This is a genomic window from Gemmatimonadota bacterium (assembly GCA_022560615.1).
Classification (GTDB): domain Bacteria; phylum Gemmatimonadota; class Gemmatimonadetes; order Longimicrobiales; family Gaopeijiaceae; genus UBA1138.
On record JADFSR010000030.1, the window covers coordinates 1 to 54,102 of the forward strand.

The 54,102-nt window shown below is 64.9% G+C and carries 43 protein-coding genes and 2 pseudogenes; 17 read left to right on the plus strand and 28 right to left on the minus strand.

Annotated elements, in window-relative coordinates; translation table 11 throughout:
* Window positions 1-606: 606 nt before the first annotated feature.
* Window positions 607-1,392, plus strand: coding sequence for a PEP-CTERM sorting domain-containing protein (locus IIB36_14975; GenBank protein MCH7533040.1), 786 nt, complete (start codon window positions 607-609; stop codon window positions 1,390-1,392).
* A gap of 45 nt (window positions 1,393-1,437) precedes the next feature.
* Here IIB36_14975 and IIB36_14980 read toward each other — a convergent pair whose 3' ends face one another.
* From IIB36_14980 to IIB36_14995, 4 genes are all read right to left on the minus strand, one after another.
* Window positions 1,438-1,971 carry a hypothetical protein gene (locus IIB36_14980; GenBank protein ID MCH7533041.1) on the minus strand — a complete coding sequence of 178 codons (534 nt, stop codon included), beginning with the start codon at window positions 1,969-1,971 and terminating at the stop codon, window positions 1,438-1,440.
* A 131-nt stretch (window positions 1,972-2,102) separates the two neighbouring features.
* Entirely contained in the window at window positions 2,103-4,505 is a 2,403-nt protein-coding gene (locus IIB36_14985) for a S9 family peptidase (protein ID MCH7533042.1), read from the minus strand.
* Window positions 4,506-4,776: 271 nt separating this feature from the next.
* Window positions 4,777-6,483, minus strand: coding sequence for an NAD-binding protein (locus IIB36_14990; GenBank protein MCH7533043.1), 1,707 nt, complete (start codon window positions 6,481-6,483; stop codon window positions 4,777-4,779).
* 65 nt (window positions 6,484-6,548) lie between these two features.
* Window positions 6,549-8,633: a PQQ-binding-like beta-propeller repeat protein gene (locus IIB36_14995; protein MCH7533044.1), complete on the minus strand. Its 2,085-nt coding sequence runs from the start codon at window positions 8,631-8,633 to the stop codon at window positions 6,549-6,551.
* Window positions 8,634-8,996: 363 nt separating this feature from the next.
* Between IIB36_14995 and IIB36_15000 the strand changes: the two genes are divergently transcribed.
* From IIB36_15000 to IIB36_15025, 6 genes are all read left to right on the plus strand, one after another.
* On the plus strand, window positions 8,997-10,124 hold the full coding sequence (locus IIB36_15000) for a hypothetical protein (GenBank protein ID MCH7533045.1): 1,128 nt from the start codon (window positions 8,997-8,999) through the stop codon (window positions 10,122-10,124).
* 77 nt (window positions 10,125-10,201) lie between these two features.
* Window positions 10,202-12,217, plus strand: coding sequence for an NAD(P)-binding protein (locus IIB36_15005; protein MCH7533046.1), 2,016 nt, complete (start codon window positions 10,202-10,204; stop codon window positions 12,215-12,217).
* 8 nt (window positions 12,218-12,225) lie between these two features.
* Window positions 12,226-12,948 carry a spermidine synthase gene (locus tag IIB36_15010; GenBank protein ID MCH7533047.1) on the plus strand — a complete coding sequence of 241 codons (723 nt, stop codon included), beginning with the start codon at window positions 12,226-12,228 and terminating at the stop codon, window positions 12,946-12,948.
* A gap of 80 nt (window positions 12,949-13,028) precedes the next feature.
* Window positions 13,029-13,997 (plus strand): hypothetical protein, encoded by a 969-nt coding sequence (locus IIB36_15015; protein ID MCH7533048.1) that lies wholly within the window; start codon window positions 13,029-13,031, stop codon window positions 13,995-13,997.
* Between the two features lie 54 nt (window positions 13,998-14,051).
* On the plus strand, window positions 14,052-15,005 hold the full coding sequence (locus IIB36_15020; protein MCH7533049.1) for an integron integrase: 954 nt from the start codon (window positions 14,052-14,054) through the stop codon (window positions 15,003-15,005).
* A 183-nt stretch (window positions 15,006-15,188) separates the two neighbouring features.
* Window positions 15,189-16,361: a cyanophycinase gene (locus IIB36_15025; protein MCH7533050.1), complete on the plus strand. Its 1,173-nt coding sequence runs from the start codon at window positions 15,189-15,191 to the stop codon at window positions 16,359-16,361.
* An 845-nt stretch (window positions 16,362-17,206) separates the two neighbouring features.
* Here IIB36_15025 and IIB36_15030 read toward each other — a convergent pair.
* The gene (locus IIB36_15030; GenBank protein ID MCH7533051.1) at window positions 17,207-17,569 is read right to left on the minus strand and encodes a hypothetical protein; all 363 of its coding nucleotides are present in this window, start codon (window positions 17,567-17,569) and stop codon (window positions 17,207-17,209) included.
* 155 nt (window positions 17,570-17,724) lie between these two features.
* Here IIB36_15030 and IIB36_15035 point away from each other — a divergent pair, with 155 nt between their 5' ends.
* Both IIB36_15035 and IIB36_15040 read left to right on the plus strand, forming a co-directional pair.
* Entirely contained in the window at window positions 17,725-18,006 is a 282-nt protein-coding gene (locus IIB36_15035) for a type II toxin-antitoxin system Phd/YefM family antitoxin (protein MCH7533052.1), read from the plus strand.
* Between the two features lies 1 nt (window position 18,007).
* Window positions 18,008-18,313, plus strand: coding sequence for a type II toxin-antitoxin system RelE/ParE family toxin (locus IIB36_15040; protein MCH7533053.1), 306 nt, complete (start codon window positions 18,008-18,010; stop codon window positions 18,311-18,313).
* Between the two features lie 413 nt (window positions 18,314-18,726).
* On the opposite strand, the pseudogene IIB36_15045 reads toward IIB36_15040, so the two are convergent.
* The 4 genes and pseudogenes from IIB36_15045 to IIB36_15060 all read right to left on the minus strand — a co-directional run bounded on the left by IIB36_15045 (window position 18,727) and on the right by IIB36_15060 (window position 21,856).
* Window positions 18,727-19,385 (minus strand): annotated as a pseudogene (locus IIB36_15045) (transposase).
* Window positions 19,386-19,570: 185 nt separating this feature from the next.
* On the minus strand, window positions 19,571-20,122 hold the full coding sequence (locus IIB36_15050; protein ID MCH7533054.1) for a type II toxin-antitoxin system HicB family antitoxin: 552 nt from the start codon (window positions 20,120-20,122) through the stop codon (window positions 19,571-19,573).
* A gap of 1,093 nt (window positions 20,123-21,215) precedes the next feature.
* Window positions 21,216-21,629, minus strand: coding sequence for a PIN domain-containing protein (locus tag IIB36_15055; GenBank protein MCH7533055.1), 414 nt, complete (start codon window positions 21,627-21,629; stop codon window positions 21,216-21,218).
* Window positions 21,626-21,856, minus strand: coding sequence for a hypothetical protein (locus IIB36_15060; protein MCH7533056.1), 231 nt, complete (start codon window positions 21,854-21,856; stop codon window positions 21,626-21,628). The genes IIB36_15055 and IIB36_15060 overlap by 4 nt, the downstream gene beginning before the upstream one ends.
* Before the next feature lie 838 nt (window positions 21,857-22,694).
* Between IIB36_15060 and IIB36_15065 the strand changes: the two are divergent.
* Window positions 22,695-23,278: pseudogene (locus IIB36_15065) on the plus strand (hypothetical protein).
* A gap of 188 nt (window positions 23,279-23,466) precedes the next feature.
* Here IIB36_15065 and IIB36_15070 read toward each other — a convergent pair.
* The 4 genes from IIB36_15070 to IIB36_15085 are packed head-to-tail and all read right to left on the minus strand — an operon-like array spanning window position 23,467 to window position 29,359.
* Entirely contained in the window at window positions 23,467-24,387 is a 921-nt protein-coding gene (locus IIB36_15070; protein ID MCH7533057.1) for an MBL fold metallo-hydrolase, read from the minus strand.
* 53 nt (window positions 24,388-24,440) lie between these two features.
* Window positions 24,441-27,890 carry a UvrD-helicase domain-containing protein gene (locus tag IIB36_15075; protein ID MCH7533058.1) on the minus strand — a complete coding sequence of 1,150 codons (3,450 nt, stop codon included), beginning with the start codon at window positions 27,888-27,890 and terminating at the stop codon, window positions 24,441-24,443.
* Between the two features lie 43 nt (window positions 27,891-27,933).
* The gene (locus IIB36_15080) at window positions 27,934-28,998 is read right to left on the minus strand and encodes an aldo/keto reductase (protein ID MCH7533059.1); all 1,065 of its coding nucleotides are present in this window, start codon (window positions 28,996-28,998) and stop codon (window positions 27,934-27,936) included.
* Window positions 28,999-29,002: 4 nt separating this feature from the next.
* Window positions 29,003-29,359 (minus strand): TIGR04076 family protein, encoded by a 357-nt coding sequence (locus IIB36_15085; protein MCH7533060.1) that lies wholly within the window; start codon window positions 29,357-29,359, stop codon window positions 29,003-29,005.
* Window positions 29,360-29,467: 108 nt separating this feature from the next.
* Between IIB36_15085 and IIB36_15090 the strand changes: the two genes are divergently transcribed.
* Window positions 29,468-30,853 carry a hypothetical protein gene (locus tag IIB36_15090; GenBank protein ID MCH7533061.1) on the plus strand — a complete coding sequence of 462 codons (1,386 nt, stop codon included), beginning with the start codon at window positions 29,468-29,470 and terminating at the stop codon, window positions 30,851-30,853.
* Window positions 30,854-30,865: 12 nt separating this feature from the next.
* On the opposite strand, the gene IIB36_15095 is transcribed toward IIB36_15090, so the two are convergent.
* From IIB36_15095 to IIB36_15105, 3 genes are read right to left on the minus strand one after another with little or no spacing between them, the layout of a single operon-like run.
* Window positions 30,866-31,285: a DUF126 domain-containing protein gene (locus IIB36_15095; GenBank protein MCH7533062.1), complete on the minus strand. Its 420-nt coding sequence runs from the start codon at window positions 31,283-31,285 to the stop codon at window positions 30,866-30,868.
* Window positions 31,273-32,535: an aconitase X catalytic domain-containing protein gene (locus IIB36_15100; GenBank protein ID MCH7533063.1), complete on the minus strand. Its 1,263-nt coding sequence runs from the start codon at window positions 32,533-32,535 to the stop codon at window positions 31,273-31,275. Before IIB36_15100 ends, IIB36_15095 begins: the two co-directional genes overlap by 13 nt.
* Before the next feature lie 12 nt (window positions 32,536-32,547).
* Entirely contained in the window at window positions 32,548-33,720 is a 1,173-nt protein-coding gene (locus IIB36_15105) for a DUF819 family protein (GenBank protein ID MCH7533064.1), read from the minus strand.
* A gap of 135 nt (window positions 33,721-33,855) precedes the next feature.
* Here IIB36_15105 and IIB36_15110 point away from each other — a divergent pair, with 135 nt between their 5' ends.
* On the plus strand, window positions 33,856-34,974 hold the full coding sequence (locus IIB36_15110; protein MCH7533065.1) for a metal-dependent hydrolase: 1,119 nt from the start codon (window positions 33,856-33,858) through the stop codon (window positions 34,972-34,974).
* 7 nt (window positions 34,975-34,981) lie between these two features.
* A complete protein-coding gene (locus IIB36_15115; protein ID MCH7533066.1) occupies window positions 34,982-35,443 on the plus strand; it encodes an acyl-CoA thioesterase in 462 nt (153 codons plus the stop codon).
* Here IIB36_15115 and IIB36_15120 read toward each other — a convergent pair.
* Window positions 35,440-35,856, minus strand: a complete 417-nt coding sequence (locus IIB36_15120; protein ID MCH7533067.1) for a hypothetical protein — start codon at window positions 35,854-35,856, stop codon at window positions 35,440-35,442. The two genes, IIB36_15115 and IIB36_15120, sit on opposite strands and share 4 nt — an antisense overlap.
* 98 nt (window positions 35,857-35,954) lie before the next feature.
* Between IIB36_15120 and IIB36_15125 the strand changes: the two genes are divergently transcribed.
* Window positions 35,955-36,947: a threonine/serine dehydratase gene (locus IIB36_15125; protein ID MCH7533068.1), complete on the plus strand. Its 993-nt coding sequence runs from the start codon at window positions 35,955-35,957 to the stop codon at window positions 36,945-36,947.
* On the opposite strand, the gene IIB36_15130 is transcribed toward IIB36_15125, so the two are convergent.
* The 9 genes from IIB36_15130 to IIB36_15170 form a co-directional block, all read right to left on the minus strand.
* Window positions 36,944-40,075 (minus strand): PD-(D/E)XK nuclease family protein, encoded by a 3,132-nt coding sequence (locus tag IIB36_15130; protein ID MCH7533069.1) that lies wholly within the window; start codon window positions 40,073-40,075, stop codon window positions 36,944-36,946. The two genes, IIB36_15125 and IIB36_15130, sit on opposite strands and share 4 nt — an antisense overlap.
* Before the next feature lie 136 nt (window positions 40,076-40,211).
* A complete protein-coding gene (locus IIB36_15135; GenBank protein MCH7533070.1) occupies window positions 40,212-40,595 on the minus strand; it encodes a TfoX/Sxy family protein in 384 nt (127 codons plus the stop codon).
* Window positions 40,596-40,610: 15 nt separating this feature from the next.
* Entirely contained in the window at window positions 40,611-42,104 is a 1,494-nt protein-coding gene (locus IIB36_15140; protein ID MCH7533071.1) for a VCBS repeat-containing protein, read from the minus strand.
* Between the two features lie 75 nt (window positions 42,105-42,179).
* Window positions 42,180-42,740: a hypothetical protein gene (locus tag IIB36_15145; GenBank protein ID MCH7533072.1), complete on the minus strand. Its 561-nt coding sequence runs from the start codon at window positions 42,738-42,740 to the stop codon at window positions 42,180-42,182.
* A 90-nt stretch (window positions 42,741-42,830) separates the two neighbouring features.
* Window positions 42,831-44,045 (minus strand): metallophosphoesterase, encoded by a 1,215-nt coding sequence (locus IIB36_15150; protein MCH7533073.1) that lies wholly within the window; start codon window positions 44,043-44,045, stop codon window positions 42,831-42,833.
* 104 nt (window positions 44,046-44,149) lie between these two features.
* On the minus strand, window positions 44,150-44,662 hold the full coding sequence (locus IIB36_15155; GenBank protein ID MCH7533074.1) for a DinB family protein: 513 nt from the start codon (window positions 44,660-44,662) through the stop codon (window positions 44,150-44,152).
* Window positions 44,663-44,862: 200 nt separating this feature from the next.
* Window positions 44,863-45,405, minus strand: coding sequence for a histidine phosphatase family protein (locus tag IIB36_15160; protein ID MCH7533075.1), 543 nt, complete (start codon window positions 45,403-45,405; stop codon window positions 44,863-44,865).
* A gap of 175 nt (window positions 45,406-45,580) precedes the next feature.
* On the minus strand, window positions 45,581-46,555 hold the full coding sequence (locus IIB36_15165; GenBank protein ID MCH7533076.1) for a deoxyhypusine synthase family protein: 975 nt from the start codon (window positions 46,553-46,555) through the stop codon (window positions 45,581-45,583).
* Between the two features lie 13 nt (window positions 46,556-46,568).
* Complete coding sequence (locus tag IIB36_15170) at window positions 46,569-48,155, minus strand: amidohydrolase family protein (protein MCH7533077.1); 1,587 nt, start codon at window positions 48,153-48,155, stop codon at window positions 46,569-46,571.
* Between the two features lie 117 nt (window positions 48,156-48,272).
* Between IIB36_15170 and IIB36_15175 the strand changes: the two genes are divergently transcribed.
* Window positions 48,273-50,012, plus strand: a complete 1,740-nt coding sequence (locus IIB36_15175; GenBank protein MCH7533078.1) for an ABC-ATPase domain-containing protein — start codon at window positions 48,273-48,275, stop codon at window positions 50,010-50,012.
* A 250-nt stretch (window positions 50,013-50,262) separates the two neighbouring features.
* The gene (locus IIB36_15180; protein MCH7533079.1) at window positions 50,263-52,080 is read left to right on the plus strand and encodes a hypothetical protein; all 1,818 of its coding nucleotides are present in this window, start codon (window positions 50,263-50,265) and stop codon (window positions 52,078-52,080) included.
* Window positions 52,081-52,134: 54 nt separating this feature from the next.
* On the opposite strand, the gene IIB36_15185 is transcribed toward IIB36_15180, so the two are convergent.
* On the minus strand, window positions 52,135-52,326 hold the full coding sequence (locus IIB36_15185; GenBank protein ID MCH7533080.1) for a hypothetical protein: 192 nt from the start codon (window positions 52,324-52,326) through the stop codon (window positions 52,135-52,137).
* A 74-nt stretch (window positions 52,327-52,400) separates the two neighbouring features.
* Here IIB36_15185 and IIB36_15190 point away from each other — a divergent pair, with 74 nt between their 5' ends.
* Window positions 52,401-53,504, plus strand: a complete 1,104-nt coding sequence (locus IIB36_15190) for a hypothetical protein (protein MCH7533081.1) — start codon at window positions 52,401-52,403, stop codon at window positions 53,502-53,504.
* Here the strand turns inward: IIB36_15190 and apaG are convergent.
* A complete protein-coding gene (gene apaG, locus IIB36_15195) occupies window positions 53,501-53,935 on the minus strand; it encodes a Co2+/Mg2+ efflux protein ApaG (protein ID MCH7533082.1) in 435 nt (144 codons plus the stop codon). The two genes, IIB36_15190 and apaG, sit on opposite strands and share 4 nt — an antisense overlap.
* Window positions 53,936-54,102 lie beyond the last annotated feature (167 nt).

The following is a 54,102-nucleotide window of genomic DNA, read 5'->3' on the forward strand; positions in this document are numbered from 1 at the left end:
GTTGTCGCGCTTCGGCCTGGGGGCGGACGATAGGCCGCTGCTGGCCAGTTCCCGCCGACAGAGTAAAGAGTAAACGATGTGTGGAATCATAGGGACATAGGTCAGCGAGAGGCGATGCCCATCCTTGTCGACGGCCTGCGCCGACTCGAGGTTCTGTCGGCGAGGCATGTCCCGCAGGAACTCGTACACCGACGATGTCGGAAATATCATGAAGTGCAACTCGATCAGGTTGTCGAACCGCGATTGCCTCCACAACCACCGCACTCCTCCGCAACGGCTGTTTTGTTTGGTGCGCCGCCATCTAGCCCCATGAGGCCGAGGGACAACATACCGAGACCCGGCGTCCCCAAGGGGTGTTGCCACGATGCGCCGAGCGACCGGCTACCATGCCGCGCACGCCAATTGTCGGCTGACGCCTCCTGCGTCCCACATTTGTTGCATCGGGACATCGCTTTCGGCATCATATGAACAGTGATAACTCCCTGTATGACAACGGCTTATCATTGTTTGTCCAGGACGTTAAAACGGGTATGAATATTGCTAAAGTTATGGTCAGTGAGTCTGTATAGTGTGTCGTTTTTATCCAGTGGTGGTGGAGGTCAGACAATGGCAGTGAAGTCCGGAAGAATCCTGGCGGTGGCAGCGGTCATGACCGTTCTTGGAACAACGCAGGCGTGGGCCGACCCGGTGCCGTTTGTGACGTTCCGCGAGTATTGCACTACCGGCGCAATCAGGGCTTGCGCGAGCTTGGAAGTGTACACGCTCTTCGACGTGGCCACCGGGAAGACCTTGGTTCGGGTTCGCGTCGCGAACCTTCAGGGTTGGCACCCCGATGCGACGGTGGCGGCGGCGTTGTACGAGATCGAGCTCACAAAGGGCCGAACCGATCTCGACGACCCGGACCCCACAGAATTCATGGTGGCCGCGATTGACGGGGCAGGGAATGTCAACGATGCGGGCTCGCAGTGGGAGATCAGGCCAAAGGGTCACGAAATCGAGTTCAGGCTGACCGGCCGCGATAACGCGTCATCGGTGCGGGACAACCCCGAGGGAGCGCTATTCGGTTGTGATGTATCGGACCTGAACCCCAGCTCTTATTTCACGACCTGCGGCGGCGGTTGGATAGAGTTCTCGTTTGTGACTGAATACGAGTGGGACGAGAATATTTCGCTGGGGCTCGAGTGGGAAGTCGTGATGGACGGTAAGTATTACCAATGCGACACCGACGACGGTCCGGGCCAAAGCGACTACTGCATTTCGGTCCCGAATCCGGTCCCGTCGACCGTCAGTCCTGAGCCCGCGACGGTAATTCTGCTCGCTTCCGGACTGTTGGGACTCGGGGGTGTCGGGATGATTCGCCGACGGCGGGGTCTTACCGTCGAAAGCGAGTAGTCGGCCCGCCACTGGGGCCACCAGAAAAGAAGGGCTCCGGCAAGGTCACAGCCGCGTCTTGCGCCATAGATACGCCGAGAGCCAGCCGTAGAAGGCCATATAGACGGTGGCGAATACTACGGCCTTGGCGATGGCCTTCTTGATTATGGGTACGATGGCGGGGGCGACTCCTCCCAATGCGACCGCTACGTCCAACAGATAGATGGCGAAGATTCCTACGAGACCCAGCGTGATCAACGCAAAGAGCCCGGAAAGCACGCGGGTCGCCAATCGCCACCCCAGGCCCATGACAGCGACCGCCAATGTTACCAGACCGATGGTACCGAGTGGCATTCCGTCGTAATGAGCACTGATCGTCCCAAATTCCCACTCGGGGTTACCAAAATTCAACGGATACCAGAGGAGGGCCAGGTCAGTCCATCCGATCACGGCTATGGTAACACCCAGCCCGGCGAGGATCATCCAGAGCGTCGATGGCTCCGCCTCGAACCGAGCTGCCCGATGCTTGCTGTCGGCGAGGAGAATCTGCTTCCCTTGTCCACTCTGAGATGGGCTGTTCTTCAGGCTCGGTGCGGTCATGATCCATGGCCTCGTCGTTGAACAGGGGCGAGCGGCCGGATATGGTCGCTGGTCGAGTCCGGCGCACGTAGGCAGTATCGCGCCGGGGAGAGGCAAGAATCAAGCCCGCCACACGGCTGGCCGACTTTGGCCTAGAACGTGATCTTCCTCCCCGGCTTCACGTACGTGTCGAACCACTCGATCATCTCGGCAAGCGTGTGCAGGACCGACTCGCGACCGCGGTAGCCGTGAGACTCGTTCGGGAGCATCACGAGTCGGACGGTCGCTCCGTGCCCCTTGAGCGCGTGGTACATGCGCTCGGACTGGATCGGAAACGTGCCTGAGTTGTTGTCCGCGGTGCCGTGGATGAGGAGCAGCGGCTCGTTGATCTTGTCCGCGTTCATGAAGGGCGACATCTCGAAGTAGAGCTCGGGCGCCTCCCAGAAAGTGCGCTGCTCGCTCTGGAATCCAAACGGAGTGAGGGACCGGTTGTACGCACCGCTGCGAGCGATGCCGGCAGCGAACAGGTCGGAGTGCGCGAGCATGTTGGCGGTCATGAAGGCGCCGTAGCTGTGCCCACCGATGCCGATGCGATCGGCTTCGGAGATGCCGAGATCCACGAGCACATCGACGGCCGCTTGGCCGCCGGCCACGAGCTGTTCGACGTAGCTGTCGTTCGCCTCGTCCCCCCCGACGATCGGGATCGCGGCACCGTCCAGTACGGCGTAACCCTGCGTGAGGAAGAACAGGTGCGAGTAGCCGCTGATGCGCGTAAACCGGTACGGTGAGCCGCGCACCTGCCCCGCGAGGTCGTCGGTCTGGTACTCGCGCGGGTACGCCCACACGACGGACGGGACCTTGTCACCCTCTTCGTACCCGGGCGGCAAGTAGAGCGTGGCCGAGAGTTGCACGCCGTCCTCGCGCTCGTACGTAATGAAGCGCTTCTCCACCTCGCTGAGCTGGGGGTGCGGGTTCGCGAACGCCGTGATCTGGTCCCCGTTCCCAGTGCGTGTGTCGCGGATGAAGTAGTTCGGAAAGTCGCTCGTCGTCTCGTAGCGCGTGAGAATCCTGCGGCCTTCGTTGTCGAGCATCTCGATGATCGCCTCGTACGTCCCCGCGGCCGCCTGCCAAAGCCGCTCGGTCACCTTCGTGCGCACGTTGAAGCGATCGAGGAAGGGCCTGTCCCCGTCGTCCGAGCCACCTGGCCCGGACAGGAAGACCCAGTCACCGTCCTGGATCATCCGATAATCGCCCTGCGCGTCGGGCGCCATCATCGGTGTGCCCGGGTCGTTGTACCGATCCTCGGTGTTGACCTCGAACATGAGCTCGGGCTCGGAGCCGCCGGCCAGATCGATCCTCCACGTGCGCCGTGTGCGGCTGGGGCGTTCGGACTCGGTCAGGAACGCCATCGTCCCCTGGCCCCGTCGGAGCCCGGAATAGCGGAGGGTGGTGCGAGCGATTTCGGTGCCCGCCCCCGCGAAGGGAGCCTCGAGCCTCATCAGCTTGTCCCGCTCCGGAGCCGGCGCCCGCGTGTTGCCGCCGTCGAGCGCTTCGACGTAAACGACCGTATGCCGCTCTCCGTCCAGCCACCCGAAGTTGCGACGACCGGTTTGCACACCGCCGATCGGCACGGTCTCCCGCAGCGGCACGTCGGCGAGCGTGGCGACCACGTTTCCCTCCCCATCCCAGACCTCGACATCCATGGGGAAGGAGCGATCGGTGACCAGGTAGCTGAAGGGCTTCTTCCTGTGCTCGGCGAGGAAGTAGTCTCCGCTGGGGGACGCCACGAGCCCCGCATAGTTGCCCGAGACCCCGATCGGGCTCGTCGCACCGGTCTGGACATCCACCAGAATCGGCTGAGACGCCATGTAGTAGTCGTACAGCGCGATGTCGTGCTGGTCCTTGAGCAGGTCCTGATAGGTCCGAACCACCGCGACGACACCCAGGTTCTGCTGCATCACCGGAGCCGCAGGCACGGCGGGCTTCTCGGGCGCGCTTCCACGTCCGTCGATCACCTGATGACAGAGCAGGTGCTCCGAGTCCGGCATCCACTGACAAGCGCCGCCGCGCGCGGTGTTGAGGACCGGGCCCGGAATCCGCTCGGCCGTGGCGGCCTGGACGTCCCCGATCCAGAGCTCGACGCCGGAGTCGCTGTCCCTGGTCACAAAGAAGCGGGCGCCGTCGGGCGAGAAGCCCGGGGAGCTCCAGCCGTCCTCATGGGGCAGGTCGATCGCGCGCTCGCTCCCGTCCGACACTCGCATCACCGAGAAACCTGTGACCAGACTGGGGTTGAAGCGGCCGTTGGTCGCCGGGTTGATGCGCCGGCCACCGATGCGCAGCATCGGCTGGGACATGTCGGCCAGCGACGGCATGTTCTTGCGGTGCGTGAGGATCAGCCACTCGTTGTCAGGGCTCACACTCACCGACGGAGCGCCCGGTGCATCGAGGATCTCGACGACCTCCGGCGGCGGCAGACGGTAACCGTCCTGGGCAGCCAGAGGCGCAGCGACGAACGACGCGAACAGCAGGAACGCAAACAGACGACAGCGGCTCATGGTATCCCCCCGGGTCCGACGATCTGTGACCGACGTCAGTGTCCTGTGACTGGGCCGGACGGACATGATCGAGGACAAATCGCTGGGAGGCAATCCCCTACTCGGTTCTGAAGCTGCCGTCCCCTTCTTGTTCTTCGTCATCCGAGGTCACCGCGAAGTACGGCGCCGACGGCGTCCACATGGTCCGACCAACGCCGTGCCTGAGACTCGAGGCGCAGCGGCCGATCTTCCCACCCGGCCTCTCCCCCTGACTGCCGCCCTCGCCCTGTGGCTAGTCGTAGACGGAGCTAAAGCGCTCCTGCTGCTCCGCGCTGCCCAGGGCGACGAGCGTCGAGCCCTCAACCAGCCGCTGGTTGGGCGTCAGATTCGTGACGATATGCCCGTCCTTCTGGACGCCGATCACGTTCAGGCCGGTGCGCGCGCCGATCCCCGCCTCGGCGAGCGTCTTGTCCGCGAGCGACGGAGGGAGCGGCATGTAGAAGAGATCAACGCCCTCGCCCAGCACGACGAGCTCCCGTCCCTGCACGATCGAGTACACCGTCTGCACGCCTAAGGACGCGTAGCTCAAGACGAAGTCGGCGCCTGCGCGCTGGATGGCCTCGACGTTCCGCTGGTGCGTGACCCGGGTGATGATGCGCGCGTTGGGATTGAGCCGCCGGCAGTACACGGTCAGGTAGACGTTCATCGCATCGTCGTGCGTCGTGAGCAGGACGCACGGTGTCTCGGCGATCCCCGCTTCGTCGAGTAGGCGCCGGTCGGCGGCGTCGCCCAGAAACAACCGGTCCGGAATGCTCGCGATCCGCGGCTCCAGTTCCGGGTTGCGCTCCACCATATGCACGGGGATCTCCCGCCGTTTGAGGGCCGCAGCGGCGGCGCGCCCCACCTTGCCGCCGCCGACGATGAGCACCGGATTCGGATTGGGGTCGTAGATGACGAGCACTTCGTCCAGCTCCGAGATCTGCTCGGGTGTGCCGATCACGACCGGCACGCAGAGCGGTGAGAGCTCGAGATCCGGTCGCGAGGGCAGGAACCGCCCACCCTCCCATACGCCCACGATCGTGGCCCCGGTAAACTCGCGCAACCGTGTGTCGCGGATGGTCTGGCCCTGGAACGGCGTGTTGTGCACCGGGAACTCGGCGAGCAGCAGGTGATGGAACTTGCCGATCACGTTGGCTCGCGACGTCCCCGCGCTCACCCGGTTGGCGAGGTGCTCGCCGAGTTGGTGGATCAGCGGCAGCACGTGCGTGGCGCCGCTGAGCTCCAGCACGTCGATCGAGTCTTCCGCTTCGGCCAGCGCGACGATGGGCACCGAATCGGACAGCTCGCGCACGGTGAGGACGATGTTGGAGTTGATCGTGTCCGATGCGTTGGCCAGGACGAGGCGAGCCCGTGCCGCTCCGGCGGCTCGGTAGGTCTCGACGGAGTCGATCTCGCCAGTGACAACCGGCACGCCGACATCTTGCAAGTGCATCGCAAGGTCGGCGTCGGGCTCAATCACATAGACGGGCTCGTCCGCTAGTTGAAGGCGGCGGATGAGCCCGGGCGCAATGGGATCGTTGACGCAGATCAGCACGTGACCCGCGACGCCTTCCGGCACGGACTGGAGCTCGCGGATGCGGCGGCGGCTCCGCTGCTCGAGCCACGGGGCGTACACAACTCGGATGAAGAGGAACGGGAGGATGATGAGGAGCAGCACCATGCCGGTCAGCAGCACGAGGGTGCTGAACACACGGCCCAGGTCGCTCTCGAACGTGATATCACCGAAGCCGAGCGTGCTCATCACGGTGAGCGCCCAATAGACTCCCGTGAACCACGAGTGGTCCTGACCCTCCCGCGCCATGATCGCGTGGAACAGCCAAGCGTAGAGCGAAACGACCGCGACGAGGAGGACCACGTACTTTACGAACGGCGCGAGCTGCCGGCGCAGTTTGATTTCCCCCGCGAGCAGCGTGGCCAGATGGGAGCCGATGGTCTTCATGCAGATACGTTAATACGTGCTGGAAGCGTACGGTGGTGACCGCTGGGCCAGCTACCCACGGCGCGCTAGCCCCGCGGCAATCCCAGCGCCGCCAGCCCATCCGCGAGTTGGATGATTACGTACTGCCGCCCCTCATGCACCCAACTCGACATACCGTAGCGGGTGAAGCCAGGCAGTTCGAGCTCACCGACTCGCTCGCCGCTGGCCTTGTCGATGGCGAACAGAGTCGGCGTCCCGTCACTGGTCTGGCCTGAAGCCAACAGCAGCGTCGCCGTTGCAACCATGGCAGCGTGCCCGCTCCTGCCCTGGTTGGTCGGGACGCCAGCGACACCCTGAAGCAGCGGGTGATTCCGGATCAACTCCTGCTCGTCGTCCGGCGCATCACCGTTGGGGATGATCCAGAGGTACTCACCCGTGTTCAGATCGATCGCGCTGATCCGCCCGACGGGTCCCTTCCAGATCGAAAGCCCATCGATCCTGGCGGCCTCGAACCAACGTCGACCCCCTCCTCCCTGACCCTGGGCATTGGACCAGTCGGAGTGGGTCACGCCCGTCTGCTCGGGGCCGTCCAACGGGGACTCGACGCCGGGGGCGACCTGCAGCGGACCGCAGGCACTGTGTGACGAGATGAAGATCACGCCCGCCACCGGGTCAGCCACCGGCGCACCCGTGATGTTCACGCCGCCGGTGCCTCCCGGACAAATCATCCCGGGCCCCGCCGGATCGCCCACGTGCGTCGGCGGATTGAACATGGGTACGAACAGGTTGTTGTTTCGCGCGACTTCCAGCGCCCTCTGATAGATCTCGGGCGTGTAGTCGATGAGGTGGTCCTCGTTACGACCCTGGAGGTCGAAGGCAGCCGGCTTGGTCGGGAACGGCTGGGTGGGAGCCGACTGCTCGCCCGGCACCCTCGATTGCGGCACCGGCCGCTCCTCGATCGGCCAGATCGGCTCGCCCGTCTCCCTGTTCAGCGCGTAGAGGAACGCCTGCTTGGTGGCCTGGAACACGCCCGGGATCTCTTCGCCATCGACCGTTACGTCCATCAAGATCGGCGCGGCGGAGGTGTCGTAGTTCCAGATGTCGTGATGCACGAGCTGGAAGTGCCACGCTCGTTCACCGGTCGCGACGTCGAGCGCGATGATGCTCGTGCTGTAGAGGTTGTCCCCTGGATGGAAGCCGCCGTAGTAGTCGATGGTGACGGTGTTCGTCGGGATGTAGACGAGGCCGAGCTCCGGATCGGCGGCCATCGGCGCCCACGACGATACATCGCCCGTCCACTCCCACGCGTCGTTCTCCCACGTCTCGTGCCCGAACTCTCCGGGGCGCGGGACGACGTGGAACTTCCACAGGTATTCTCCGGTGCGAGCGTCGTACCCCATGATGTCGCCCGGCACCATCTCCTGACGCGTCTGGAGGTAACCCTGCTCGGCGGAGTTCCCGACGACCACCACGTCGTTGACCACGATGGGTGGCGACGAAGCAGTGATGAAGCCGATCTCGATCGGCATCCCCTGGTAGGGATCGTAGGGTTGGTTCAGCTTCTCCCACGGGCCCCAGTCTCGGATCAGATCCTCCACGAGGTCCACGGTGCCACCCGGGAACCCTTCGATCGGAACGGGCCTGCCCCAGCCCTCGAGCGGCCGACCGGTCTCGACGTCCAACGCATGCAGGAAGAAACCGGGGCTCGTGATATATACGACGCCTCTTCCGTCGATCTCGCCGTACGCTATTCCCTTCCCGTACGGAGATCGCATCGAGTATTCGGAGCGAAACGTGGTCGGCGGAACCCAACTCCAGAGCAGCTCCCCGGTCGCTGGATCGAGCGCGATCACGTTTCGATTGTAGCCGGTGACGGTGATCAGCTTGCCATCGACATACGTCGGCGTCGCGCGGGGCGTGCTCGGACCGAAGCTTGCTGCCTGGAACTGCCAGAGCACCTCGAGGTCCTCGAAATTCGATGCGTCGATTTGGGTCGCCGGGCTATAGCGCGTGTGCCACGCGTCCCCACCGAGGAAAGTCCACTGCCCGTTCTCGGTCCCCGGTCCCTGTGCCATCGCCCCCGTCGGTGCGGCAAACAACGAGCCGAGCGCCACGGTGAGCCAGGTGGAGGGGGACAGACGCTGAAACCGCCAGCACTTGCCGTTCGTCATGATCTTCGCTCCCGCGTTCGACCCGCTTGACTGCGGGCCACCGCACCCATCGTGATCTCTCGGTGCGCAGCGCGCAATCATGACACGAAATCAGACTCTCGGCGAGATGGAGCATCTCGTGCTTCTGGTCATCGTCCGGTTGGGTGACGAGGCCTACGGCATGCGCACCTCAGAAGAGTTGACGGAGCGAACGGGTCGCGACGTGGCAATCGGGTCCGTATCGTTCTTGCCGAGTGTACGATCACCGAGCTGGGGAAGCGGTGACCCTACCCGCGAAATCGCATACGTTTGCGTAGGATTCTCGGCTGAGGAGCCGCGCACCGTCAGGACATCACGAGACCAACATCACCAAGGCAGTCTGTCATGCGTACGCCCATCCGTGTCCTTCGTCTTGTCGCCTCGCTGGTTCTGCTGGCCGGGCCCGCTGCGGCTCAAGATCTCGGGCCCACGGGACCGAACCCGTACGACATCGTCGAGGGCTGGCCGACGCGGTTCGCGTCCGAGGGGTTCGCGTGGGGTGGAAACTCGGGGGTCTACGCCGAGTCCCCGGACCGGATCATCGTGCTCCAGCGGGGCGAGACCCGGCTACCCGACCCCGTTCCGGATGGCTTCGAGGGTTTTGTGGGCTCGATCGGAATCAATGCGCTCAGCGGCGAGGGCCGGACGTGGCAGAACTGCATCTACGTGGTCGACGGCGACGGCAACATCCTCGACGTCTGGGACCAGTGGGATTACCTGTTCGCAGGGACGGATGGACCCGGACCGCACAGGATTCGGGTCAGTCCGTACGACCCCGAGCGCCGCGTGTGGGTGATCCACGAGACCGGGCACCAGATTTTCGTGTTCTCGAACGATGGGCGGGAGCTCCTGATGACGCTCGGTGAGAAGAACGTCGCTGGTCAGGACGAGACCCACTTCGGCAAACCGCAGGACGTGGCGTTCCTTCCCGATGGCCGGATCCTGGTCGCCGACGGTTTCGACAACGGGCGCGTGATGGTCCTCGATTCCGATGGAAAGTACTTGACCGAGTTCGGCGAGAGAGGAGACGCGCTCGGTCAATTCAACGTCGTGCACGGAATCGCTGTCGGACCCGACGGCTCGATCTTCGTCGTCGACCGCGACAACAGCCGCGTCCAGGTGTTCCGCCAGTCCGACGAAGCCGCGGACTGGTACCATCCGGAGTTCGCGCCGGTCGCGGAGTGGACCGGGTTCGGGCTGCCGCTCGACATCATCGTCAGCGGCGACCGCGTCTGGGTAACCGACCTCCGCCCGGCGAAGATCGTCCAGCTCGACCTGGACGGGAATCGGCAGTACTCGTTCAACCTTCCGACGGAAGGACCACACCGATACCTCGAGATGCACTCGTTCGCCGTGGATTCCGACGGCAACCTCTACGGCGCGGACAACCAGCACGCGCGTATACAAAAGTTCGTGCCGAAGCCGGGTATCGACCGGAGCTTGTTGGTGGGGCAGCCGTACGTGCGGCGTTGAGCTGGGCTTCATCGAGCGTCGGTATGGGACCGCCCAAAGGGACCGCCCTAAAGGCACACGCGCGCGGGGGGACAACGATGTCGGAAGGCAATGACCGCGACCTGGGAATGGGCCAGGGTATTACCCGCCGCGATTTCCTCAACGGGGTCGCCGTGACCGTCGGCGGTTCGATGTTGCCCTCGCGGTGGCTCGAAGAGCAGGCCGGACCCCGGCTTGGATACGGCTGGCCTCAGGAGACGTATTACCCACCGGCGGCGACGGGCTTGCGGGGCAGCCACGCGGGCTCGTTCGAGGTCGCGCACGGCTTCCGCGACGGACGCACCTGGACCGGAGAGGATTCGGGCGAACGCTACGATATGGTCGTCGTGGGCGGGGGGCTGAGCGGGCTGTCCGCGGGCTTCTTCTTCCACGACAGCGCCGGGCCGGGATCTCGCGTTCTGATCCTCGACAACCACGACGACTTCGGAGGCCACGCCAAGCGCAACGAGTTCTCGTACGGGGGTCGCACGCTGTTGCTCAACGGCGGCACCTCGAACCTCGAGGCCACCCATCATTACTCGACCGTCGCCCGCACCTTACTGGCCGCAGTCGGACTGGATCTCGAGCGGGCAGAGGCGGCCGACGCCACGAGTCGAAGCTTTTACAGATCGTTGGGCCTGACGGGAAGCACGTTTTTCAGCCAAGAGGTCTTCGGGGACGATCGACTGGTGACCGGCTCGGCAGGCGGTTTCGCTTCGGACTCCGCCCGACGTGGTTGGCGAGAGTGGCTCGCGCAAACTCCGTTGTCCGACGGTGCGCAGCGAGACATCGTGAGGCTTCAGGAGGCCGGTGCACTGGCGGACGGCTGGTCAGGGCTCTCGGACGGAGAGCGGAAAATGAGGCTCGCGAAAATGAGCTACGCGACCTTCCTGCTCGACCACGGCCGGGTGCGGCCGGAGGCCCTGTTGCTCTACGACGACCGGCCGAAAGGCCTCTTCTGTGTCGGTATCGACGCGCTACCCGCGCTCTTCGCCTGGGCGATGGGTTATCCGGGATTCCAGCAGCTCGGCCTGCGGCCCTTCTCTCGGGTCGGGCCGCTCACGCACATCGGCGGAGGACAGCACGGTCGCGAACGGCAGTTCAGCGGTGGACCGACGATCGAGCTTCCCGACGGCAACGCGACGCTCGCTCGCCTCCTCGTGCGGGCGATGATTCCCGACGCGCTTCCAGGGTCGACGCTGGAGGACTCGATCATGGCTCGCCTCGACTATTCACGTCTCGACCGCGCGGGCTCGTCCGTGCGTATCAGGCTCAACAGCACCGTGGTCCGAGTGCGGCATCGGGGGCGCCCGGAGAATGCGTCGGAGGTCGAGATCACGTACGTGGGGCAGGACGGGAGCGCGAGGACCGTTCGCGCGAACCACGTCGTCATGGCGTGCCACAACGACATGATCCCCTATATCTGTCCTGAGATGTCTCCCGAGCAAAAAGCCGCGCTCGGTTATGGCGAGCGCATGCCGATCGTGTACACCAACGTCCTGATCCGCAACTGGACCGCGTTCGCGGATCTCGGGATCCGGAGCGTTACCTGCCCTGGCATGTATCACTCGAACTTCAGCCTGGGGCGCGCCATGGAGATCGGGGCGTACAACCCCCCACGGTCCCCGGAAGACCCGATGGTCCTCCACATGACGCGCACACCCTGTGCGCCCGGGTTCCCCAGGAAGGAGCAGCATCGGCGCGGTCGCCGCGACCTCCTGGAGACCACCTTCGAGACGTTCGAGCACAACATCAGGGACCAGATCGGGCGCGCTCTCTCCGGTGGAGGATTCGACCCCGCGCGGGACATCGCCGCGATCACGGTAAACCGCTGGCCGCACGGGTATGCCTACTCGTACGACACGCTCGACGACCCCATCGAGTGGGCGTTGTTCGAAGCGGACGACCGGCCATGCGTCATCGGCCGTCAACGTTTCGGCCGCATCTCGATCGCGAACTCCGACGCGGCCGCGACGCCCCACACGGACGCGGCGATCGATGAAGGATATCGCGCTGTCGGCGAGCAGCTCGTGGCAAGAAGTAAGGCTGGAGTCGCCGGGCTTCCTAGCATCTAGCAGTCCCGATGGTCCCCTCCAATCTCGAAATCCTCGCCTACGAGATGACGTCTCTCGGCGATCTATGCCTGCGCCGCCGGGAGCTCCTCTCCAGGCCCGGCACCGTGATCACCGAGATCACGCTCGATCACCAGCTGCTGATGAGCAGCTACAACACGGTATCCGAGCGCGCGCTGGCGGATGAAGCGCTCGCGCGCCACCCAGGGCACGACCTGTCCGTTCTCGTGTGCGGGCTGGGTCTCGGCTATACCGCGGCCGAGGTGCTACAGTCGGCGCGTGTACGGAGCGTCGAGGTGATCGAGCTCTTCGGGGCGGTCGTCGGTTTTCTGCGGGAAGGCCTGGTTCCGCTTTCCGCGGAGCTGCTCGCGGATCCGCGGTTCAGGGTCCGCGAAGGTGACGCCTACGCGACGCTCCGTGAACAGGCCGACGAACCCTGGGACCTCGTGCTCATCGACATCGACCACTCACCTGAGGATCATCTCGGGGGCGGCAACGAGTCGTTTTATACGGAGTCCGGGCTCGCCCGCGCGAAGCACCACTTGGCGCCGGGCGGAATCCTGGCCGTCTGGTCGTATGCGGAGAGCTCACCGTTCGTCGATGCACTGCGCGCCACGTTCGCAGTCGTCGAGATTGTGCCGGTGAGTTACGTGAACGACCTCGTCGACGAGCAGCATACGGACTGGCTCTTCCTCGCCCGAGACGAGCCGGCTACAAGCGGTGGCGTGACCTGATTGCCTTGCTGGCATGCGCTGCTCGCTCTACCGTGGCGGTCACCCATTGGGTCAGGCGGAGCTCTCCCGGGAGGAATGGAATGCGGTTCAGGCTCACGATCGGAATGGCGACTCTGGCACTCGTGGTCGGTCCGGTTTCCGGATACGCGCAGAGCGCGGAGCGGCTCAACCGGATGATCACCCTGCACCAGCAGAGCAAACCGGTGTTCGGGCTCTACGCGCCACGAGCGCGCACGGGACGCGGACGGGGCGGGGGGGCCGCCCCCACGGGCCCGGCGAAGACGCCCACGGAGCTCGCGAGCGAAACGCTTGCGTACGCCTCGAGCGATTTTGTCTTTGACGGGTCGATGGAGAGGGGTGTGGACCAGGCGCTCTCCGCATTCACGGGTTTCGTCGGCGCGATGCGGGCCGCTGGCGCCACCACGCGCTCGAACCCGCTCGTCGTAAAGATGCAGGAGATCGGCACCAACTATGACGGCGCACGAGAGGCGATCGCCAAGCAGCTCGACGCGGGCGTGAGCACGATCATGTTCGTGGGCGTCGAAAGCGCGGAGGAAGTCCGGCAAGGCCTCGCCGCGATGCGCTTCGCCTCGAACGGAGGGACTCGACCGGATCCGGTCGGTCAGGCACCTGCCTACTGGGGGGTGAGCGAAGCCGAGTATCGCCAGAAGGCCGACCTGTGGCCGCTGAACCCCGACGGCGAGCTGCTCAACTGGACGATCGTCGAGAGCCACGAGGGCCTGGAGCACGTCCGCGAGATCGCCGCCGTTGAAGGGATCGGTGTGCTCTGGCCCGGAGCCGGCACATTACGCGGGCTCTTCTCGACCACCGACGCCGCCGGTGAGCGGGTGCTCGACGCCGAAGGCTGGGAGAACGCGATCCAGACCGTCCTGGCCGCGTGTAAAGAATTCGACGTACTCTGCGGCTACCCAGCCAACGCGAGCGATATCGAGATGCGTATGGAGCAGGGCTTCAGCGTCTTCGTGATGGGTTGGGGTGAGGCAGGCTTCGCGACGGTCGATCTCGGGCGGAGGCTTTCCGGCCGATAGGTAAGGTCAGACAGACCTCGGGGTGAGTCAGGGAAGGCGCTAGGGCGTAGGCATCTGAGCAAGCGCACTGAGAAAACGTATGTGCGGTGGATTCGCCGCTACATGTCCTATCACGGCAGGACAGATCCCGCGGCGATGGGTAGCGAGGAGATCGACCAGTTCTTGTCCTACTTGGCCGAAGACCTCGAGCTGGGCGCCGACTCACAGAACCAGGCTGCGTCATCGATCGCGTTCCTGTACAGAGAGCTTTACGGGCGGGATTTGGCCGCGCGCGGTGGCATCACCCGGGCTAAGGAGCCCCACGTACTGCCCAGGTACGCACCCCCGGGGGACGTCGATCGTTTTCTGGCGGAGTTGCGAGGGCTGCCGCTCCTCGCGTCGATGATCATCTACGGCGCGGGGCCTCGGGTGAGCGAGGTCGTGGACATCCGTGTGAAGGACCTGAACCTGACACACAGGGAGTTGATGATCCGAGCGGGAAAGGGACAAAAAGATCGGATCACCGTTCTCCCGGACGCCGCCATCAGCTCAATCAGAGACCAGATCGAAGCCGTCGCCGACCAGCATGCGCTCGATCTGGAGGCCGGGCACGGCTGGGCCCACCTTCCGGGCGCCTTGCATCGGAAGGATCCCGAGGCCGGGTGGGATCTGGCATGGCAGTTCCTCCTTCCTTCCACGAAGCTCACCAAGGACGAAAAGACGAATCGATGGGGAAGGCGCCCCATCCACATCACGAGTATCCAACGCCCGATCAAGACCGCCTGGCGTCGGTCGGGCGTGGCTACTCCGATCACCGCGCACGTGCTCCGCCACTGCTTCGCTACTGAGATGGTTCGCACCGGTTGTGACGTGCGTACGCTTCAGCAGCTCATGGGTCACAACGATATCCGCACGACGATGCGGTATCTCCACTTCCTGCACCGACCCGGCCTGAACATCGAGAGCCCATTCGACCGACTCCCAAGCCAGCAGAGAAAACGGCTCGAGGGCGGATTGTCAGGTGGATGACCTTGCAACCCAATCGATTATCGCCGCCCCAGCCCCGTACCGAACGTCAGCACAGGCGCGGCTCCCCCGGACCCAGTTGCGCTCGAGCCGCCATATCTCCCATCCTGAAGCACAGGACGCAATCCAATCATTAGTTAGGTGGCCCTGGTAACGATCACCACGAGCTTGTCCGCAGAGACCATCATGCCCAAGTCGATCAGTGCTCCTCGTGTCCTTCTGGCCCTGATCGCGCTCCATGCGTGTACGACGGGGGCCATCCAGGATGGCGACGTGGGTCCTGGCGAGCCCGGTCGCTTGGTCATCATTGGAGGCGCGCTCCAAGCGGACAACGCGACCGTGTACCAGGCCATTGTGGAGGCTCGGGCGGGGGGCGGCCCGCTATGCGTGGTTCCGACTGCCAGCTCTGACCCCGAAGAGTCGATGGCCGGTGCGGTGCAGAGGTTGGCTGAGTACGCCGGAGTTGGTTCGGTAAAGGGTATCCTCATTTCGACTGAGGACCCCGCTCGGGCTCAGGATCCGTCCGTTGTCGCCGAACTGGCGGCCTGCTCCGGCTTCTACTTCACAGGCGGATCCCAAAGCCGAATCGTCGATGTATTCCTTCCGGCGGGGGATACCACGGAGGCGTATCGCGCGGTAAAGCAGCGGTGGCTGGAGGGTGCTGTTGTCGCGGGCTCCAGCGCCGGGGCGGCCATGATGAGCCGTGTGATGATCTCCGGCGGGAGCTCTGCTGAGGCCGTTTCCGACGGGGTCGCGGCTGATCAGGACGCTGACGGTGTCCAGATCCGCCAAGGCATGGGTTTCTTCGAGCCGTTGCTGGACCAGCATTTCCTGGCGCGAGGCCGGATCGGGCGACTCCTCATTTCTGTCATCCAGACGGACTTGCCCCAGGTCGGGTTCGGGATCGACGAGAACACGGCTCTCATCGTTGAGGGCGACTCCGCGGTAGTTGTCGGCGCTTCCGGCGTCATTGTGGTTGACGGCCGCACGGCGAGGCGGACCGCAGCGCACCGCGCGTCGGAGTTGACGGTGAGTCTGGCTGGGGCGGGGGATGTCATCGACCTGCGGACACTTGAGATAAGGGTGCGAAGCGACAAGAGGGCGGTGCCCATTGTTGACGCGTCCGTTGAGCTGCCTGAAGACCCGTTTGCACGATGGGCCTTCCTTCATTTGGTGGCGGGACTGGCTCGCAGCTCGGCTCGGGAGGCCACCTTCGACTTGTCGGACGCGACTCTACGGGTCGTCAAAGATGCTGGCTTCTCCGCGTCCATGGTGGAGTCCACCGGTGGGGTCGAGATGACTCCGATGGGCCTGTCGGCGGGGCCCTTCAGAGTGGACCTGCTGCCATCGGGTTCTTGACCCCCCCCGTTTGGGCCGTTTTCGGGTCAGAAACGCAGTAGCCCATCTGACAAGCGCGTCGTGGATCCTCTTTTAAGCGCCAAATGACGTAGGCATTGTCACCAGCCGCCGGGGCAAAGAAACCGCCCGCTGAGGATCACGCCCTGATCCTGATCCGAAGTAAGAACGCCGGGATGTCGGCCTCCGGTTTTCAGGGTCGTGCTTCGCTCGCTCCGTTACCCCCAGGAGTTTCGGGGACATGAGGACCCTCGGTCTGTGCCCAGGCTCATGTTTCCCTCCCGAGGTTCTGCCTCAACACTGGCCGCCTTTGCTCCGCTGGGTCCGGGTGCCGAACCCGTTCCCCACCATCATCGCTCGTATGCAGCCATCCGACTCCCCATGCCGCGTCAGCATGCCTCCGGTCTGCCCTCGGCTATGCCTTACCAGTCGCGCAAGCGTTGGTTCTGTGCGCCACGACTCTCGTCGTGAGGCCGGCCGTCGGTCCGCTTGCAGCCGACGGCGCGTCGGAGTGGGTCACCGGTTCTCCGTCGCCCGGATCCTACGACTGGACGGTCAGGGGTCTCCCAGGTTACCGGGCCGTCTTCTTCGGCCGTGCCACAGTCGTCCACCCCGCCGGTCCCCCTTCGGCTCGCCTTTAACGCCTCCGGGGATGCTGCTTTCATGGTTGCTGAGCCCCTGAGCATCCGGGATGAGCATTTCGAGGCTGCATATCCTGCGGCCCAACTCGCTCGCCTGACTACGCATCAACCGCCCCCTTACGGAGACGACTGCAAGTCTAGCTACCAGCCTGCTGGCTATGCTTTGACTGGGTGGGGATCGCACCCACTAGACAGCTCTTCAAAGTTTCAGTCTACATCCGCTGACCTCCTCTCCGACCGGCATTGCCTGGTCGCTTCCAGCAATCGCTCCGACAGATGGTCGGCATCAATCCGGTCCCCCTTGTTGCCCGATCGCTTCTCGCCTCTCAGGTCGCACACGATCACCCGGCCCACCCGAGGACGCAGCAGGTCGTACAGCCACTGTGCCTGCGTGCCCTCTTCGAACGCTACGTGCACCGTCCCGGCCAGCGCGTCGAAGAACTCTGTGATCGAGCGCTCGCTCGTCTCGATCACGCTGCGCGCGATCACCCGCCCTCCTTCCGTCCGCACCGTCACCGCTGTCATTGCCTGATGTACGTCGAGCCCAACATACTTGTTGTTCCGTTTCATGAGAGCCGCCCTCTGTTTCGGTCCATGGTCGTTTCGTAACTCCACGGTACCCACAGGGGGCGTGCTTTCAAGTTGTGTTAGAAAGAGCTGGAGCTGTCCGGGCCGTACAACATGTGTAGTACCTTGTATGGTACCAAGTGACGTTCAGAGGAGCCATGTCGAGTCTAAGGCCGAGTCAAGATATTCAGCCCCTGTCCGCCTTCCGGGCGAATGCTGCCGGCTTCCTGAAAAGTGTCCGCGAGTCGCAACGACCGCTCATTCTTACTCAGCACGGGAAAAGTGCTGCGGTCGTTCTCGATGTCGAGCACTACGAAGCCCTTATCGAGGAGCTGGAGGTGATCCGGGATATCAGGCAGGCGCGGGCGGAGCTCGAAAGCGGCGAGGGGATTCCTCACGAGACGGCGATGGCAGAACTCCGGGCAAGAGTCAGTCTTTGAATTGAAGGTTGTCTGGTCGCCGCTTGCTCTACGCCGGGCCGCCGACATCGTCGATTTCATCGGGAAGGACCGTCCGCAAGGTGCGCTGGACTGGATCGAGGGGCTCGAAGAGCGCTTGACGGCGCTCCCTGGGTTGCCGGAGCAGGGCCGCGTCGTGCCCGAATGGTACGAGCGGACGGTTCGTGAGCTGATCTACCACCGGCATCGCGTCATCTACGAGGTCCACCAAGACCATGTGGAAATCCTCACCATCCGCCACAGTCGGGCAGCAGCTTGGCGAATTGGGGGACGAGTAATCGGGCGGTGAGCGGTAACCCTGATGGGTAACACTTACTGAGTACTGATGGGTAACAGTTCTCGTTCTAAGCTGCTTGTGTAATTATTTAGTTTTACCTCCTGGCCAGGGAGTCCGCAGCGCGAAGCGCGGAGGAACCCCGAAGGGGAGCGAGCCCCTCGAGGGTAGCGGTTTTGCGAGTGTGCTGAAGCGGCGGGGAGGTCACGCGGTTCTCAGCACCGAGGGTTTCGAGACGAGTGGCCGTCATGATCGAGGATGGCCGGTTCGCGGACGTGAAGCCAGCCGAGCGAGACGGGGCCGAAGTAGACGGCCCAGATGTCGTTGTCGATCTGCTCGAGCCCGATGTACTCACCGCCGAGCAGATGGGAGACGTTGACCCATTCGGAGTGCCATCGGATGCCTCCGTTGGTGGAGACCTCCCGTGCTCACGTGCGTGCATAGAAGCGTTCGATATCGAAGTCCTCGCTGTTCTTGAGCATGAAGTAGGTGGCACGACCGAGGCGTGCGGCGAGAACACTGAGCGCTTTCCCTTTGCCGTGGCGGCGCTCGAGCTTCTTGAGATGAGCCTGGCCGCGGGTGTTGTCCTTGAGGAAGAGCACGGCGGCCTCGCTGAAGGCCTATTTGCGATGGGCGTTACCGATCTTGGCTGCCGACGCCGGAGCAGATCGCGCGTCGCGCGCATGTCACGCGGATAGACGCAGGCCAGAGGGAACGCACCACCACGCAGCAGCACCGCCGTCTTGTGGGAGTCGATCTTGTCGTTCTTGGCCTTGGCACTGTGGATCGCTTTCATGTAGAGCGCGTGACCGAGCACGAAGGCGATCCCCTCACGGGCACAGAGATCGGCGAGCCAATACCAGCAGAAGATGCACTCGCTGCCCATGACGAGATCCGAACGGTAGGGCTCAAGCGCGCGAAGCAAGGCCTCGGGCTCACAGCGCAGCCTTTTGTGCAGACGCACTTCGCCTTGGGAATCCAAGACGCACAGGTAGAGCGTGCGAGCATGAAGGTCGATGCCACAGTAGTATAGATGCTGGCCCTTGAATTGAAGAAACGCATGGTTCCCCTCCTGGGAAAGATGGATTGAGCTTGCGCTCTGATCCTTCCGCCCTCTCGGCGAGAGGTCCAGGAGGGGGCCTGCATGAGTATCAAGCGATTGCTACAGTCGCGGTGGAGCGTCGCGGCTCGCGATCTGCGTCGGCATCGTGGTCCCGCAGCAGAATTCCAAAGACGTTAGAGAGCGGCTCGTCCACCAATAGGATCAGGCGATCAGCGAGCCTTGGTAGCCGGCTTCCGGCTTGCTGATGTTTTCGCCTTACGCGCTCTAGCCGTCGCTGACGCAGCCTTGGCCGGTGCCTTCGCTGCCGCCGCTTTCGCCGCCCGCGGCTTCGGGACCTTCCGCCGAGGGGCAGGAGACTTGGACTTCGTTGAGCTGGCTCCCTTGGACTTCGTCTTTCTAGAGTCGTCGAGCACCAAGACCTCAGCCGCTCGGTCTATGGCTGATAATCCAGACTCCAGCAGTCCACCGATCCACTCATTCATGGAGAGTCCTGCCGCTGCGGCCGCCGCCGCGATCTGTCGATGTGTGGTGGGGCCGACCCTCACGTTGAATCGTCCCGAGAACGGCTTCTCCGGCTTCTCGCCCCGGATCTTGCACACCTCGAGGTATTGATCCACAGCGCGACGCATCGACTCGGATAGCTCCTCTACAGACTCGCCTTCGAAATAGAGCTCGTCGCGTAGATCCACTACGTGTCCGGCGAACAGCGCGAGTTCCGCGTCGAACTCGAACACACCTGTATACCCCTGATATTCAATCATTATGACGCGCCTCCCTTTCGGTTCTAGCCGAAGTCCGCGTACCGATGAAGCGCTCGACTTCCCTCATAGCCGACCCGCTGCGTCCAAAAAAGACCGAAGGCGCTTCACCAACCCCTTTCCACACTCTCGCCGTGAATGGGGCCGATCCACGGTGAGTTTTCGTTCCCCGATGACGAAAGTGACTGTCGACCCTGAACCTTCATACACCTCCGCTTCCAAGTGCTTGAGGAGGGCCTCTGCCTTCTTCCAATCCAGACCGCCATTCAGGCGCCGAATCTGTTCGACGGTCTTATCGTGCTTCCCCATGGTGTCATATGATGGCGCCACCCGGAACGTGGTGTCAACATGTGACACCACGGGCCGCTGCTCTCTAACACGGAATTGCTGCTGTCCGGGTAGGCTGCTGGGTCTGAAGCACCCGCCTTGCAACTCGCGTCTCAGGTCGGCATCGTGGTCCGGCAGCAGAATTCCAAAGACGTTAGAAAGCACACCACCTTGGCGACTGTCTGAATCAGGGCGAAACGCTTGGCACGAGACGATTTCACCAAGAAGACGGCCCGTCTACTGGCGGATAGGGTTGGGAGGTTCCTCACAACCCTCAGCGAATAGTGTCGGCGCCACCGGCACTTGCCGCTCGCGGACCGACACGCCGCGCTCAGCAGGCGATTGCGCGGACATTTCCAGTACTTCGGCGTGAACGGCAACGGCCGGAGACCTCAGCAAGTGCACCTCCAAGCCACAAGGATGTGGTTCAAGTGGCTCCAGCGCCGAAGCCAACGCGGAAACCGCCTGATCTGGGAGCGGTTCGGTGCCTATATATCTCAAGGCTCACCCGCTTCCTCCACCCCGGATCTGTGTCCAGATCTGGGCCCGAGCTCCGTGAGACTCCTCGGCGGAAGAGCCGAGTGGTGGAAATCTCCTCGCTCGGTTCTGGGAGGGCCCAGGTGGGCAACCACCCGGGCTACTCGACCAGTCGCGGAAGGAGTTAGTGGGTCTGAATGTTAGTGGGTCCGAAGCACTCGCCTTGCGGCTCGCACTTCGGATCGGCATGCTGGCCGCGCAGCATCGCGAGCCGTTATGAAGCCCGGTCTGACTACGCGATGAGGGCAAGCAGTTCGGGTGGGGTGACGGTCTTCACCGGGGACTTCTTGAAGCCTCTCTTATCGCGTGTGACGAGATAGTCAGCCTCGGCCTTCTCGGCGCACGCCGCCTGAGCCGCATCCTCGAAGTCCGTCCAGTCCAGAGCCAGAGCATGGCGAATGCGGTCTTCGTCCACGGGCACTACTCGGACCACATGGAGCAGATCCGTGAGGACTCTCCGGGCCTTCGCTTTCCCCATGTGCTTCGAGAGGAGAAAGTGCAGGGTCGTGATCGTGTGGGCGGCGACCAGCCCTTCGACGGCCCGAGCCTCGACGTGCCGAAGTACGGCCTCGGCATCATCGGCGAACGGCTCTCTACTAGCCAGGACGTCGAGCACGACGTTGATGTCGAGAAGGACCCTCGTCACTTGTGCTTGGCCTCAAGGTGAGCGCGGTACTCCTCCCGTGACGCAGAGGAGGGAAGGACGCCTCGAAGGCGCGTGACTACTGGAGTCGCGGTCCCCCCCTCGTCTTCAAGCGAGCCGAGAAACGAAGAGACGAGCTGGGAGACAGAAGTGTCGTTGAGTCGCGAGAAGCGCTTGGCGCGCTCAACGACGGCCGAGTCGACCGAAAGTGTGAGTTTCGTCTTAGGCATGAGTCCGCTCCTGGTATACGTACTATCAATATCAATATATACGTACGATGGTTCTGGGAGCAATGCGGCGAACTTCATAACGAGTATCAGGCCCTCGGAGTCAAAAGCGCGCAGGTTCCCCTACCCGCCGGGGCGCGGCGGTCGAAAGTAAGGCGTCGGTCGTCGTGGTCTCTGACTTCATTTCAGCAGCTGGAGCAGAGCTTGAGTCTCTGCACCAAACACATATCGAGGTTCACCCGCGGGTCCCCCTGAGGCGAGCTCGGCAGGGGCGGGAGCAGAAGCCGCGTGGGCTCCTGCGACCTAGAAATTCAACTGTGCCCTCGTACCGTCCGACTACGATTCAAGGCGAGCAGGCTCAGGGCCGTGAGGCCGGTGGCCAGTTAGCTCCGGGCTCGGGTGAGGGGCAGAGACCAAGTTCGAGCGATTGTGATGTAAGTAGGGAGCGGGAGGCGGCGTCCAATCAAGCGAAGCGGCTGCCGGGCGTCGTCCGGTGTGCGCCGCAGCTCGAGGTAGCAGTCACGGCTCGGCCAACCTCCCCTCCGTCCTCAGTGAACTCCTAGGGCGTGCTGAGTTCCCCGGAAGCGTACGGGTGCATGAGATCGCTTCGGACTTTGTCCCCGGAGTCGAGCGAGACGAGTTCGATGTCCCCTACGTCGTGCGTTTCCCCCTACATGATCCTGAACTGATCTTGCCGGGCTGAGATCTCGTCGTCCGGGTGTCGCTCCTTAAAAGCGATTGCTGTTGCTGCGGGAGAACGGGAGGGTCGCGCGCTTCGCGCTCGGCCGCCATTCTTGTCGCGCAAAAGAATCGCAGACCGTCAGGAGGCTCGAGGGAGAAAGTGTCGGAGTGGCAAGCAGATATCGACACAATTCTCGGGCACCGGCACGACAACGGTGCGGACCACTGGGCGACCCCTGACGGACGGATCTACGTCGGCAACCCGTACAGCACGATCGCGTCGCTATGCATGCTTCACGAACTCGGCGTGGAGCAGGATCACGAGGCTGTAGCGGGTGGCGTCACAGCGATCATTAATGCCAGTCGGCTCGACGGTCGAATTCGCGTCGCCCCGAAGGCTCCCCTCTATCCATGCTACACGGCCGAAGCCACTGGGTGACACGCCGACCTATCGGTCCGTGCCACTGGGGAATCGGCGGACTCTTCATGCAGGTCGAGTACCCGTTCCTTCGCTACAACCTGTTCTACTATGTGTACGTCCTGTCGTTCTTCGGGCTGGCACAGCAAGACGAACGGTTCCGCTGTGCGGTAGCCGTGCTCGAATCCAAGCTTGACGGTGATGGTCAGCTCGTGGTGGAGCGGCCGCATCGCGGACTGAAGGAGCTCACGTTCTGCGCGAAAGGGAAGCCGTCTCTTCTAGCCGCAGCACGGTATCGGGAGATCGGGCAGAACCTATCCCGGTGACTCCAATGCGATGGGCCTCTCAACACGGGTTTGCTGCTGTCCGCGTAAGCTGTGTGGGTTCGGAAGCGCTCGCCTTGCAGCTCGCGCTTCTGTCTTCTGTGTCCGAGATCGAGAAGCAGTGGGTTGGTCCAGCGTATCGCTTTCCGGCCACCATTCACGCCCCGGCAGACGTATGCTAGAGCTAGTTGCTAGTAGACATCGAGGTCCTTCCCCGACACGAGCGGTCCGGAGTAGCCGGCGGCCCGGATTTCCCGGATCAGACCCTCGTCGTCAGTGCCCCACATAAGGTGGTGGTATAGGACCAGCAGCCCCGGTCGTGCGCGGTTCGCGATGTCCGCGAGCTCCACGGTGGACGTGTGGAAACTGGTGTGGTAGCGCTGCCAAGCAGGAGGGCGCGTGGGAAGTCGCTCGGCACTGTAGACCTCGTGCACCAGGATGTCGCACCCGCCGCATGCCTCCACGATCGATGCGCTCGGCGCCGCGTCACCGCTGATGACGATGGTCCGGTCCGGACCCTCGAAGCGGTATCCCACCGGTTGTTCCCAACCACCGTGGTCCACGAGGATCGCGTAGACCTTCACGAGATCGTCCTCGTACACGAGCCCGGGCTCGATCTCCGTGGTCAGCGCGCGGTAGGCGTCACGGTTGGCGTCGCGCGGCTCAGGGCCATCGATGCGCACGGTGATATCCGCCGACCACGCCTCGACGATCCCGTCCATCATCTTCTTCGTGCCGGGCGGACCGTAGACGTTGAGCGGCACGGGGCGATCCAGAACCCATGGACTGAGTAGCAGGTCCGGCAATCCGACCGTGTGGTCGGAGTGCAGATGCGTGAGGAACACGTGGTGGAGCCGCGCCACTCGCAGAGCAGGGATTCCCCGGTCGCGAGCCGCCATAGCGGCGCGCCGCACGATGCCGGGACCAGCGTCGATGAGGTAGGCTCGGTCGTCTACCACGATCGCGGTGGCCGGACCCGAGCGCTCGGGGTCTGCGTTGGGCGTCCCGGTGCCGAGCAGCACCAGCCGTGTGCGAGGCGTCTCCTGAGCCTTGGCCTCAACGCTCACCAACCCGCCGATGAGGAAGTGACAGAGGAGTGCGAGCTGGCGCATACGCAGGAGGAGAATGTCATTCATGGACCGCGACCTCAGAGGAAAGAATTGCGTTACCAGGACTCCACGCGTCCCTGTGCCGTGAAGAAAAGGACGCGCTCCTTCACCGGCTCACCCGTGAGCCGGGCCCACGCCTCCGCGTACAAGTCGACTTGCCGCCGATAGGCGTCCAGCCGCGTTCCGAAGTCTGGGTCGGTCCCCAGGTCGGTCTTGTAGTCGGCGATCACCCAACCGTCCGCCTCCAAGAACGCCAGGTCGATCACGCCTTCGAGGACCTGGTGGGCTCCAGAAGGCTCTTCGGGCGCCGGCTCGCTCTCGCTTTCCTGGATCGCATCTAGAGAGAAGAGGTCGAGCTGCTTGCGCGGCCTCTCATCGGGACCGCGCGCGTCGCGCGGCGGGCCCGCGGCCGGCGCGTCGTCGACGCCTAGGTCGGTGGGCTGCGACGCGGCAAAGGGCACTTCGGAGAGCACGCGTTCGGCCCGGTGCGCTCTCTGCCACAGATCCGACGCAAGCACGGATTCCACGACGCCGAGCAGTTCGTCCAATTCGGTCGGATCCCCGTGGTCATCCAACGGTCTCTCGTACTCGACGAGCAAATCACGGCACGCGGCACGCAGCGCTTCCGGTGTAGTACCTTTCCCGGCTGCGGCGAGCGCCCCATGAACCGCGCTTCCCCACGAAAAGCCACGGAAGGCCTGCCTGTCGCCCTGGTCGCCGTCCGCCGGAGCACCCGTCGGAGCCGGTTCGCCCCGCTTCGAGAGCTCGGTCACCGAACGGTACACGAACGAGGGTGTGCTGAGCGCCTCGAGCCGGTCCGCGGCCTCGCGTCGCATTTTCTCCACGGCCTCAGGGGTCAGCTCCAGTTGCTCCCGCGGCTCGGGCTCGCTCGCCTCCAGCTCGAGTTCCTCCGCGTGTTCGTCCAACCACGGGTCGAGGGCCCGCCAGGGCGACCGGTCGTTTCCATCCGGCCAACGCGCGACCACCAGCTCCTTCTTCGCACGGGTCACCGCAACGTAGAGCAGCCGCACCTCCTCAGCCGCTTGGAAGCGACTCTCCGTGGACTCGTGATCCGCCCAGCCCTCGGGTCGCGCCAGGACCTGATCTCCGCGGAAACCATCTCGGAACTCCGTGACGCGCAGATACCCGACCGCGGTGCCGTCGTCCGTCCGGTGCATGTGAATCTCGGGGATTCTGGCCCTCGAACCAGTCGGGTCCGCCAGGATCACGACCTCGGCCTCGAGACCCTTCGCCTGATGCAGGTTCATGAGACGCACGACATCCGGGCGCCCGGGCTCCAGAGGAGCCTCGGCTTCCGCGAGCTCGAGCGCCGCCTGGAGCGCCTCGAGCGCTCCCGGCAATGAAGCGTCACCCGCGAGTGCCGCAGCGCGAACCGCGTCCAATGCGTATACGAGCGCACCTGCTCGGAGCGTCCCTAGCTCACCGGCGGCGGCGAACGGCAGCAGGCCGAGCTCGCTCGTGAGTCTCGAGACGAAGATGTCCGCCGGTTGCACCGTCGAGACTCGCCACCATTCGTTCAGGGTTTGCAACGCTTGCGCTACGTCGGCTTGCCCGCGCTCCCGCGGCCGGATGACGTCGAAGGCACCTCCGTCGAGACGGTGCTGAACCAGTCGCTCGTAGTCGATGCCGAAGAAGAGCCCGACCAAAACCGCGACGACCTTCACTGGATTGGTCGGGTCGATCAGGCACGCCAGGACCGCTTGCAGCTCACGTAGCTCGCTCTCGACGCCGACACCCGCACCGGTGACCTGGACCGGCAGGCTGAAGGCCTCCAAAGCTCGTGCGTAGCTGTCGAGGTGGGACCGCGTCCTCGTGAGGATCATGAAGTCTCCGCTCGACCGTTCTCCGGAGGCGACCCGGCTCGCGATCCAGCTCGCGATACGCGCGGCATCGTCGTCTGCCGCCGCGGAACCTCGGGCAGCGTCGGGGGCCACGGCGTACCAGAAGACGCCCTCGCGCGAGGTCGGCTCTCCTGGCCGCGTGTTCAGCGGCTCGAAGCCCGCCTGCTCCGGAGTCGCCGACGTGGGGAAGAATCCCTCGGCATCGAACAGCTCATTGACCAGATCCCCGATCGGCGGACGCGAGCGGAAGTTGGTCGTGAGTTCGAGCACGGCTCCGAAGTCGCGGAAACGGTCCTTGACGAATCCGTAAAGCTGGATGTCCGCGCGCCGGAACCGATAAATACTCTGCTTCGGGTCCCCGACCACGAAGAGCGCTCCGTCTCTGGGGACCGCGGAGCGCCAGTCCGCCCCCTCAGCCGGACCGTCTCCCTCGTGCGATGCGTCCTCGTCGTCGACGTCGGGATCCGAAGAAAGCAGCAGCATGATCTCCGCCTGCAGCGGATCGGTGTCCTGGAACTCGTCCACCAGAAGGCGTCGGTACCGCCGCCCCAGCTGTCGGCGAACGTGTGGGTTCGACCTGAGCAACTCGGCGGTCAGCAGCAGCAGGTCCTGGAAATCGAGCCGTGCGGTCCGTTTCCGGTGCTCGGCAAACTCGAGCGCGGCGTGTCGTGCCAGGCGAACCGCGAGCGCGTAGCGATGCGCGTACCATCGGTTCACCAGATCGCGGGCCGCCGTGTCTCCGACGCCGAACTCGTCGACCCGACGGCACAGCGCCTTCGCCATCGATCCGTCCCTCCACCGGTTCTGCGTAATCGAATGGCCCCGTGGGCCCCGCTTGCAGAGACGTGACAGCGCGTCGAAGAAGTCGGCCGGCTCTTTCCACCCTGTGACGTCGCGGGTGAAGTGGAGCGTCCTCAGTTTCTTCTGGAGCGGATCCCAGCCGCGGTTCGGTTCATGATCCGGCATGAGCTCCCACGCGCGATCAACGAGGTCGACCAAGACCGCTCGGACCTCGCTGAGCTCCGCGGCTGAAGGAGGTTGAGTGTCGTCCGTCGGAAAGTGCACGTCCGGATTCTCGACCAGATGGCCGAACAAACCTCGCAGCCGCGAGGGGCGCAGCCCTGCGTCCGACAGCTCTTCCAGAATCGGGTCCGCGTCGCGGGTGAGTCGTTCGAGATACGCCTCCCAAAAGTGTCGACGTAGCCGCAAGCGTTCCTCGATGGCGAGCTCTTCGAACGCCGGATCGAGGCCGACCTCCAAGGGCCGTTCACGCAACAGTCGGGAGCAAAACGCGTGGATCGTGCCAACGAAAACCCGGTCGATGTCGTCCAGCGCCGTAGAGAGCCGCTCTCGCACCAGGTCGTCGCCCTCCGGCTCACTAAGTTCACCGACGCGTTCCTCGAGATACATCTGGAAGCGCTCACGCAGCGCGGCAGCGGCCTTGCGCGTGAACGTCACGGCGGCGATCTCGTCGACGGTTGCCACCCCCGAAGCCACGAGGGCCACCATGCGCGCTACGAGCTCGGTGGTCTTCCCCGACCCGGCACCGGCTTCTACGAGCAAGTTCGTGTCGAGGTCGTCGCCAATGCGCGCGCGCTCCTGCGCGTCCGGAAACGGGAGGGTGATCACCGCGGGGTCATTCATCGCGCCAATTTGGGCAGGGTCGGCGGCCGGCGGAAGGCGAGGCTCAGGAAGCTTCGCTGTTGAGGTCGTACCGCATGATGCGGCCGTGCGGCCCGTCTCGATCGCGCTCCAAGCCGAACACTTCACCCAAGGGCCCAGGCGCGGCGTCCACGTGCCGGCGGATGCGAGCATGGTCGGTGGCGGACAGAGTGAAAGCCAGCGCACGGACGTTGCGTTCCATCTGCCCGACCTTCGTCGCGCCTACGATCACGGCGGCAACGTGAGGCTGATCGAGCACGAAACGTAGGGCGACCGTGGCCAGATCCACGCCACACTCTCGCGCGATCTCCCCGAGTTCGCCGAGCAGCCGCTGGAATGGGGCCCAACCGCCGAATTCATCGATGATGAGCCGATACTTCACCAACGAACGGTTCGCGAGGTCCGATGGTTCGTTGCTCTCCAACCAACGGTCGGTGAGGAAGCCGCCCGCCAGTGTGCCGTAGCTGAGCAATCGCATTCCGGTGGAAGATGCGTGCTCGGCCAGGCCCGCCTCGGGCCGACGATCGAGCGCCGAGTACTGCACCTGGTCTGCGACAATGCGGATCCCCGCGTCCTCGATCCTACGCAGACGGTCGACGCTCATGTTCGTTGCGGCGACGTGGCGAATCTTGCCCGCCGCCTGGAGATCGCCGAGCCAGCCCACGGCCTCCTCCATGCCCGGGACATCGTCGCGCCACCAGTAGTACTGAACGAGGTCCAGCCGGTCGACGCCGAGGCGTGAGAGCGACCGGTTGACGCTGCGCTCGACGTACGCGCGATCCACGCGGTCCAATGTGGAGTAGTCAGGCACGAACTTCGTGTGGATCTGGAGCGGCGCAGCGTGCGACGTGCTCTTCCAACGTGTGATGAACCGCCCGTACAGCTCTTCCACGCCTGAGTAGATATCCGCGCAGTCAAACGTGGTTAAACCGAGATCGGCCGACCGTACCAGCACCTCGAGCGCGTCATCCAGGCCCTCCGCGGTGAGCCGATGCCCACTGGAGAACTGCCACCCCCCCTGAATGATTCGGGAGATCGAGTAGTCGCCGGCGAGCACGTACCTCCCGAGGTCTCCGGAGCCGCTCGTCACCTGCTCACGTCCCGTCAACGCCCTCCAGCGGGACGCGGGTGACCTCGGAGTGCCGGAACGTCGTGGTTCCCGTGCGCGTGATCCGGAATCGGGCGCCGCACAGCGGATCCGGGCACGCCACCTCCGTGTCGGTCGTCATCCAATCGTTTGGGTCCGTCTTGCGCTGCTTTGCCGGCAGCAGAGGGAGCAGCGCCGCCAGCGAGTAGATCGGGAACGTCTGGCCCGGAGGGATAGTGAGGTTCTCACCGGACAGCTCGAAGTAGTCTCCGACCTTGTGGTTGCAGACCATGGGTCGGTCACCCATTACGACCTCGACGCGAAGGTCGTAGAGCGTGAACTCATCGTGTGCGGACAACGGCAGATTCCTTTCAGAGGTGCTTGTCGGAACGTAGGATTCCGCCGGCCCGGACACGACCCCTGCGGACACGACCCTGGCCACGCGCGACTCTGCCACACATGACCCTAGACGGTGATCCTATTGCACCAGGCTTCGCCACCTGCACCGCTCTCCTTCCATGGGGGTGTCGCGGGGGCGCTCGCGCCGTTCGTGCTCTTCCTGGCGGGTGTCTCTTGGCTCGGCCTCTCAGGCGCACCCGACGAGACGGGCTTCTGGCCGGTGCTCTTGATCGCCATCGCTCTCGGGCTCTTCCTCGCCACCGACAAGTCGGCGTACTCCGAAGCCGTGATCGACGGAATGAGCCGACGGATCGTCATGATCATGCTGCTCGCGTGGCTGCTGGCTGCCGTGCTCGGTGTGCTGCTTCGGGAAAGCGGCCTCGTCGGAGCACTCGTGTGGGCGACGAGCGCCGCTGGAGTGAGCGGCGGCGGCTTCGTCGCGGTGAGCTTCCTCGTGTGCGTCGTCTTTTCGACCGCTACGGGCACCAGCCTCGGCACCATCCTCGTGTGCGCGCCACTGCTGTACCCCGCAGGCGCCCCACTCGCGGCGGACCCGGCCTTCTTGATCGGGGCGATCATCGCTGGAGCCACGTTCGGCGACAACGTCTCTCCCATCTCCGACACCACGATCGCGTCGGCGACCACGCAGGGCGCAAAGCTGGGCGACGTGGTCCGATCGAGGCTCAAGTACGCGCTACCGGCCGCGGCGGTCGCGCTACTCGTGTTCGTGTTGTTCGGCGGGTCCGGTGCCGCCGCGGATGGCCTACAGACCGAGCCCGACGCCCTCGGGCTGCTCATGCTGGCAGTGCCGGCACTCGTGCTTACCGTACTGATCCGTCAGCGGCACCTGATGGAGGGGCTCATCTACGGAATCGTGAGCGCCACGCTGCTCGGTCTGGCCCTGGGGCGGTTCGCCGTCGCCGATCTGCTCTCGATCGACCGGGACAACTTCATCGCGACCGGCATGATTCTCGACGGCATGCGCCGAGCGATCGGCGTGTCGATCTTCACCGTGCTGCTCATGGGACTCGTCGGTGGGCTCGAGGGCGCCGGCCTGCTCGGCCGCCTGACGCGCTGGGTACGGGCGCGCGCCACCTCAGCGAAGAGGGCGGAGTGGTGGATCTTCGGGACAGTGTCTGGCGCCACTGTGCTGACCACGCACTCGACGGTCGCGATCGTCACGGTCGGTGATCTGGCGAGGGACATCGGCGAGGCGTCGGGAGTCGGGGCGAACCGCAGGGCGAACATTCTCGACATCGCGGTCTGCACGTATCCGTTCTTGCTGCCGGTCTTCATACCCACCGTTCTCACGGCCTCAATGACCGCCGACGTGACGGGAATGCCACGGCTATCACCCTGGGAGGTCGGGCTGCACAACGTTCACTCGTGGGCACTGCTGGCGGTGCTCGTCTTCGCGATCGCCACCGGCTGGGGTCGGACCGCTCAGGACCCTGCCTGAGTCACAAGCCCCTCACGAGCCTGCCTGAGTCACGATCCCCTTGGGCGTCACGTGGAGCATCACGCCCTGTTCGAAGCTCGCGAGTTCGGAGACCGGCACTTCCAAGACGGGGATGCCCGCGTACCCGAGCTCCTGGCCAACGATTACGCCCAGCGGCAGGATCGCGTCGGCTTTTCCCAGAAGAATCGCCGCCGGCGCCGTGCCCTCGCGCAGCAGCTCCAGCATGATCGCGCTCGACGAGCTCGAGCCCACCGAGGATGAGATCGCGAGGACCGTCCCGGAAATCGACGCACCGTAGTTCGCGTGTCTCGGATCAGCAATCGTACCTGAAACGGGATCGACCCCACCCCAAAAACTGATCGCCTGATCGAGCCTCAAGAACGGTCCCTCGCCCTCGCCCGCCACCAGGACGCGGCCCACTACCACGCCCATACCTCTTCGCTGCTCAGGGCGCGACCCGCCACAGCCGAATCGACACAGTCCTCGAGGCTCCCGTACAAGACTTCGTACCCGGTATTCGACGGGCCGTAGTGGGCGAACTTCCCCGAGTTGGTCATGAGCACGCCGCCCGATGCCGGCAGGATAGGCGTCACGACCACGCAGGTGTCCACGATGATCTCGACGCCCGCTTCCCGCAGAATCTCAGCGTCGCCCCGCTCCTCCAGAGCGAGCAGGGTCCCGCGAGCCGTGCACGCGTAGAACGGCACTGCCAACCGTCGACCGCTCACCAACCGCTTCAGGTGCTCGAACTCCTCGGCCGAGAAGTGCGGGCTTCCGACGGCGACGGCGTCGACTCGACCAGCCTCGTCGGCGGTCGACAGTCTCGCCAGAGAGCCACGCAGCATGTCCGCAGTTAGGGTGATCGTTCGTGCCGGAAGCTGCCCGCGCGTCGCAGCGTCGAGCGTCGGCGCCTCGGGCGTCACTCCAACAACGTGGAAGAGCGCGACCGCGCCCGTCGACGACGCCGCCGCCCCAAGCGCCTTCAACTGGTCGCGTGTGACGGTGGCAGGCAGGCCAACGATCGCCGCTATGTCTCGACCCACCTCAAGTCCGAGCCAGGTACCGAGCACCGGGTAGAAGACGTCCCGCGCCTTGAGCGCCGTCGGAACGAGCGAAGCGTCCACTACGACCGTGGCCGCACGGTTCTCATCCTGGTGCAGCCCGTGCAGCGGCGCGCGGCCGGTGAGCGCGCAGCATGCGTCGAGGAAGTCCCCGTATCGCTCGGTCCGCGCGCCCAGTACGGAATTCACGAACGCGATCGCGTTGGACTCCCCCCAAGCGACCTGCTCGCCTAGGCGCGGCAGATGACCGATCTGATAGGGAGCACAAGTGAAAGTCGGCTCGGCGCCCATGCGGACGTACGCCTCCATCTGACGCCGCGCCATCTCGGTCTTGTGCGCCCCGGCACGGACCTTGTCCGGGTGCAGAAGGTCCAGAGCGCCCACATTGAGCGTGGTGTCTACGGCCACACGCCCGCCGCCGTCTGCCAGGCGTTCGGCGAACTCCACGCCACCGTCGCCGTGATGAAGACATCCATCGATGTGCGCGGAGCGGATCTCGACGAGCTGGCCGGCCCCCACCAGCTCGGCGGCGGACACGAGAATGCGCATCGCCATGGCGGTGGCGTCGCCTCGGGCACCGCCGAGCAGCGCGCGTTCGTGTGTGGTGAGCTCGAGCGTCATCGCCTATCCACCCTACACCCCGCGCATGAGCGCGGCAATCGCTAGCCCGGCATAGTTGCCCACAGCGTATCCGAGAAGGCCAACGGCCATTCCAGGCAACAATCGGTCGGTGTAGCCACGCGCGGTGGCCAACGCCATCGCGGAAGCCGGCCCACCCACGTTGGCCTGTGAGGCCACGGCGAGCGTCTTGAGGTCGAGGCCGAACATGCGACCGACCCCAAAGATCACGAGTCCGTGGATCGCGACTGTAATGCTCGCGAAGTACACCACCGGCAGGCCGACCACGAAGATATTCGCTACCACGGAGCGCGCGCCGTTGCTGGCTAGAAAGAGCAAAACGAGGTAGTTGCCGATTACGCCGGCTCCGCGAAGCCTCCGGACCGCCGGGATCTGTGCGAGCAGAAGCGCGATCGTCGTAAGCCACAACACGCCCGGAATCGATGCCAACACGTCCCCGAGCACGTCCGACGCCCACAGCGTCCCCAATACGATCGCGGCGAGCGCAGCCAGGTCGACGAGCCCGACGTCCCCCAGGCTCGTGAACAGCATGCGCTCGGCTCCGGGCTTCGCGGCATGCTGGGTCTCTTCGTCGAGCGAGCTCGTGCCCGACGGGTCCGCCACCGCGAATCCTGCCGATTTCGCCGCCAAGCGACTCCCGAGCAACATCGGCACCGCGAGACACGCGGCCATCCAAATCGCGGTGAGGATCACATCCGCGGCGATGGCGGCCGCGAAGAGCTCCCCGCTGGTCTCCAGCTCCGCGCCCACCGCCGCGAAGTTCGCGCCCCCTCCGGTATAAGTAGCGGTGTACTGACCGGCGAGCTTCCACGTCTCCGGACCGATGCTGTCCGCGAGCAAATAACCGGCGACTGAAGCCCCGAGGGCCGAGCCGACGGCGCCCACCGCGAACGCGGCCAGCATCGTGGGGCCGGCCTTGATCACGGTTCGCACGTCCACCCCGAGAAGGATCAGGGCGATGCCCGCGCTGACAGCAGGCCCACTCAGAAATACGTACGCGGATGACTCTCCGGGGATGATCCCCGTGTTGGAGAGCACCATGGCGAACAGGATCCCGAGCAACGCAGACCCGAGGGACCTGAATAGATGGTGACGGGCCTCGAGCGCGACCGCGACGGCCACGACCGCTGCCAACACGAATAAGACTGCGGTCGGGTCGTTGATCATCGGTGCTTCGCGTGTTCTCGGCTCCGAAGGGCAATCTAACTGCGCCGCCAACGTCGGTCCTGTGTCGGGCTCGCGCCACCACGACGAGGACGGTAGCATGGGCGCGCCCACCAAGTCTACGAAGCTTCCTAGGAGATCCGGCTGGACAATCTGACGCACGGCCTGGTAGGCGCCGCGATCGGGAAGTGCGGGGCGGAACGCGTGACCCCACTCGCGACGGTTACCCTCGTGCTCGCGGCGAACGCCCCCGACATCGATGTCTTCAGCTACGTACGCGGCGAGTACTTCGCGCTCTCGTTCCGCCGCGGCATCACCCACGGGTGGCCCGCGCTCCTCGTCCTCCCGTTCGTGGTTACCGGTCTAGTGCTGCTGTACGACCGTGCGGTGCGCCGACGACGGAACGCGGGGGCGGAGCCCGCCCGTGCCCGTCCCCTGCTCGCCCTATCCATGGTGGGTGTGCTGACGCACCCCGCGCTCGACTGGATGAACACGTATGGCATGCGCTGGGGACTCCCCTTCAGCGAAGCTTGGACGTACGGGGACTCGCTCTTCATCATCGATCCCTGGATCTGGCTCGTTTTGGGCGGAGCCGTTTTCCTCGCGTCTTCGCCATCCGTCGCCGCCCTCGCCGCGTGGGCGCTCATGGGCGCGCTCGCGTCACTGGTGGTCCTGGCGCTTCCGCTCGGCATTCTCGCCAGGTCGATCTGGGTCGGCGGACTCGTCACGATCGCCGTGCTGCGATTCCGCCGTGGCACTCCGCCCGCCCTGCACCGCCTGCCCACCGCATCGCTCGCGATCGTTGCCGTCTACATCGTGACCATGATGGGTGCCGACCTCGCGGCGCGGCGCCAGGTTCGGGTAGCCGCCGAGTCGGCTGGCCTTCGGTTCCGGGACGTCATGGTGGCCCCCTTGCCTGCCAACCCCTTCAGCGCGGAAGTCGAGGTCATCACCGGCGTCGGTTTCGTGCCGGGCCTCCACCGGTGGTTCGGGAGTCCACGCGTAGAGCTCTACCCGGAGGACATCGTACCGCTGCTCGAGGGCCCAGTCGGGGTGCCGGTCGCAGAATTGGAGCGCATCGCGGCGCTGGCTCGGCTCGAGCCGGACGTCGCTCGCTATCTTGTATGGTCTCGATACCCCTACGTGCGGATCGAAGCGGAAGGTACGGGCTGGTGGGTCCACTTTAGCGACGCACGCTACGATGGGCGGGCAGGAAGCGGGGGGCTGAGTGGCCTGAGAGTGCGGATCCTCGACTGAGCATGTCATGGAAACGAAGCTATTCACCGTCGACGAGCGGGTTCGATGGTCCGCGGTCGACAAGGCGGGCATCATCTTCTACGGTGCCTACGTGCGCTTCTTCGAACTCGCTGAGATGGAGCTCTTTCGGGCGGCCGGCGTGCCGTACGGCGAGGTCTTCGATCGCTTCGGAATCTGGCTGCCACGCGCCCACCTACAGTCTGATTTCCACTACCCCTCCCGGCTCGACGACAATCTCCGGGTGGCTGCGTATTTCACCCGTTTCGGCACGAGCTCGTTGCAGATCAACTTCGACGTGATGCACATCGAGACCGGTACACTCGCCGTGAGCGGGCATGAAGTCCTGGTGTGTACGACGCAGGATACGCTGCGACCTCGGCGCCTACCGGACGAACTCAGGGCCCTTCTCTCGCCGTACCTGATGTCCGTGGAGGAAGCGCGGGCGCAACTGGGCTGCGACGCTCCCTAGCTGATCCTCTGACCCCGGACGCGCGCGGTGCAGCCCTCGCTCAGGTCCGTGTAACCCAACGCCATATTGTCGTTGTCGAGAAAAATTCCCTCCATCCAACGCACCTCGGAGATTAAGTCGAACCTGACCTCCCCGGTATCCCGCTTCAACTCGCCTACGAGGTCTCCCGAAAAGGTGTCGCCAAGCACTTGCCACGAGCCGAACAGTCGAATGTTCTCCCGCAGTGCGCCACCGTCACCGAATTGAGCGAAGCTCAACTCCATTCCTTGGAGTAAACACGTCGTGCTCGAGAAGGTCAGCAAGAATCGACCGTGAAGCGCCGCAGCGTTGATCGCATCCAACTCCGTGGGGCTTTCGGCGTTGCAGCCGACGGCGGTAATGCAAAAGAGCAAAAAAATGGTCTTGCTCCTCACGACTCCCGATCCACCTGTCTCTGGTTCCATCGATTACACACGAGCGCCTCGCGGTCGCCGAAGCTAGCCGGAGACGCCCGGGTGAGCCATCGTCTTGCATGCAGCCGATCGCACCGATTCCGGTGGAGGCCATCGAAGCCGCGCGAGACCGAATCGCCGGTGCGGCGATACGCACCCCCTTGCTTCCCCTGGAGGCGCCGGACGCGCCTTGCGAGGTGTGGCTAAAGCTCGAATGCCTGCAGCCGATCGGATCGTTCAAGATCCGGGGCGCGACGAACGCCATGCTGCTCGCCGATCCCAAAGAGCTCGCTCGAGGTGTGTACACGGGCAGCGCCGGCAACATGGCGCAGGGCGTCGCGTTCGCCGCACTGCGCCTGGGAATCGAGGCTCGCGTGATCGTCCCGGACACCGCGCCTCGCACGAAGCTCGATGCCATCGTCCGTCTTGGAGGCACCCCCGTGCCAGTGCCGTTCGACGAGTGGTGGTCGGTGATCCGAGACCACGGCCACCCGCAGGAGGACGGGTTCTTCGTGCACCCGGTGAGCGATCCAGCGGTGATCGCGGGCAACGGGACGATCGGGCTCGAGATTCTCGAGCAGCTACCGGGCGTCTCGGCCGTCGTCGTACCGTACGGCGGCGGAGGCCTCTCGTGCGGGATCGCGTCCGCCATCAAGGCGAAGCGCGATGACGTTGCCGTCTATGCGGCGGAAGTGGACACCGCGGCGCCTCTCTCGGCGTCGATCGATGCCGGCAAGCCCGTCGATGTCGACCGGATAGCGACGTTCGTCGACGGCATCGGCGGCAAAGGCCTGCTGCCCGAGATGTGGCCGCTCGCTTCGTCGCTACTGGACGGGTCGCTGGTCGTTTCGATCGAACAGATCTGCGACGCGATCCGCACTCTGGCGACCCGCGCCCACATCGTGGCCGAGGGCGCGGGCGGCGCCTCGGTGGCGGCCGCGCTCAGCGGCCGTGCCGGGGGCGGCAAGGTTGTCGCGGTTGTCTCGGGCGGAAATCTGGACGCGTCGGACCTGGCAGCGATCCTGAGAGGCCGGACGCCCGCGACGCGGCCGCGCGAGCCTCTGCTGCGCTAGTCCTCGAAGGTTCGCACGCGCTTCAACTGAGCGAACGCCGGCCACAGTCCGGTATTCAGGTGCTGCTCGGACCACTCGGCGAGCGGGGATATCATTTTCCCGAACCGTGCCTGCCGGGCACGGCACACGTCGGCGTAGTCGCAGAAGCGGCAGTCGTCCGCCCGCTCGGTCGGCACGAAGCTGCCGGAGGCGACGGTGTCCAACATCAGGTCCAGCAGTGGGCCGACGCCAGCTAGCCGCACGCGATCGAATACGAACGCCTGATTCTCGCCACGTCGCGTCGGGAAGTGGTACTCGCCCGAGACGACCGTACCGCCGAGCCGTTGTTCCGCAGCGTGCGCGTACAGTGCGTGCTGTAGACGACGGCCGCCGTCGAACGTGCCGCTGCCGCCCTCCAGGCTCCTGGGCACGCCCGTCTTGTAGTCGACCACGTGCACGCCTTGAAGGTCCTCGTCCACGCGGTCGATCGCGCCACGCAGGCGAAGCTGTCCGTGCTCGAGGTCGAGAACGACCGGTTCGTCGTCGCCAATGCCGAAGTCGAGCTCGAGCGCCACCCATGGAGCCCCCTGCTGGCGGACCATGCGCACGAAGGAACGCACGTCCTCTTCGAGCGCAACCAACTCCCTCCTGAGCGCACCCTCCCCGGGAACCGGCACCTCGGCCCTCAGCCGCTCGGCGCAAATCTCCAGGGTCTTCACCGCGAGTGTTTCGAAGCCCGGCTCCTCCATATCGAGCTTCCGCGTACGGGCCTCGCGCAGCGACGTCTCGAACACTTGGTGTAGAAGACCCCCGCGGCGCAGAGGGTTGAGCCACCGATCGGGATCCAGCTCCGGGTCGTCGGGCGCGTAGATACGCAGCACCGAACGGTGGAGGTACCGAAGCGGACAGGCGCCCAGGTCCTCGAGTCTGCTCGCCGACACGACCAGCGACGGATTCTTCCGGGGATCGAGCTCCTGTGGCCTCGCTTCGATCACGCCGTGCGCGGGGCCTGGTACGCCGTCACTGCGTTCGAGCAGCAGCGACAGTCCCGCGTCGAGCCCGGGGAACGCCGCCCGCACGCGATCGACGCCGTGCCGCATCACCTCCCCCGAGCCGAGGCCCGCCATCCAGATGTCATCTCCGTCCAGCGGGGGGCGGTCCGCGTGGGGCACGCGGCACACCACACGGCCCAGCGTCTCGTACAGGTCTCGAAACGTCAGATGCGGATCTCGCCGCTGGAGGCGAAGCGCCGCCAGCAATACCGGCGATGGTCCGATCGAACGCGCCTCTGTCGCATCCCACGCACGATAGCTGAGCGTGACGCGGGCACCGCGCAGGCGGGCAAAGAACGCCGCGAACCGGAAGGTCCGCTCTCGCAGCAGTTCAGACGATGTGGGCAGACCCTCCCCGAGCACGCGCCGATCGCTGTCGAGCAGCACGGGGTCTTGCGTGCCCGGACCCGGTAGGTGCTCCGCGTCCGCTCCCACGACGAAGACCGCGGGACGCCCCGTATATCCTCCGTGCTCCATGTCGGACAGATGCAGCTGTCCCCCCTCGGACGACCACGGCGCACCGGCGTCGTCGACGCCGGTGTCGGGTCCCGGTGCACGCACGCTTATCTTCAGGTCTCGCCGGAGAACGGTCGCCGCCGCGCGGAAGTCCGTGCGGCGCCGGAGTGTGGCCTCCACCCGCTCGAGCACGTGGTTGATACGTTCTCGCGCGCTCAGATCCGCGCCGTCGCCTCGAGGAACGCGCCGGAGAAAAGCACGTAGTCCCCGCGCTAGCTCGGCTGGGGAGACCGGCGCGCCGCCCTCTCCCATGCGGTCCGGGATCGCCGGCGTCGCCTTCAAGGTCGGAAAGAGGATCGAGCGCAACGCCCTCAACTCGCCTTCCGCCTGCGCACGCCTTCGCTCGAACGTCTCGGCCCGCTCCCACTTCCTCGGCCCGAGTTCCTCGAGTCCGGCGAGGGCCGTGCGGATCTGGCTGCGGTATCGCTTACGACCCCAACCGATGCGGAGGCTGCGGAACCGACGCGCCAACTCGGCCGGCGCGTGGTAACGGCGCGTGCGACCAGGCCGCAGATCGCCGGCCTCGAGCAGCCTTCGGATCGGGCTGGCCTGAAAGCCTCCCTCGATCCAGTCCAGGTAGGCGCGTACCACTCGGCCCGGCCGCGTGCGCTCGACGGGAAGGCCTACGGCGTACGTGACCGGAATGCCGAGCTGCGCAGAGAGCGCATGGAGCGCCGACCCGTAGGCGGCGGGATCCGGTGTGACGATCTCGACCTGGTCCCATGCAAGACCGCGCTCGATCACACGCCGAACGACTTCGCGCAGCTCGTCGGTGATGGAGGCCGCGTGGAAGAGTTCGAGCTCGGAAGACGGCGGGTCGCCGGCCATCTGCTCGGGAGCGAATAGATAGGAGTACGCGGATCCATCGGAGTGACGGTTCCAGAGCACGGAGTCCGGCACATCGAGCCCCACCACTGGGTCCGTCTCGAGCACCTTGGCACCCCGCGCTTGAAGCGCGCTGAGCAGCTGCCCGCTCAGCCCACGGGTGCTGACCCCAGGCACGATTACGACGACCTCGGCACCCAGGGTGTCCGGCATGCGATGACCGTCGTTCTCCAGCGATGCGAGCGCAAGCCGGAGTACGGAGGCGGTGTCAGCGAGCCGTCGTTGGCCCAAGAGCCGTTCGTAGCGCTGTAACAGGCGCAGCAGGAAGAGCCGCTTCGAGGAGTCCGCAAGCCGCGCTCGATCGAGCTCCTTGGGACCGATACCAGAGAGCCGCAACGCCGTGACCGCACTGTGCACGCGCTCACGGAAGCCGACGCCTTCAGCGAGATCCCCGAGGCCCCGTCCCTCGGCGAGGAGAGCAGCGTCGAGACACTCATCGAGAAGTGCTCTTTCGTCGAATGCGTCCATCGCGCGCATCGACGCTCGCTCCATCCCATCGCGCGCGAGTCGAAGCGCCAACGGCGCTTGGGTCACGACCTCGAAGCCGATCCACCCGGGGCCCTCGAGAGAGAGCCGCCTCAACAGTTCGCGCCCAACGCCGAATGTCTGTGAGATGACGAGCTTACGGCCGACAGGGTGACGTCGCGCGATGCGGGCGAGCGCGTCGACGAGGTGAGGGGCCGAGGAGGTCGTCATGCTCTCCGGTCAGGGAGCGGTCGTGGAGGACGACGCCAAGATAGACCCGGACACCACGGGAGGGGAGCCCGCAGCGTGCGGCGGCGCCTACCCCCCGGGTCGCCATGTGCCGATCGAGCCCGACGGTGTAGCATCTTCAGTCGATCCGAGGCCTCGAGGCCCAAGAGCTCTTGATAGAACTCCGCCGAACGACATACCGGAAGCTGGTCAGGAAGAGCTCTCCCAGTGCGGACGGATCGGCGGCTGAGCCCTCGGGGAGGAGCACGTACTCCTTCTTCACTTTCCCCCCGTCGAAGTAGCGCAACGGTCGGCCACGCCCATCGGCCAACATGACTTCACGTACAGCGAGCGGAAGCTTGACGGCCAACCCGACGGGCGTCAGAGAGGCGCATATTTTGCCGTCGGCATACAGCGCCGCGCCACCGAAGAAGTGCCGGCACTCGAGGTCGATGCCGGGCAGCTCGCCGAAGCCCAAAGCCTCGACCAGGTCGCTCAGCTGTCCGAGATAGGGTTCCGCCATTGTCCAGAGGTGCTGTTAGCGGGCGAGCCGCATCTCTTCACTATCCACGGCCCGTGCTGGTTCGAAGGAGCGTCTCGGCTCAACCGAGCGCACCTGCTCGAGCCAGAAGACGCCGTCGTACGGAGCGCTGTTTCCGCGCGTCGATACGAAGTCGACATCGCCGTCTCCGTCCATGTCGCGGGCTACGAACTTGTCGAACATGCCCCGTTTTCGCCGTGAGATATCGTGCCGCGTCCAGGGCGCAAGGAGGTCGCCCGGATGCTCGAACCAGGCGAGGCGGCCCATGGCCGCCGAGAGATCCAAGTCATCGTCCTGATCCCGGCTTCCACCACTGTATCCGCCCGTGATGACGTCCGGACGACCGTCGCCATTGATGTCGGTCACCTCGAGTCCTACCAGCTGATCGGGCCAGTGCGTCCCAATGGCATGGAGCTCCCAGGTGCCGTCCGGATCCGACGGCTGCTCGAGCCACACCAGCGTGTGGCCGGCTTCGGCCAACACGATGTCGAGACGACCGGACCGGTTCATATCCACGAAAGCCATATTGAAGCCATTGACCCACGCACCTTCGCGCTCGAGCTCCCGAGGCCGTCGCCGGTCTAGCGGGACCGCCGTCCCCGAAATCTGGATGGCGTGCTCGGAGAACTCGCCGCCACCCAGGTTCTCGAACCACATGATTCGGGCCTCCGCCACCGACCCGCCGACGACGTCCATGTCGCCATCTCGATCGAGGTCCACAGGCTGGGCGTTGATGGGCCAGCGCACCCGCGTCAGCTCATGCTCCGTCCAGCTCGCGGACTCCAGTGGGTCGCCCTCGATCGAAAACCATGAGATGGCCTTCGCTTCCATCTCCACGTTCGGGTTCTGCGCGCCCTTGTTGGCCGTCACTACCTCGAGGCGGCCATCCCCGGTCAAGTCGGCGAGAAAGACCCTGATGAAGGACCCACGGCCTGAAGCGCCATCGGGAATGAGCCTCTGCCAGGTCTCTGTTTGTGCGCCGGCACCCGGGTTCTGCAGATAGATCAGATGCCCCAACTCGCTAGCGGCTACGATGTCGGGATACCCGTCGCCATTCATGTCTCCGACGGCCACGTCCTCGGGCGCCCCGGCCTCAGACCCCTCCGCCACGGTTATCGACACCCACACGTTGGGGTCCTCCGAGCCGAAAGCGATGCGAATGAGCCCGTCGGCCACCCCGTCGTATTCGGTGTCCGACTCGTGCACGGAGACGATATCCTCGTAGCCGTCCAGGTTCAGATCGACCATCACCAGGCCGTCGCTACCTCTGAGTTGCACACCTCCGGTCGTCTCTTCATCGATGATGCGCTCACGCCAGGAGATGTAGCGGCCATCGGTCGCCAACGCAGTGGTGAGAGAGGCGCCGACAGGAGTGTCCGCTCCCGGCGAGGAAGCCTCATCCGAACCCCGACCGGGTTCGGCCGGTTGACATCCTCCAACGGCTAGGAGAACGAGGGCACCAAGCAGTGGAGTTGTGACCGTCCGATTCATGCGCCAGATCCTCCCAAGGAGTCCATCATTCTGTCGCAGGAAACGATACTCGCGCAACGTCGCGGGGAGCCCGCCTCAAGGCGCGGCTACCGTGAGCAGTGAGCCGTACGCGCTCAAGGTTGCAACCAGGATCAGCACTGCACCAGCGAGATGTACCCGCCTATCGGGGGTCCAGGCGAGGAGCAGGAAGACCACGCCTGCGATAGAGGTGATACGGTTCACCAAATGGAGTAGTGGGCTTTCGAAGAGGGAGATGTTGCTCCAAGTCATGGCAACCATCAGCGTCGCGGCAACGGGGAAGAACCGACCTCGAATCTCGTAGAAATAGTCAGTGAGGTTGGTCTGTGCGTCCCCGAGCGGGAATGCCAGCTCGGCAAGTGCGAACAAGAGGATCGGGACGAGGAGAAAGCTCAACAAATCCCAAAACGTCCATACCGGGCGGTCCGCGACTACCCAGCGTCCCGACCAGACGCCCACGTGCATGACGAACACCCAAACGACCCAGATCGCATGAACCAGGCCGGGCGCGGTGGTGGTGTCGGGGCGGAGGGACCTGACTACGCCCCGAAGAAGTGTGGTGATGCCGAGCCCCATGATGATCGACACCAGCACCATGATGAACTCAAACGGGTCCACGTCTTCGTGCCCTCCCTGGGTTCAGAACCACTACCTCAACGATCCCCTCCCCGTGGCATGCGTTCCGCTCCGACATGGGGAGGGCGAGGCCTACCGGCCCCCGACTGTGTCAGACAGACTCGTCCGCGAGCTCCGGTAGGGCCGGAAGTCCCTCCCCCAGTCCACGCCGATCACCTCCATCCATACTTCCGCGCCGTCCACATGGACCACGACGTAGTGGTACGGATTGTCGCCTCGCTCCGGACCCGGGCGGACCAGGTGGGTGACCCGGACCGAGTCGGCCGCAGCCTCGGCGAGATACGGTCGAAGGTCCGGCTCCCCCCGGTATGAGTAGAGTGGCGCTCCGCCCCCTCCGGTCACGATCTGGTCTATCCGCCTCCATCGCCCGGTGCCGTCCAAGTACCGTTCGATCCAATGCTCGAAGAGATGCTCGTGACCGGTGAACACGAGGTCCACGCCGCGCTCGCGGAAGAGCGGCATCCAGCGGGCCCGGACTGCCGCGGTGGGGCGTTCCACGCGAGCCGCGCCGTGGGGGCCCGACGAGTACGCGGGATGATGGAAGAAGGCCACCACGTGGACGTAGCGTTCGCGGTCCAGCCCCTCGAGCTGGGCGGCAGCCCAAGCGAACTGCGTGGGATCATCTGCGATGTTCGAATCCAAGGCGAGCACGAAGGTGTTGCCGTATCCGAACGCATAGGTCGGGTAACCGTCCAGCCTGCGCGTTGCGCCGTCCGCGGGGATCAGCCTCGACACCGCTGCCAGATAATTGCGGAGGCCCCGCAAGCGCCCCGGCGCGTCTAGATTCGACGCGGCCGTGACATCGTGGTTCCCAGGAGCGAGGAAGTAGGGGACTCCGGCCTCCTGGGTGAGCCGGTTGATGAGCCCCACGAAACTGACGTTCCACTGTGTCGCGTCCTGTCCGTCGAACACCGCGTCGCCGCTCTGAAGCACGAAGCGCACCGGGTCGGGCCCCGCTTGGAGAGAGGCTATGGTGCGGAGCATCGACTCGACGACGAGGGAGTGCTCGTACTGGGGGTCCTTCCCGTCCCGGCGTCCCCGAGTGTCGCCGTAAACGATGAACGAGAAGCGGGTGACGTCGACGCTCTCTGCTTCGGGCGGAAGCGGGATGCGTGGCGGCTCGATGGCTACCACTTCTTGCTCAGACGCTCCCGGGCCGGCAATCGGGACGATCTGGGCGCTGGATGCGCCGGGCATGGCGAGGTACGCGGCAACCACCAGGGCCCGAGGCCCGAGATCGTTGAGCATACGTGGCAGATCCACCCAGTCAGGCCTATAGGTCTTCATCGCACGCTCTCCTGGATTGTTACCGGGACTACCGACGAAGCTGGCGACCGAAAATACGGCGCTCAGCAGCCGCGGCTATCCGCGGGCCGTTGGACGCAGGAAACTCAGTCGTGAGGGGCAAATTCCGGAGAGTTGTCGTCGAAACTCCATATGTACGGAGGCTCAGCGCCACACACCCGGGCATATGCGTAGAGTTGCCCGCGGTGATGGAGGAACTCGTCGCTGAGGATATTGAAGAGAACCCAGCCCGGAAGCGTCATATCCCACGGGGTCGGTACCATGGCGCTCAACTCCGCGTCGCCGATCGAGGCCACGGCCGCGTCCGCCTCATCCCAGCATGCCCTGGCGAACGAAACGACATCGGCCTTGTTCGCGAGGCCGGTCGCGATGCTTTCTTCTGATGATTCATCGGCCGTGACCTCACCCTTCGCGATACCTTGGGCGATGTTTCGCACGAGCGCACCTGACGTGTGGACCACCATCTCAGTCGGCGTGCGCATTCCCTGGACTGGATTGCTGTGGAATTGATCGTCGGGAATCACCTCGAGCAGGCGAAGGTACACCCCGTACTTCTGTCGGATCTGGTCCCACGCTTTGTCTAGCGTCTGCTTGTTCACAACTCCCTCCCTCTTATCCGAGGCGGCCGGCCCTCAGTCGGGTGTCAGCGAGGCACGGTGTCCCGAAGGACCGGGCCCGCAGATCATCGTAGACCCACCTGCACCATTCGCGAAAGCGAGCTAGGCCAAGGGCCTGCGCCGGAGTCCGGCGTTACATGACGTGGCGTTGGGACTTCGACCCGTCCCATCCGCCTTCGTTACTAGCCCGTTAGGCGAAGTCCGTATTCAAGAACCACAACCTGGGGCCACTCGACTTCAAACACGGACACCGCCGCGGCAGGTCCACTGAAAACTTCGTCGCCACCGTGAAGGTCGGCGTTAGTACCCAGCCGGTATAGGAAGTCGATCGTACCTCCGTGCGTGACCGCCAACACATGGTCGTGGACCAAGATGTCCTCTAGCCACGCAACGACCCGATCAAAGTGCTGACCTCTACTCTCTCCGTTCGGGATCACGTACTCGGCGTCCAATCGGCGGAACGAGCGGAACTCATCAGGAAACGTGTCTTGGCATTGGCCGGCCGTAAGCCCCTCAAAGATCCCAAAGCATCTCTCGGCGAGTCTTGGCTCCTCAACGTTTTCTAAAATACCAAGGCTCCGTGCGGTCTCTTTGCACCTGGTAGCTGGGCCGCAGTAAACGGCGTCGTATTCCGCGGTGCTGAAGCTGGTCGCTTCCAGCTCTAGTCGTTGAACTTCCGTCAGACCCTCATCGCCAGCACCGCTGAAGATCCCCTGCTCGTTCAACGCGGTCGTTCCGTGCCTCAAACAAGACACCCTCATAACACTCGCGTCCGTTCAGTCCCGTGAGAGCATGTCATGTCAACGGACCGCTCGCGTCGTATGTCGCGAGTGGCGTAGGACCATGCAGCCTCACCACCCGAGCCGCCCGGTCACTCAGATGGCAGCTTCTTGCCAGCAGTCAGTCTCCGAGCACGTATCCGAAGATGAGCGGCGCTACGATCGAGGCGTCCGAGTTGATCTCGAAGCGGGGCGTCGAGGGATCGAGCTTGCCCCACGTGATCTTTTCGTTGGCGGGAGCCCCAGAGTAGCCGCCATATGATGGTTGGGCGTCGGTGATCTGGCAGAAGTATCCCCAGAACGGGACGTCTTCGTTCAGGTCCTGGATGAGGCTGGGCACCGCACAGATCGCAAAATCCCCCGCGATGCCACCCCCGATCTGGAAGAAACCGACCGACGGCTCCGCACCGGCTCCGTGGTTGGCCCGATACCACTCGATGAGCGCCTGAAACTGCTCCGTGCCGGTCTTCACACAGAGGTGATCTGGCAGCAAGCCCAGGATTACGTTGGCGGCAAACATGTTGCCCGTGGTGGAGTCTTCCCACCCGGGTGCGAACACGGGGATTCCCATCTCTGCGGCCGCGAGCATCCAGGAGTGTGCGGGATCACCCTGATAGTGGTCCGAAAGCGTTGGGTCCTCGAGTACTTGCAGGAGGAACTCGCCCGGGGTCATCCGGTCTCCGTTCTCGGCCGCGGCCTGCCACGCCGCGAGCAACCGGGCCTCGATGTGTCGCATGACCGTCTCCGGAATGCACGTGTCGGTGACACGGTTCATCCCCCGCTCATGGAGCGTCTGCTCATCCCTGGCGGAGAGATCCCGCCACGAGGAGACGATCTCATAGTCGCGATTCGCCACCAAGTTGAAAACGTCCTCCTCCAGGTTCGCACCGGTGCACGAGATCGCGTGCACTTTCCCCTCGCGAATCATGCGCGCAAGGATGACCCCCAACTCGCCAGTCGAGGCGGCCCCGGCCATCGCGAGCAGCATCTTGCCACCCGCGTCTATGTGCGCCTCATACGCCCTCCCGGCCTCAAGGACTTCTCGCGCGTTGAAGTGGCGATAGTGCTTCTCGAGGAAATCCCGGACTGTGCCCAATCAACGACTCCTACTACGAGACCTCTCGTCTCCCCTTCTGCAGTACCCGACCCGCACGCACACCCGTAAACGCCCCGTCCTTGATAGCGGCCTCGCCGTTCACGAAGACGTGCACCATGCCCTCCGAGTAGTGGTGCGGATCGGTGTATTCGGCCACGTCACGTACTGCATCGAGATCGAACACCACGATGTCCGCAATCGCACCGGCGCGCAGCACGCCCCGGTCGGGCATCCCGAACACCTGCGCCGGTAGCGACGTCATGCTCCGGATCGCCTGCTCCAGGGAGACCGTGCCCTTCTCCTTCACGTAGAGCCGTATCTTTCGTGCGAACGCCCCATAACTGCGCGGGTGCGGCACTCCTTCGTCCATCGGCACCAGACCGCCGTCAGACGACGTCATCGTCCACGGCTGCACCATGAGTGTCTCGACATCGTCGTCGTGCATGTTGAACGAGACGATGCTCACGCTCCCGCCCCGGATGAGATCGATCGCGGTGTCGATCGGGTCCTGCCCTCGCTCCTCGGCGACCGCACTCAGGAGCCTGCCCTCGATCGACTCGTCCGGGCGGTATCGGCGGAACTGGATTCGGTCCGCGCCACCTCGGCGAGCGAGGCCCTCGACCATTCCCTCACGGATGCGAGCCATGACGTCGGGGTCGTCCATGCGGGCCATCAGTGAGTCGCGTCCGCCCGCTTGCGACCACCTTGGCAGCAAGGCCGCGTTGAGCCCCGTCGCCGACGCGGTGTAGGGATACTGGTCCGCGAAGACCTGCACGCCCTCGGCCCGAGCGCGTTCGACTCGCTGCACGATGGCGGCCCCATATCCCCATACGTCCGGTCCCAGCGCCTTCACGTGGGTCAGCACCGTCGGGATACCGGCAACGCGTCCTACGTTGATGACCTCCTCGACCGAGGCGATCAGGCCTATGCTGTACGTCGACTCGTCTCGGTGGTGGCTCGTATACGAGCCACCGAATGGCGCGACCTCCTTGGCGAGTTCCTCGATCTCCTCGGGCGGGGCGTAACTGCCCGGCACGTAATAGGTCCCGGAAGAGAGGCCCCACGCCCCTTCCGCCATGCCGTCGCGCACGAGCCGACGCATGCGGTCGAGCTCGGCCGGCGTCGCTACGCGATCCTCGCTGCCAAGCACCGCGCGGCGCACGGATCCATGACCCACGAGTTGGGCCGCGTTCACTCCGAGCCCGTCGACCTGCAGTTCAGCTCGTTGCTCAGCCAGATCGAGGCTGCCGCCACCGTCCGGATTCACGAAGACCGTGGTCAGACCCATCGCCAGCAGCGGCTCAGCGTGGCTCAACCCGGGCGAGGCGAGCCCTGGTCCTGCATGGGAATGCACGTCGATGAAGCCGGGTGTCACATAGAGGCCCGTAGCGTCGATCACCTCGTCGGCCGCAACGTCACCCAGATTGCCGACAGCCTCGATCCGGTCGCCTCGGATGAGCACGTCCGCGCGAATCCATGGATTGCCCGAACCGTCCATGACTCGACCATTCCTGATCAGAATCGTGCGGTCCTGACCGGCTACTGCGGTGGTGGCGCAAAGGCCGATCGCGCAGAGGACGGTCATGGCGCGTCGCATCATTCGCTCGTCTCCCGTCTCAACTCGGTGCTGGGGCGACGACCCCGGGGCTTGAGGCGAAAGTATACTACCAGACGGCAGGCACGGAAGCGGGCCCAGACAACCAGCAGGACGGAGGCCATGCGCGACGCGAGCGAACTGGCGAAGCTGCTCGAGCGGATCGACGGACGGGGGTACAAGGCGTACAAGGAGATCTCTGGACCGTGGCGGTTCTCGGACTTCACGCTGCACGTCGATCACGTGCAGGGGGACCCGTTTGCGGCCCCTACTCGGGTGCGCGTGACGCTGAGCACGGACGTCGTCGACCTCCCGCAGTCGGCCTACCGAACTCGGCCGCGCGCGCTCGGTACGGCGGCGTTCCTCGCTCGGGCTTTCGCGCAGGCCGCCCGCGGCGGCGGTCGGTCGGGCAGCGGCAAGAGCGGAGAGATCCGGATGGAGGATCCTGGTCAGACCGTTCTCCTGCAGACCGCCGTGCTCATGCGCGAACACGGGGATCTAGAGGCCCGCTTTACGGTCGGGCTACCTGCGCAAGGGCGCCGTGTGCTCGGCCGCCAGGCGTCCGAATTGCTGACCGCGCGCGTCCCGCAGCTCGTGCGCGCCACGCTGATAGCGTCGGCGCACGACGTCGCCGAGATCGAAGCTCACGCAGCCACCAACGAAGACGCCGACGCCCTCAGAAGCCAACTGGAGGGGCAGGGATTGGTCGCTTTCATAGCGGATGGCTCGGTGCTGCCACGCCGAAGCGGAATCGACGATCGACCGCTAGAGGGCGAAAACGTCGTTTCCTTCCGCTCGCCCGAGTCGCTTCGAGTGACGCTCGAGCTTCCGAGCGCCGGTACGGTGTCGGGCATGGGCGTTCCACAGGGTGTGACGCTGATCGTGGGGGGTGGCTTCAACGGCAAGAGTACGTTGCTCCGTGCCATCGAGTCGGGCGTCTATAACCACCGGCCCGGGGACGGGAGGGAACGGGTGGCCACCCGATTCGACGCGGTGAAGGTGCGCGCGGAAGACCGACGTTCGGTCTCGGGCGTCGACATATCGAGCTTCATCGATGGACTCCCGTTCGGACAGGACACGAAGCGATTCTCCACGGAGAACGCCTCGGGATCGACGAGTCAGGCCGCGGCGATCGTCGAAGCGCTCGAGGCCGGTGCGCGACTGCTGCTCGTCGACGAAGACACCTCGGCGACGAATTTCATGATCCGTGATCGCCGGATGCAGCAGCTCGTTCCGAAGGAAGGCGAGCCGATCACGCCCTTCGTCGATCGCGTACGCGAGTTGTACGAGAGTCGGGGCGTGAATTGCGTGCTCGTGCTCGGAGGGAGTGGGGACTATCTGGACGTGGCCGACACCGTGATCCGTATGACCGATTACGCACCGTGGGACGTCACCGCGGAGGCGAGGACCGTGGCGGCGGAGATCCCGACCGGACGAGCGACGGAACGGAAACGACCGCTTACTACGTTCTCCCTCCGTCGCGTTCAGCCGCGTTCCGTCGACCCGAGCAAGGGCCGTCGTGCGTCGTACGTGCGCGTGCCAGACGACCGAACTCTCATCTTCGGCAGTGAGACCATCGACCTCGCCGGCGTCGAGCAGATCGCGAGTCGCGCGCAGATGCGGGCGATCGGACAGGGTCTCGTCCTGTTGGCCGAGCGAGTCCTGGGGGAAGACTCCGCTGAAGCAAGCAGGCCCCTCAGCAGCGCAGTCGACGTTGCCGGCGCGCTGGACGCCGTCGAGAGCCTCCTCGAGGAGGGAGACTTGGACGTCCTCGACCCCCGCCGCGTCGGCGACCTCGCGGAGTTCCGGCGCTTTGAGCTGGCCGCCGCGTTGAACAGGTTGCGCACATTGCGGGTAGATTAGTCCCCCGATGAGACCCGGTCCGACTCTAGAAGGGTGATCGGCAAGGGGGGTGGGCCGCGCGACCCACGCCATACGGCGTGGGTGCCCCGTGCTTGCGCGCGTTCAGGCAAGGAACGACGAGGAGTCGTAGCCGAGCGGGCACCGACGCCGAAGGCGGCGGTGCGACGAGGAGAGACGATGGATCAACCGCGCGGGCACCGACGCGAAGCGTTGGTCGCCATGTGCCCAACACCATGATGAGAGGACACACATGTCTGTGGGTTGCGGTGGCACGGCCCCCTTGCCGATCACCCTTCTAGGAGGGCAGCTACCGGCCGCGATCCCGGAACTGGGCGCCGCAGTCCCTGGGCTCGCAGTATCCGGCACCGCGAGCGCGGAGCCGTTCCTCATCGAGGGCGAAGCCGCCTCCGCCCAGGGTGTGCTCAAAGGCGGGATCGACCGCATCCGCATCCATGACCGTGTGGTCGTGTGCGACCTGACAGTCGGAGACTCACTCGGGGTCAATTTCATCATGATGCCAGGGGCGCTTCGACGGGAACGGACAGGCCCCCTGGGGACCGTCATGGAGAACATTGTCGTCACGCCGACGCTGCCGTTGGTGGCGGTGCAGTGGAGCGGATCGCCGGTGGGAGACGATGGCGCGTTACGGCTCACGGTCACCCCGGGCGGTACGCAAGTCCGGTACGACGTGCACGACGGAGTCCTGCGCGCGGTTGGCCAAGATCCAGACCGGTCGGTCGCGGTGGTGCTGTACGGAGGCACGGGGAAGTGGACTCTTGCGGACGAAGGCGACGGCCGCGTGCTCGCGTCACACGAGATGGGCGGCGACGGGCCGCTGACGCTCTTGGTCACCGCAGGAAGCGAGGCCGCGCTCCGCTCCACGCTCGCTGCAGCCGCTCACTTACCTGTGCATGAACGGCGCGCCGCGTCGTCGACGACCGATAACGTCCGGGTCGTGACGGGGGTCGCGGAGCTCGACGACGGCATTGCGTGGGCGTCGTTCCGCGTTCGTGCGTCACTCCGGCGTGGCGCCGTGACGACTCCCGGCCACCACGCGTTCTGGTCGGGCCTCGGGGCGCTCGCGGTCGCGGACGTGGAGAGCGCAAGCCGGGCTGTGGCGCTCCTGGAAGGCAAGCTCGGGGCGGGAGAGGCATGCCAGCCGGCGTGGCCCGTGGACGCGATGGCTGCGCTGCTCGCGGCGCGCTTGGCGCTCGCATCCGACGACGCCTCGGCCGCCCGGCACCACGCCCGGCTGATCTTGGATCGGGTGTGGTCTCCAAGGGAACTGCCCTCCGACGGTGCACGCCTCTGGGCGTTCGCGCTCGAGACGCTCGCGGACGCCTTGCGCTACACGGAGACCGACGACCGCATCGCGAAGCTGAGGACGCTCGCGGCGGAGCTGCCGTCCAGCGCTGCGGACGGCATGCGACTATCGATGATCGACGACGAACGTCCCGACGCAGGAGACTTCCTTCGATCGGTTCTCGCCGGCGGCTTGGGCTACGCGCCCCAGACGGGCATCCGGAGACTCGACGATACACTGCGCACGTGGTCCGGCTTCGGCGAGGACGCCGATGGAGCGTGGGGGCGGTGGCGAAGGACCCTCTCCGAAGGGCTCGTGAGCGGGCCCTCGGGCCCCGCTAGCTGGGATGAGGTCGATGACGTGCTCGCGCCCGGCGCCCCAGTCGCCGGGGCCGTGCTCGCAGCATTCTCGCACAGCGTACTGGGCTACATGCCCGACGCGCCGTCCGGACGACTGCGCCTCGCGCCACGGCTCCCGTCTCACGTGCGCTCTCTCACCGTTGAGAGACTACGTCTTGGGTCTACTTCCATCACGCTTCGATACGAGCGCTCGAAGACCCGTCACCGCTTCGTGCTCGAACCGACTTCGGCTCGTGTGCCACCGATGCTGGTATTCGAACCTTCGATCCCGGGGACGCGCCTCGCTGAGGCGCATATCGGAGACGCCCGCGTGGACCTCGAGGCGACTCCGGAGGGCGAGCGTGTCCGGGTGCGTGTCCAACTCCCGCTCGAAGGGCCGTGCACGATCGACCTCAGGACCGAATAGGAAACGAGGCCGACCAGTGAACTCTCTGGCCCCGTAGCGATCAGCCCTTGCTGATCAGTCCTCTTCGAGATAGCCGTGCTCGCGGAGCAACTCCTTGATCCGAGGCTCTCGATCGGCCAGCGTCGTCTTCGCAATCTCACGCGCAAACTCGACACGATGGACCTCGGACACGTTGTCCAACACGGCGATCGGCGCTCCGTAGCGCAGTAGAATACGTTTGGCGTCGACAGTGACGGAATCGTTCACGTTTCCCCCAGAACCATGCCGCGGATGAGGTGGCGAAAGCGGCAAGGGATAATAACATAGACCATTCGCATCGAGTGAAACGGCGCTTCTTGGCGTTCTGCGCGCTGGTCGTCGTGCCGTGCGGTGTAGCCTCCGGGGCCGCGGGTCGCGCCGCCGACGATGCGTGGGAGGAGCTCGCGCACGTGTCGGCGGCCCGCATCGCACAGTTGGCTCTCGGCGCGCTCGAGCAGGAGCTGGGGGCTGTGGTCGACTCGCTGCTAGGCTCCGCCGATCCGCTACCCAGCCCGGACACCACGATCGAGGCGGTTCGCCTGGCCATGGCGGGCGACACCGTGTCGGCCCTCGATCCGACGGCTTCGGGCGTCGAGGTGATGGTCCTGTTTCCGGACGCCGAAGGCCTGCTACGCTTCGCCAACGGCATGTTGGTCCCCGTGGCTGCCGTTCTGGTGGGTCGGGTCGCTCGAGCGCGCGTCGGCCTCTATCTGAACGGTGAGCTGTGGAGCGCCACGGACCCGCCACCGTCCGTGGAAGTGATCGACCGGGAGACGCTGCTCGCGGTATCGCGAACACCGGGCGGTGTAAGGAGCGACGCCGGAAGCATCGTTGCCATGGACCCGCGCAGTGGACTCCCCGCCGCGATCGCGGCGTTCGCCCAGCTGGAGGGCCGTGGCGAGCAGGCCGTCCCGCTGGCGGTCCGACTCGTAGTCGGCCTGCTCCTGCTCTTTTCGGCGGTCGCCGCCTGGATCCTATTCGCGAAGGTGAGTGGTTCGGAAAGGGAAGTGGCACCGAGTCGTGCAGCATTGATTCTGCTGGTGTGCGTTCCCCTCTTTACTCTCTTGGGCATGCTCGCGCACGTGCAACGCACGTTCGATGCCGCCGCCCGCGAGCATGTCACCCGGGACCTGGCCCAGACCCTGACCGTTGTCGGCACGCTGGGCATCGGAGAGTCACCGGCCGGAGCACGCGCCCTGAGCGGCTTCCATGCGGCTCGCATCCAGGGAGGTGTCGTGACGGCCTCCACCCTCGCTGGCGACGCGGCGGCGTTGGGAGCGGTGCCATCGGCCCGGATCGGAGCGCTGCGCAAACGGTTGATGCTGATCAGCGGTGTGCTGGTGGGCTGGCTGCTACTCGTCGCGGGCAGTCTGACCGTACGCTCGAACCGTGCTGAGAACAGCTAGTTCATCAGATTCGGCTCGTCGTCGTCATCCATCTCGACCAGCGGCGACGGCAGTACGAATGGGCCACTCAACTCGAAACGCGGCACCTCTACCCTGAACTGCTCCCCGTCGGGGCGGACGAAGGTGTAGTATCCCTCCATGTATCCGACGGGTGAGCGGAGTACGCAGTAGCTCTGGTACTGGTGGGAGTCTCCGGGCCCGAGCGTAGGCTGCTCACCCACCACGCCTTCGCCATCGATCTCGGTGTCCTCTCCCGAAGCATCGTGAATATGCCAGTGCCGGAAGAGGAGTTGGGCCGAGGTCTTGCCCTCGTTCCGCAACATGATGTCGTAGGAGAACACGAACTTGCCGCCCTCCGGGTTGGAGTCGGCGAGCGAAAACCGGGGTCGAACCCGGACAAGGATACCGTCGGTGGCTTGCTCGTAGCGCATGACGGATGCTAACACCGACGGCGCAAGCACGCAGCCCGCTAGCAGCCCGTGGTAGAAGTACAGTGGGCCGCCACCCGCAAGCGGGTACCCGGGGGTCTCGCGAGTTCAAGAGTAGGAAGGACGACGAGTCGTAGCCGTAGCGGGCACCGCCGCCGAAGGCGGTGGTC

Excerpts from the sequence above, each read along its gene's own strand:
- IIB36_14975 (MCH7533040.1), top strand. The coding sequence starts at position 607 with ATGGCAGTGAAGTCCGGAAGAATCCTGGCGGTGGCAGCGGTCATGACC.
- IIB36_14980 (MCH7533041.1), bottom strand. The coding sequence starts at position 1,971 with ATGACCGCACCGAGCCTGAAGAACAGCCCATCTCAGAGTGGACAAGGG.
- IIB36_14985 (MCH7533042.1), bottom strand. The coding sequence starts at position 4,505 with ATGAGCCGCTGTCGTCTGTTTGCGTTCCTGCTGTTCGCGTCGTTCGTC.
- IIB36_14990 (MCH7533043.1), bottom strand. The coding sequence starts at position 6,483 with ATGAAGACCATCGGCTCCCATCTGGCCACGCTGCTCGCGGGGGAAATC.
- IIB36_14995 (MCH7533044.1), bottom strand. The coding sequence starts at position 8,633 with ATGACGAACGGCAAGTGCTGGCGGTTTCAGCGTCTGTCCCCCTCCACC.
- IIB36_15000 (MCH7533045.1), top strand. The coding sequence starts at position 8,997 with ATGCGTACGCCCATCCGTGTCCTTCGTCTTGTCGCCTCGCTGGTTCTG.
- IIB36_15005 (MCH7533046.1), top strand. The coding sequence starts at position 10,202 with ATGTCGGAAGGCAATGACCGCGACCTGGGAATGGGCCAGGGTATTACC.
- IIB36_15010 (MCH7533047.1), top strand. The coding sequence starts at position 12,226 with ATGGTCCCCTCCAATCTCGAAATCCTCGCCTACGAGATGACGTCTCTC.
- IIB36_15015 (MCH7533048.1), top strand. The coding sequence starts at position 13,029 with ATGCGGTTCAGGCTCACGATCGGAATGGCGACTCTGGCACTCGTGGTC.
- IIB36_15025 (MCH7533050.1), top strand. The coding sequence starts at position 15,189 with ATGCCCAAGTCGATCAGTGCTCCTCGTGTCCTTCTGGCCCTGATCGCG.
- IIB36_15030 (MCH7533051.1), bottom strand. The coding sequence starts at position 17,569 with ATGAAACGGAACAACAAGTATGTTGGGCTCGACGTACATCAGGCAATG.
- IIB36_15035 (MCH7533052.1), top strand. The coding sequence starts at position 17,725 with ATGTCGAGTCTAAGGCCGAGTCAAGATATTCAGCCCCTGTCCGCCTTC.
- IIB36_15050 (MCH7533054.1), bottom strand. The coding sequence starts at position 20,122 with ATGATTGAATATCAGGGGTATACAGGTGTGTTCGAGTTCGACGCGGAA.
- IIB36_15060 (MCH7533056.1), bottom strand. The coding sequence starts at position 21,856 with ATGCCTAAGACGAAACTCACACTTTCGGTCGACTCGGCCGTCGTTGAG.
- IIB36_15070 (MCH7533057.1), bottom strand. The coding sequence starts at position 24,387 with ATGCGCCAGCTCGCACTCCTCTGTCACTTCCTCATCGGCGGGTTGGTG.
- IIB36_15075 (MCH7533058.1), bottom strand. The coding sequence starts at position 27,890 with ATGAATGACCCCGCGGTGATCACCCTCCCGTTTCCGGACGCGCAGGAG.
- IIB36_15095 (MCH7533062.1), bottom strand. The coding sequence starts at position 31,285 with ATGGGCGTGGTAGTGGGCCGCGTCCTGGTGGCGGGCGAGGGCGAGGGA.
- IIB36_15100 (MCH7533063.1), bottom strand. The coding sequence starts at position 32,535 with ATGACGCTCGAGCTCACCACACACGAACGCGCGCTGCTCGGCGGTGCC.
- IIB36_15105 (MCH7533064.1), bottom strand. The coding sequence starts at position 33,720 with ATGATCAACGACCCGACCGCAGTCTTATTCGTGTTGGCAGCGGTCGTG.
- IIB36_15115 (MCH7533066.1), top strand. The coding sequence starts at position 34,982 with ATGGAAACGAAGCTATTCACCGTCGACGAGCGGGTTCGATGGTCCGCG.
- IIB36_15125 (MCH7533068.1), top strand. The coding sequence starts at position 35,955 with ATGCAGCCGATCGCACCGATTCCGGTGGAGGCCATCGAAGCCGCGCGA.
- IIB36_15130 (MCH7533069.1), bottom strand. The coding sequence starts at position 40,075 with ATGACGACCTCCTCGGCCCCTCACCTCGTCGACGCGCTCGCCCGCATC.
- IIB36_15135 (MCH7533070.1), bottom strand. The coding sequence starts at position 40,595 with ATGGCGGAACCCTATCTCGGACAGCTGAGCGACCTGGTCGAGGCTTTG.
- IIB36_15140 (MCH7533071.1), bottom strand. The coding sequence starts at position 42,104 with ATGAATCGGACGGTCACAACTCCACTGCTTGGTGCCCTCGTTCTCCTA.
- IIB36_15150 (MCH7533073.1), bottom strand. The coding sequence starts at position 44,045 with ATGAAGACCTATAGGCCTGACTGGGTGGATCTGCCACGTATGCTCAAC.
- IIB36_15170 (MCH7533077.1), bottom strand. The coding sequence starts at position 48,155 with ATGATGCGACGCGCCATGACCGTCCTCTGCGCGATCGGCCTTTGCGCC.
- IIB36_15175 (MCH7533078.1), top strand. The coding sequence starts at position 48,273 with ATGCGCGACGCGAGCGAACTGGCGAAGCTGCTCGAGCGGATCGACGGA.
- IIB36_15180 (MCH7533079.1), top strand. The coding sequence starts at position 50,263 with ATGTCTGTGGGTTGCGGTGGCACGGCCCCCTTGCCGATCACCCTTCTA.
- apaG (MCH7533082.1), bottom strand. The coding sequence starts at position 53,935 with ATGCGCTACGAGCAAGCCACCGACGGTATCCTTGTCCGGGTTCGACCC.